Source organism: Chitinophaga dinghuensis, assembly GCF_003259435.1.
In the GTDB taxonomy this organism is placed as follows: Bacteria; Bacteroidota; Bacteroidia; order Chitinophagales; family Chitinophagaceae; genus Chitinophaga; species Chitinophaga dinghuensis.
In genome coordinates this window covers 288,358-346,028 of the sequence record NZ_QLMA01000008.1, presented here as the reverse complement: position 1 = coordinate 346,028, position 57,671 = coordinate 288,358, and the positions used below count along the sequence as shown (strand labels likewise).

At 46.2% G+C, this 57,671-nt stretch carries 50 protein-coding genes (2 of these 50 only partly in view); 33 read left to right on the top strand and 17 right to left on the bottom strand.

The annotated features are described in order from the left end of the window. From CLV59_RS23205 to CLV59_RS23180, 6 genes are all read right to left on the bottom strand, one after another. Positions 1-113: the 5' end (the start) of an MGMT family protein gene (locus CLV59_RS23205; protein WP_111594458.1), read on the bottom strand. 223 nt of this gene lie to the left of the window's left edge; only the first 113 of its 336 coding nucleotides appear in the window; its start codon is at positions 111-113; its stop codon lies beyond the left edge, outside the window. 137 nt (positions 114-250) lie between these two features. Then, the gene (locus CLV59_RS23200; protein WP_211324019.1) at positions 251-1,717 is read right to left on the bottom strand and encodes a S41 family peptidase; all 1,467 of its coding nucleotides are present in this window, start codon (positions 1,715-1,717) and stop codon (positions 251-253) included. Positions 1,718-1,796: 79 nt separating this feature from the next. Beyond that, positions 1,797-2,360 carry a DUF417 family protein gene (locus CLV59_RS23195; RefSeq protein WP_111594457.1) on the bottom strand — a complete coding sequence of 188 codons (564 nt, stop codon included), beginning with the start codon at positions 2,358-2,360 and terminating at the stop codon, positions 1,797-1,799. A gap of 63 nt (positions 2,361-2,423) precedes the next feature. Continuing rightward, the gene (locus CLV59_RS23190; protein ID WP_111594456.1) at positions 2,424-3,254 is read right to left on the bottom strand and encodes a helix-turn-helix domain-containing protein; all 831 of its coding nucleotides are present in this window, start codon (positions 3,252-3,254) and stop codon (positions 2,424-2,426) included. Positions 3,255-3,295: 41 nt separating this feature from the next. Next, complete coding sequence (locus tag CLV59_RS23185; protein ID WP_111594455.1) at positions 3,296-4,117, bottom strand: tetratricopeptide repeat protein; 822 nt, start codon at positions 4,115-4,117, stop codon at positions 3,296-3,298. After that, the gene (locus tag CLV59_RS23180) at positions 4,114-4,653 is read right to left on the bottom strand and encodes a hypothetical protein (RefSeq protein ID WP_111594454.1); all 540 of its coding nucleotides are present in this window, start codon (positions 4,651-4,653) and stop codon (positions 4,114-4,116) included. Before CLV59_RS23180 ends, CLV59_RS23185 begins: the two co-directional genes overlap by 4 nt. A 107-nt stretch (positions 4,654-4,760) precedes the next feature. Between CLV59_RS23180 and CLV59_RS23175 the strand changes: the two genes are divergently transcribed. Together CLV59_RS23175 and CLV59_RS23170 are read left to right on the top strand one after the other, a co-directional pair. Continuing rightward, positions 4,761-5,264, top strand: coding sequence for an SMI1/KNR4 family protein (locus CLV59_RS23175; protein WP_111594453.1), 504 nt, complete (start codon positions 4,761-4,763; stop codon positions 5,262-5,264). 7 nt (positions 5,265-5,271) lie between these two features. After that, on the top strand, positions 5,272-5,811 hold the full coding sequence (locus tag CLV59_RS23170) for an HD domain-containing protein (protein WP_111594452.1): 540 nt from the start codon (positions 5,272-5,274) through the stop codon (positions 5,809-5,811). Position 5,812: 1 nt separating this feature from the next. Here the strand turns inward: CLV59_RS23170 and CLV59_RS23165 are convergent, their stop codons facing one another. Beyond that, positions 5,813-6,907: a hypothetical protein gene (locus CLV59_RS23165; protein ID WP_111594451.1), complete on the bottom strand. Its 1,095-nt coding sequence runs from the start codon at positions 6,905-6,907 to the stop codon at positions 5,813-5,815. A 2-nt stretch (positions 6,908-6,909) separates the two neighbouring features. After that, complete coding sequence (locus CLV59_RS23160; RefSeq protein ID WP_111594450.1) at positions 6,910-7,482, bottom strand: suppressor of fused domain protein; 573 nt, start codon at positions 7,480-7,482, stop codon at positions 6,910-6,912. Positions 7,483-7,572: 90 nt separating this feature from the next. On the opposite strand from CLV59_RS23160, the gene CLV59_RS23155 reads away from it, so the two are divergent. From CLV59_RS23155 to CLV59_RS23130, 6 genes are all read left to right on the top strand, one after another. Then, positions 7,573-7,980, top strand: coding sequence for a hypothetical protein (locus tag CLV59_RS23155; RefSeq protein WP_111594449.1), 408 nt, complete (start codon positions 7,573-7,575; stop codon positions 7,978-7,980). 109 nt (positions 7,981-8,089) lie between these two features. Beyond that, positions 8,090-8,431: a hypothetical protein gene (locus CLV59_RS23150; RefSeq protein ID WP_111594448.1), complete on the top strand. Its 342-nt coding sequence runs from the start codon at positions 8,090-8,092 to the stop codon at positions 8,429-8,431. Positions 8,432-8,589: 158 nt separating this feature from the next. Beyond that, a complete protein-coding gene (locus tag CLV59_RS23145) occupies positions 8,590-9,507 on the top strand; it encodes a hypothetical protein (protein WP_146616285.1) in 918 nt (305 codons plus the stop codon). Positions 9,508-9,529: 22 nt separating this feature from the next. After that, positions 9,530-11,218 carry an erythromycin esterase family protein gene (locus CLV59_RS23140; RefSeq protein ID WP_111594446.1) on the top strand — a complete coding sequence of 563 codons (1,689 nt, stop codon included), beginning with the start codon at positions 9,530-9,532 and terminating at the stop codon, positions 11,216-11,218. A 92-nt stretch (positions 11,219-11,310) separates the two neighbouring features. Next, entirely contained in the window at positions 11,311-12,822 is a 1,512-nt protein-coding gene (locus tag CLV59_RS23135) for a hypothetical protein (RefSeq protein ID WP_111594445.1), read from the top strand. Positions 12,823-13,000: 178 nt separating this feature from the next. Beyond that, the gene (locus CLV59_RS23130; protein WP_245950937.1) at positions 13,001-13,786 is read left to right on the top strand and encodes a phosphatase PAP2 family protein; all 786 of its coding nucleotides are present in this window, start codon (positions 13,001-13,003) and stop codon (positions 13,784-13,786) included. 93 nt (positions 13,787-13,879) lie between these two features. Here the strand turns inward: CLV59_RS23130 and CLV59_RS23125 are convergent, their stop codons facing one another. Further along, positions 13,880-14,434 (bottom strand): thioredoxin family protein, encoded by a 555-nt coding sequence (locus CLV59_RS23125; protein ID WP_111594444.1) that lies wholly within the window; start codon positions 14,432-14,434, stop codon positions 13,880-13,882. 169 nt (positions 14,435-14,603) lie between these two features. Here CLV59_RS23125 and CLV59_RS23120 point away from each other — a divergent pair, with 169 nt between their 5' ends. Next, entirely contained in the window at positions 14,604-15,017 is a 414-nt protein-coding gene (locus CLV59_RS23120) for a carboxymuconolactone decarboxylase family protein (protein WP_111594550.1), read from the top strand. Here CLV59_RS23120 and CLV59_RS23115 read toward each other — a convergent pair. Beyond that, positions 15,011-15,385, bottom strand: a complete 375-nt coding sequence (locus tag CLV59_RS23115; protein ID WP_111594549.1) for a VOC family protein — start codon at positions 15,383-15,385, stop codon at positions 15,011-15,013. The genes CLV59_RS23120 and CLV59_RS23115 overlap by 7 nt on opposite strands. Before the next feature lie 150 nt (positions 15,386-15,535). On the opposite strand from CLV59_RS23115, the gene CLV59_RS23110 reads away from it, so the two are divergent. After that, a complete protein-coding gene (locus CLV59_RS23110; protein WP_111594443.1) occupies positions 15,536-16,057 on the top strand; it encodes a GNAT family N-acetyltransferase in 522 nt (173 codons plus the stop codon). Between the two features lie 75 nt (positions 16,058-16,132). On the opposite strand, the gene CLV59_RS23105 is transcribed toward CLV59_RS23110, so the two are convergent. Beyond that, positions 16,133-16,939 (bottom strand): DeoR/GlpR family DNA-binding transcription regulator, encoded by an 807-nt coding sequence (locus tag CLV59_RS23105; RefSeq protein ID WP_245950936.1) that lies wholly within the window; start codon positions 16,937-16,939, stop codon positions 16,133-16,135. A 320-nt stretch (positions 16,940-17,259) separates the two neighbouring features. Here CLV59_RS23105 and CLV59_RS23100 point away from each other — a divergent pair, with 320 nt between their 5' ends. From CLV59_RS23100 to CLV59_RS23060, 9 genes are all read left to right on the top strand, one after another. Next, a complete protein-coding gene (locus tag CLV59_RS23100; protein WP_170137892.1) occupies positions 17,260-20,424 on the top strand; it encodes a SusC/RagA family TonB-linked outer membrane protein in 3,165 nt (1,054 codons plus the stop codon). A gap of 21 nt (positions 20,425-20,445) precedes the next feature. After that, positions 20,446-22,005, top strand: coding sequence for a SusD/RagB family nutrient-binding outer membrane lipoprotein (locus CLV59_RS23095; protein ID WP_111594440.1), 1,560 nt, complete (start codon positions 20,446-20,448; stop codon positions 22,003-22,005). Between the two features lie 2 nt (positions 22,006-22,007). Continuing rightward, positions 22,008-24,269 carry a glycoside hydrolase family 20 protein gene (locus CLV59_RS23090; RefSeq protein ID WP_111594439.1) on the top strand — a complete coding sequence of 754 codons (2,262 nt, stop codon included), beginning with the start codon at positions 22,008-22,010 and terminating at the stop codon, positions 24,267-24,269. Positions 24,270-24,281: 12 nt separating this feature from the next. Next, the gene (locus CLV59_RS23085) at positions 24,282-25,583 is read left to right on the top strand and encodes a gluconate:H+ symporter (RefSeq protein WP_111594438.1); all 1,302 of its coding nucleotides are present in this window, start codon (positions 24,282-24,284) and stop codon (positions 25,581-25,583) included. Between the two features lie 40 nt (positions 25,584-25,623). Further along, a complete protein-coding gene (locus tag CLV59_RS23080; RefSeq protein WP_111594437.1) occupies positions 25,624-26,094 on the top strand; it encodes a RidA family protein in 471 nt (156 codons plus the stop codon). 109 nt (positions 26,095-26,203) lie between these two features. After that, positions 26,204-27,241 carry a sugar kinase gene (locus tag CLV59_RS23075; protein WP_111594436.1) on the top strand — a complete coding sequence of 346 codons (1,038 nt, stop codon included), beginning with the start codon at positions 26,204-26,206 and terminating at the stop codon, positions 27,239-27,241. Positions 27,242-27,256: 15 nt separating this feature from the next. Further along, positions 27,257-28,327 carry a dipeptidase gene (locus CLV59_RS23070; protein ID WP_111594435.1) on the top strand — a complete coding sequence of 357 codons (1,071 nt, stop codon included), beginning with the start codon at positions 27,257-27,259 and terminating at the stop codon, positions 28,325-28,327. Positions 28,328-28,419: 92 nt separating this feature from the next. Continuing rightward, positions 28,420-28,986 (top strand): DUF4136 domain-containing protein, encoded by a 567-nt coding sequence (locus CLV59_RS23065; protein WP_111594434.1) that lies wholly within the window; start codon positions 28,420-28,422, stop codon positions 28,984-28,986. A gap of 232 nt (positions 28,987-29,218) precedes the next feature. Further along, positions 29,219-29,764, top strand: a complete 546-nt coding sequence (locus CLV59_RS23060; protein WP_170137891.1) for a PepSY-like domain-containing protein — start codon at positions 29,219-29,221, stop codon at positions 29,762-29,764. A gap of 85 nt (positions 29,765-29,849) precedes the next feature. Here CLV59_RS23060 and CLV59_RS23055 read toward each other — a convergent pair whose 3' ends face one another. Next, on the bottom strand, positions 29,850-30,302 hold the full coding sequence (locus tag CLV59_RS23055; protein ID WP_111594432.1) for a DoxX family protein: 453 nt from the start codon (positions 30,300-30,302) through the stop codon (positions 29,850-29,852). A 113-nt stretch (positions 30,303-30,415) separates the two neighbouring features. Between CLV59_RS23055 and CLV59_RS23050 the strand changes: the two genes are divergently transcribed. Both CLV59_RS23050 and CLV59_RS23045 read left to right on the top strand, forming a co-directional pair. Then, the gene (locus CLV59_RS23050) at positions 30,416-30,985 is read left to right on the top strand and encodes a hypothetical protein (RefSeq protein ID WP_111594431.1); all 570 of its coding nucleotides are present in this window, start codon (positions 30,416-30,418) and stop codon (positions 30,983-30,985) included. Positions 30,986-31,143: 158 nt separating this feature from the next. Further along, the gene (locus CLV59_RS23045) at positions 31,144-34,311 is read left to right on the top strand and encodes a TonB-dependent receptor (protein WP_111594430.1); all 3,168 of its coding nucleotides are present in this window, start codon (positions 31,144-31,146) and stop codon (positions 34,309-34,311) included. Positions 34,312-34,389: 78 nt separating this feature from the next. On the opposite strand, the gene CLV59_RS23040 is transcribed toward CLV59_RS23045, so the two are convergent. Genes CLV59_RS23040 through CLV59_RS23020 form a run of 5 tightly spaced genes read right to left on the bottom strand, consistent with a single transcriptional unit; the run spans position 34,390 to position 41,695 of the window. Next, positions 34,390-35,520: a VWA domain-containing protein gene (locus CLV59_RS23040; protein WP_111594429.1), complete on the bottom strand. Its 1,131-nt coding sequence runs from the start codon at positions 35,518-35,520 to the stop codon at positions 34,390-34,392. Next, positions 35,513-37,768 (bottom strand): DUF5682 family protein, encoded by a 2,256-nt coding sequence (locus tag CLV59_RS23035; protein ID WP_111594428.1) that lies wholly within the window; start codon positions 37,766-37,768, stop codon positions 35,513-35,515. Before CLV59_RS23035 ends, CLV59_RS23040 begins: the two co-directional genes overlap by 8 nt. Before the next feature lie 18 nt (positions 37,769-37,786). After that, positions 37,787-38,869: an ATP-binding protein gene (locus CLV59_RS23030; protein ID WP_111594427.1), complete on the bottom strand. Its 1,083-nt coding sequence runs from the start codon at positions 38,867-38,869 to the stop codon at positions 37,787-37,789. Between the two features lie 11 nt (positions 38,870-38,880). Further along, complete coding sequence (locus tag CLV59_RS23025; protein WP_111594426.1) at positions 38,881-40,359, bottom strand: DUF5691 domain-containing protein; 1,479 nt, start codon at positions 40,357-40,359, stop codon at positions 38,881-38,883. A gap of 19 nt (positions 40,360-40,378) precedes the next feature. After that, positions 40,379-41,695: an SWIM zinc finger family protein gene (locus tag CLV59_RS23020; protein ID WP_245950935.1), complete on the bottom strand. Its 1,317-nt coding sequence runs from the start codon at positions 41,693-41,695 to the stop codon at positions 40,379-40,381. 881 nt (positions 41,696-42,576) lie between these two features. Here CLV59_RS23020 and CLV59_RS29360 point away from each other — a divergent pair. The 12 genes from CLV59_RS29360 to CLV59_RS22965 all read left to right on the top strand — a co-directional run. Continuing rightward, entirely contained in the window at positions 42,577-42,711 is a 135-nt protein-coding gene (locus CLV59_RS29360; RefSeq protein ID WP_262511912.1) for a hypothetical protein, read from the top strand. A 69-nt stretch (positions 42,712-42,780) separates the two neighbouring features. Beyond that, complete coding sequence (locus tag CLV59_RS23015) at positions 42,781-43,884, top strand: slipin family protein (protein ID WP_170137890.1); 1,104 nt, start codon at positions 42,781-42,783, stop codon at positions 43,882-43,884. 302 nt (positions 43,885-44,186) lie between these two features. Next, positions 44,187-44,939 carry a glucose 1-dehydrogenase gene (locus CLV59_RS23010; RefSeq protein ID WP_211324018.1) on the top strand — a complete coding sequence of 251 codons (753 nt, stop codon included), beginning with the start codon at positions 44,187-44,189 and terminating at the stop codon, positions 44,937-44,939. Between the two features lie 143 nt (positions 44,940-45,082). After that, positions 45,083-45,502 (top strand): DUF1648 domain-containing protein, encoded by a 420-nt coding sequence (locus CLV59_RS23005; protein ID WP_170137889.1) that lies wholly within the window; start codon positions 45,083-45,085, stop codon positions 45,500-45,502. Between the two features lie 609 nt (positions 45,503-46,111). Beyond that, positions 46,112-49,342 (top strand): SusC/RagA family TonB-linked outer membrane protein, encoded by a 3,231-nt coding sequence (locus tag CLV59_RS23000; protein ID WP_245950934.1) that lies wholly within the window; start codon positions 46,112-46,114, stop codon positions 49,340-49,342. Positions 49,343-49,357: 15 nt separating this feature from the next. Beyond that, complete coding sequence (locus CLV59_RS22995; protein WP_111594422.1) at positions 49,358-51,283, top strand: RagB/SusD family nutrient uptake outer membrane protein; 1,926 nt, start codon at positions 49,358-49,360, stop codon at positions 51,281-51,283. Positions 51,284-51,306: 23 nt separating this feature from the next. Next, complete coding sequence (locus CLV59_RS22990; protein ID WP_170137888.1) at positions 51,307-52,509, top strand: DUF5000 domain-containing lipoprotein; 1,203 nt, start codon at positions 51,307-51,309, stop codon at positions 52,507-52,509. A gap of 21 nt (positions 52,510-52,530) precedes the next feature. Then, positions 52,531-53,205 (top strand): DUF4998 domain-containing protein, encoded by a 675-nt coding sequence (locus tag CLV59_RS22985; protein ID WP_111594420.1) that lies wholly within the window; start codon positions 52,531-52,533, stop codon positions 53,203-53,205. 251 nt (positions 53,206-53,456) lie between these two features. Then, positions 53,457-54,287, top strand: a complete 831-nt coding sequence (locus tag CLV59_RS22980; protein WP_111594419.1) for a helix-turn-helix domain-containing protein — start codon at positions 53,457-53,459, stop codon at positions 54,285-54,287. Between the two features lie 243 nt (positions 54,288-54,530). Further along, a complete protein-coding gene (locus tag CLV59_RS22975; protein WP_111594418.1) occupies positions 54,531-54,911 on the top strand; it encodes a DUF5655 domain-containing protein in 381 nt (126 codons plus the stop codon). 130 nt (positions 54,912-55,041) lie between these two features. Beyond that, the gene (locus CLV59_RS22970) at positions 55,042-56,289 is read left to right on the top strand and encodes an efflux RND transporter periplasmic adaptor subunit (RefSeq protein ID WP_111594417.1); all 1,248 of its coding nucleotides are present in this window, start codon (positions 55,042-55,044) and stop codon (positions 56,287-56,289) included. Positions 56,290-56,298: 9 nt separating this feature from the next. Further along, positions 56,299-57,671, top strand: partial view of a TolC family protein gene (locus tag CLV59_RS22965; protein ID WP_111594416.1) — the 5' portion only. The gene runs 100 nt beyond the window's last position; 1,373 of the gene's 1,473 nt are visible here — the first part of the coding sequence; the start codon lies at positions 56,299-56,301; the stop codon falls past the right edge of the window.

The window sequence follows — 57,671 nt, the reverse complement described above, 5'->3', positions numbered from 1 at the left end:
CCCATGGCCTTGGCTACGGCTCCGTAGGTGGTCACACGACCCTTAGGCACGCATCTCACGATATCAAAAATTCCTTTATATATGGCGGTAGTATCTGTAATAGGTTGCTTCATGAATATTGAAAATTTACGCCAGATAAAGTTAAGGGATTATCTGCTTGGCGAAAAATCAATGGAATTGTCGCAAGTGAAGTGAACCCAAAAGTTTAGACACTTTTGGGTTCACTTCATTTAAACGTATCCTTTTGATTTTAATCATTCAATATTGTATTTACAAAATTCACCCACTCATGTGACGGAATACTTTTGTCGATAAAATAATCCGGCTGTAGTCCCTTGGAATCGATGGTAAAATCGGGTATACGCAAACTGCGCGACAGTGCATATCCCAGTTGTATATCCTTGCATGGGGAATTCAGCATGTACATGTTGGAGATATCCAGTACGCCATAAGTGGTGACGCCGTAAAGTTTTACTTTCTTGCTCTGCTTTGCTTCCAGCAGGAATTGCTCTGCTGTACTACCATTGCCTTCATTAATAATGATCGCCACATTCTGCGGATAGGCATATACGTTAGGTAACGTATCGATGCCCACGATCCGGTCGTTAAGATTCACAAATTCTCCCAGATGCTGTTCCAGCTTTTCGTAGGAAGTCTTCGCCCAGGCTTTCTCCTTTTCATTAAAGTTATATTCCGGATTATTGATGAAATCCAGCATCCGCTGATTATTCGTTTTGGTAGAATAATATTCCACTCCAACGCCACGGATAGGATTGGTATAGAGGAATGGAATAATCGAACTGTAAGTAGCGTCGCTGCCGCCGCCATTGTTGCGAATATCAATGATCAGGTTTTTAGTTTTAATCAGTTCCGCTTTGTTGGCCGTTAGAATGCTATCCAGCATTTCGCGGTACGACTGGTTAAATGAAGGGACGCGCAGGTAAAATGTATTGTCATTGCGTTTTACCAGAAATGGTGCCTCTGCGGACATACTAGCAAAATATTCTTTGATGGATGGATCATCGGGCAAATTGTCCGGATAAACTCTTTTCAGAAAATAATTCCCCAGTTTCATACTATTTCGACCTATAACCTCTACTTTATTGGAATTCACAGCAGAAAAATTACGCATGTAGAAAACAGACCTGGTGGCGTCTTTTCCAGGAATGATACGGAATTTAACCATGCCAGGTTTCCAGCTTGGCGCGCCTGACTCCACAATCACGCCTACATACTGCTCTCCTTTTTTGGTAACAGCCATGGTGTAGGGAGACGATTGCCAGAGGCCTTCATAACCAGGATCTTTTTTTGCAGCCACTTGCTTTTTAAAATTATCAAGTTGGATCGCAACCGTTTCCCAGTTGGCCGGAGCTGGAGGATTGTCTGTAGTTGGAGTTGCTGCCGATGTGGACTCGGATGTTACTAAACTGCGTACATAACTGTGGCCTGACCGGAAGAATTTTAACCATTCAGACATGATCGCCACACATTCGTCTTTGGTCTTTGCTTCTTTTATGCGGGCAAGGATCTTTTGATTGTGTGCCTCATAAGCATCCCTGCCTTTAGTGTCTATCACATATTTGAAGCCTGCATCGTTATCTTCAAACGTTTTTTTGAGCCATTGAAAATTGCTTTCACAAGTGCAGGATTGGGCGTAGCTGGACTTTACAGTTACTACTGTCAGAAGTAGCGTTAGCAGGTAGATGTTGAACTTCATTTGCTGGGATTTTTCGATCTGATAAATATAATATTTATTCAGAGAGAGCGTTTGTTTTTCGCAGAGACAGCCATACTGACTAGGAGCGTTTTAATAGCCTTCTCGCACAATCTGATGCAGCTACTAATCCTCCTGCCATCATGATAAGGTCTTTCAGTACCATTCTGCCTGGTCCGGCCAAATAAGGAAAACCATGATGAGGCGTAGGTCCGTCGCCACCCAGATCAGGCACATAAACTTCCGGGGTGGTGATGAAGAAAGATAGCGTAATCAATGCCATACCTGCGGTTAACAATCCTCCAACCAGTCCCGGTTTAGGATACCAGATACCAGACAGTATCAATATGCCAATCAATACGATTACAGCGCCGAGTCCATATGCAAAAGGATAAGTACCATTGCTGACATGCCATTCCTGGTTTTTCTTTACTTCTTTTCCTTCAGGGTTCATGTACTGCTTGTATTCCGGAGCAGGATGATGATAGAAGAAACTCATCAGCGGAGAATTTGCAACAAAGGGAACAATGCCATCTGCTTCATAGTGGCATACTTTCAACGCGCCAATCCAGGCGAGAATTACAAATATGGATATTCTCAGAAAATGAATAAAGTATTCTTGTACGTTTGCTAATAACTTCAACATAGGAGATTGTTTTTAGCAAAAGTACCATGCATTCCGCCCGTTGTCCATAGACGGATACTGCCTTTACATGGACATTTGTGCTACCACGGAAACGCCCACTGTTTCCCTGAATTTGGAGGGGGAGACGCCTGTATATTTTTTAAAATAGCGGCTGAAATAATGTTCGTCTTCAAAATGCAGGGTGGCCGCAATTTCCTTCATACTTTTATAGGTCAGATGAATTAATTTCTTGGCCTCCAAAACCACTCTTTCCTGGATCAGATCAGAAGGGGATTTCAAAAAGTATTCTTTTACTTTTTTTGAAAAATTATTGGGCGTCATACCTAATTTCTCTGCATAATAGGAGGGCGCTCTGTTTGCCAGGAAATGAGCCTCCAATAATTCCCGGAACTGCATAATAGGATGGTAGGCTTGTGTAGTAGGATCGCTAGGAATATCCTGCACCATGATCCTGGTGCAAAGCGCGAGGATCAACTGTAAATAACTGCGGGATACGGCGAGACTATAATTGTCCTGATGTGGAAGTTCTGCCTCCAGTTGGTCTGTGAGCTGTAACAGCGCATGTTGCCGCACAGTATTGGGCAGTATAAACGGCGGATGATAAATATTATTGAAGAGCAGGCCATTGCAGGCCACTTCCTTTTTATGGTGTTCTATGCAATAGTAATCGCCATGAAACCAGACCGATCTGAGCGTACCTGTAGCATCATCGCTGAAGTGAATTTCTTGCCAGGGAGTCGTGAAGATGACTGCATGCCCGGAGAAACTGCCTTCGAATAAATCGATGGAAAAACTACCGTTACCCTCACAGAAGGTAATACTGTAATTCTCCAGGGTACTATATTTCCGGGCAGACGCGATGTTGCTACAGGTAATACTACAAGTCCGTTCCATATCACAAAGGTAAGGTCCTGTATGCAGAACCCCCAATTGGTTTAATGCGGAACAGCCGCTAGTTGTGCTGCTACATCCCAGGGATATATACTGTCGAATATTTCACAGTATACATCATTCAGGCGAAAGCCGGTTTTTAGTCGTTTGTCGGCCTCATTGAACTGTTGCACAGCAGCGGCCGTCTTTTTTTGTGCTAATAGAATGATTCCTTTGTAGTAGCTGGTTTCAGCCAGGTCAGGATAGATTTTTTCTTCCTTCTCCAGATCGTTCATGGCGCCTTTATAATCCTGCAGCTGAATTTTCAATGCTGCCCGATGCACATAGTCATACAGGTCGGGCGGGCGATTGGGGTCCCATTTGCGCACGCTGTCGATACCCAGACTGAAATATTGCAAGGCTGCTTCCGGATGTCCAAGTCCGCGCTCACAGAGGGCCATCACCACATAGAGATTATAGGTACCGTCGCCGGTGTGGGCAGTGCCATCTCCGGTAAGGCGGATCACCTCTTTAAGGTCGGCCAGTGCTCCTTCACAATCGCGCATAAATTTATACCGGCACCATCCTCTGCTGACCAGCATTTTTTTCGGGGCCAGGGCTACTGCTTTGTTGATGTACCAAGCCCAGGTGGCGAAGTCGCCCCGCTTTAGATAAGGCGTTCCCAGATCTCTCCAGGCCTTTGCCATATTGGGGTTCAGTTGTACGCAGCTATCGAGGTACAGCATATTCATCTTGGTACCTTGATATTCGCGCATACTTCTTTTATAGATGGCCTCTATCCGAAGGGAGTCTGCTTCACTGAGCTGTGCAAAGCTGCTGAAGGCGGTTCCCAGCAGCAAGCAAATGATTAAGATTCTTTTCATCATGGAGAGATAGTAATGATTTTGCCTTTTCTGATATGAAAAGTGATGTATTGATAACTGTCGTGGGTTTGATGCTCGTATTCCATGGGTTGCCAGTCTTTGTACTGCTTCAGAGCCTCCAGCAGCTGATGGGTAATGCTATCCGGGAAGGTAGCAGGATGCATCTGTTCATCGATGCATTTGATGCGGAAGCGCCCGGTATGTCCTTCGCAGTTAATGACAAAACGAATAGTGATATATCCATTTTGATTTTCGAAGCCAGGATTGAATTTGTACTTATCAAGTATGAATTTTGTGATCAGTGGTTTGTGCCGAAGGTAGTAGCCTTTTTCGTTGTAGTATTGAAAAGTCTTACCTGGTTCACATACGTGAAATGTGCTGTCGTCAAGGGTTTTGTCGAATGGGATATCGCCGACGTTGGCAAGGGTGGTGTCTGGTCTGCGTTGCTGCGCGTTTCCAGAGGAAGCGGTCAACAAACATCCCATGAACATCGCTACAGTCCAACAGAACAGAGATACCCGGCGGGGGGAATTAAGCATTGATCATTTTTTTACGGAAAATAATATAGCTAAATTTTTAATATCAATACGATAGGGTGGTTCGGCGTATATTCGTATCCGTATCTTAACATGAAAAACGAGTGAAGATGGATTTTACCAAGTTTAATATTATTGCGAATTACAATACTCAGCGCACTGATTTATTCCCTTCCACTACAGCGGCGGTTGAACAACTGGAGGAGGTATTCAACATTAAAGTTGATCAGGATTACAAAGAATATGTGACCCGCTATGGTTGTGGTATTTTGGGAGGTACTTATGTGCGGGTATATTTGCCGGAAACAATAGAGGCATTGTACCCTGAATGGAAGGAGCGTATTACCCAATATTGGTTCTGGGATGAGGGGAAAGCGGTGCTCACGAAAGAGCAGGTGCTGGAATCGGTCATTATGGGCGATACATTTGACGGCGATGAAATTATCCTGTATAATCACCAGTATTATATCCTGCCTCGCCATGAGGAAATGATTTATCACACAGGGCATACGCTGGGAGGAACGATTGACTGGCTATGCACCGCCGGCATTCTTACAGAAGCCTTTGCAGAGCGTGATTTCGAACCTTTTGACCCTGCGGAATACCTTAAATAATTACAAGATGGATATTCAATCTGTTTATCAAGAGACGATATTGTTTGCTGCTGAAAAGCATACTGCTTTGCAGCAAACAATTCCTGGTACTAACTTACCATATGTAATACATTTGAGTAATGTAGCGATGGAAATATTGACAGCCGCGCATTTCTCTCCTCACTTTGATACTGCTTTTGCAGTACAGGTAGCGTTGTTACATGATATTTTGGAAGACACGCAGACCTCGGCCCAGGAGCTGCAGTCCAGGTTTGGAGAGGGGGTGACGGCCGCTGTACAGGCGTTAACCAAAAATGATCAACTGCCTAAAGCGCAAAAGATGGAAGATAGTCTGCACCGTATTCAGCAGCAGCCGAAAGAGGTTTGGGCGGTGAAGCTGGCAGACAGGATCACCAATTTACAGCGTCCGCCTGCGCATTGGTCTACCGAAAAAAAACAAGCCTACCTCCATGAAGCAGACAGTATTCTGCAGGCGCTGGCGGGGGCGAATACATACCTGGAAAACAGGTTGCGCAAAAAGATGGAAGAGTATCAGCAGTATATTTGAGTTACTGTAATGTACGGTGAATGATCAATAAGGTATTGTTTGTGGCTGTCCGTTCTACTCTTGGATAGCAAATGACCGCATAACCACCCGCTGTGGTTTTGTTCAGCCCTGAAAGAATGACGTCTTCATATGGCAATGGAATTACCTCGCCTGTAAGTAAATTTTTATATCCCTGTACTCCTTTACTGTAGTAGATTTCCAATAATTTATTTTCTTGGGTGATCATCCAGCCATTTCCTGCGCCTGTATTGAATCGGGTAATATAAATGTTATCATGGATATGTTCAGGGCTCCAGGTGTTATACAATTCATCTTCCAGGTCAAACAGCGGATCTTTCACATGAGTTCCATCTGGGGCTAGTGTGATAATTTCCAAGAGGCCCTTTTTGTTGGTGAGCAGGTAAGAGGTTTGTGTGCGAGAGAGGAACAATGTCTCCCTAACATAACTATTATCTGTAGGAATCGTTTGAGTGTGGGTAATTTCTCCTTTGGTATTTATTTCGCGCAGGAGCCATGTTTTGCCTTCTCTTGCCAGCAGCCGTATATGGTTGCCCTCAATAAATAACTTATTCTGCGAGGGAAGCGGGATTTTAATATTTGTTTTTTTATGGACCTGATTATCCCGGAAGGTCACTGCCATCATTTTGTCTGGTTTGCCTGGCGAAAATGAATCCTGATAGTAGAAGATAGCAGCATCTGGAACCGTGGCGATGTAATGGCCGGAAAAGGGTCTGTTCCCCTTTGGCTGAGAGATAGCTTCCCGATCAAATAGGGGAATACTGATTTCCATTTCCTTATCGGGATGGTAGGGGATGATGGAAACGAATATTTTACCATTGGGGTCCTGAAACAAGGTGGGGAGGATGCCATCCGGTTCTTGCCAGACGCCGGTTACATTCCCATCCGGATGAAGACGAAGATAAGTCAGTTTATAAGATACCGCATGATATACGTAGGTGGCCAGGATGGATTGTCCATCCATCGATAGGTTACCGTGATGCGTCACGCCATTGGTAGTCTGAAATCGTGTAATCGTAGCCGTTGGAGTATGGGTGATATCTACTTGAAAAGGTTGTACTGGCGTAATGTTTTCCATGGCTATCCTACTATAATTTTTGTGCGGTTCACATTAAAGATATCATTCTCCGGATGCTTCCAGAATTGTTCCAGTCCGATCGTATGAAAGGTACTCAGTTCCGATTCATACATGGGATATAAGGCAGAAATATGGATAGGGTAAGGAGTGCCGATGTCTAGCTGTGTATAATCTGTACGATCCAGGATGGCGGGCGCAAAAATATAGAAGGCATCCATGTCTGAATCCGGGCTGATTTTCTCTCCGAAACGGATAGTTTCGCCATAGGTGAACGGGCATTTTCCTCTCAGTTTATTGGCCACATATCCTAATACATGGGCCCATTCCAATTGTGCTGATTCCACCGTAATACAGAGTTCCGGATGTCCATATTTCCAGGCAGGATGTGTTGCAAGGGAGAGGCCATAGGTGAAAGCTGTAATGAAACCAGGTTCCGGAATATCCTTGTATACGATAGTGGTAACGCCGGGTAATCCGGGAATCAGGCTATCGTTGGGATAGAACATGGGTTCCTGTCCGAAAATCTGATCCAGATGTTGAATGTATCTTGCTGCGGGTGTGGAAGCGGTATTCATACAATGGTGACGGATATGGTGAAGTGAAGGTAGGAAAATTACTTTGTCTGTGTATGGAATTTCTTCTGCTTATAATCTATATAGAAAAAAATGAAGTTATACCGTGAAATATGTTTGCAGATTGTATTTGTAGTGTTCCTGGTTTGTATGATGGCCTGGTGGATGATGCCGGTTAGAGTCAATAAGATGAGACAATTGTATACAATTGATACATTAGCATATTTCAAGAAAACGGGGCTTCATCTTTTACCCCAAAGAGAATTTCTAACCATAGAACTGGATAGTAATGAGGTGCAGAATCGGATTGCTTTTGACTTTGCGCAGTTGTATATGCATCAGATCATTGCAAAGGAAGATACGATCCACGGCATTCATTTTCATTTCGGCAATGGAGCAAAATATGAGCATCTGATCCTGATGCTGGATATGTTCGTTTATGAGAGGGCGCAATGCTATTTGGTTTATCCGGCGGATACCTGGTTTATCTACTGCCCTTGAATATTACAATGAAATGAATCATTCATCAATCGATCAAATGAAACGATACCGCGAAATATGTTTACAGATAGTATATGTGCTAATCTTGGTTTGTATAATGGTTTGGTGGATGCGACCGGTGCAAAAGAGTCGGAAGCTGGAGTGGCATTCTGTGGATACTGCTAGTGCCTTTTATAAGGAAATGGGAATACAGTTGCCTTATAAAAGAGCGTATCTCACGATAGAACTGGATTCCAATCCTGTGCAGAATAAGATTTCGCTGGATTTTGCGCAATTGTATATGCATCAGATTATCAGGAGAAATGATACCATTCAGGGAATTCGTTTCCACTTTGGGAAGGGCGCCAAGTATGAGCACCTGATTCGGGTACTGGATATTTTCTCGTATGAGTCTACCTGGTGCTGGATATCTTTTCCGGAAGATATCTGGTTTTTTCAGATGGTGGAATAATATACTTGATAAGAACGACCAAAATAAATTGGCTTATTTAGTCAGATGCACCCAACCTTTTGGAGGAGAAGGCTCGTTTATTTAAATACCTTGGCAGGTGTTTGCCAATGGATGCTAACCCCATTGGCAGGCTGGTGACTATTTGTAAAATTAGTGCTATGAATTGCGTGAAAAGGTACGCCACTGTGGCTATTCTGATGTTAGTTGTAGTTATTTTGTTTGTGCAATGTGGTAAAGACCATGTTGCAACTCCCGGTGGTGGCGGTTCCAAACAGGGCCGGCCTCCATTGCCAGATCCAGGTCAATACCTGGTGACGCATATTACTGCGAACGGTATTGCAAAAGATAGCATGGTGTACAATGATAAGAAGCAGGTAGCCCGTAAATGGGAATATGTAGCGCTCTATCGCCGCTTTATGAATTATGCAGATTATACTTATGATGACCTGGGATATGTATCCACGGCCGTTTATTATAATTACATCGGAGGATATATCGTAAAAACCCGCAAAGACACGGTGCAATGGAGTCCGGGCAAGCTGGATATCTATTCCACGCTATACCGAGGGCAGACGGGCGAGGTATCAGGTACAGATGAGGCACATTATAAACTGGATGAGAACTATCGAATGACATTGGAAGGCAGGAAAGATACCTTTCCCATTTTATACGGAAGAATGTTACATTATGTAGCGCCTAGCTGGAACAAGGACGATCTTATTGCGCATACATTCAACATGTGGGTACAAGTAGATAATTCACCTACTATAGCCTATCTGCGGGAGTATAACCTGCAATATGGTATGGAGCTGAATCCCCTCTACCCAGTAATCGTCGGTAATCCAATGCTTTCAAAAGCAATACTGAATGATCTCTATCCAGATGCCAATGATAAAACATATCCCTGGTTGTGTTCCATGCATTATGTGACTGGATTGCAATATCAAGAGGACGACAAGCCGATTGTAAATTCTACAGTCAATTATACTTTGTTACCCAATACAAGAGTGGCATCCAAGCAAGTATTTCCTGGCACACAACTTGAACTGGAATACAGGTATATCAAGGTACGTTAAGTGAACAATTATCATTATCCGTATGCTGAAAAAATGGTTAACTTTCCTATACTGCTTATGTAGCACTACTATCTTCGCCCAGCAAGCTACTGCGCCTGTATTTTCCTTAGCTGCGGCTCATCCCACAGATACTGTTCCGGAGAACCTGTATTTTGCCGGTCCTTATGCCAGTAGTTATCATGCTGTTTATGATAAACAGTTAGCACAGACTTTACGTATAACCATTACCGATAGCGTGCCCAGATCGCCTGGATTAATGATCTTGCAGAAGCTGCCTTTGCCCGTGTCTGCCGGAGGCAAACTATTTCTACGCATACAGGCCCGCGGAAAACATATGCAGCAAGTACAGTTGAGTTGCGCTATCATGAACAAAACGGAAACAATTGTAGGGCGACTATCAGCAGTATCCTCATTTGCAAATGGTTGGCAAACTTTCATAATACAAGGAAACATTCCTTCAGATGCAGTATATATTGCGCCCATCCTACAGATAGATGGGCCCGGAGAATGGCGGTTGTCTTCCATGACAGCCACTATGAATGGTAAACCATTGCACCAATGGCTGGATCAGCAATATATAGCTACCGCGACAGCCAGTCGCCTGTCCTTACAACCATTCACGCCAGCAGCATTTGGAGATACGATGTTATCAGGTCATATTCCCCGGATACTGGCCATCGGTGAATATTGTCATGGCGCTGCCAGCAACATCCATGCATATACGAATATCGCCCAACAGGTATTGACGAAAGGCGCATACAATGCGGTAACCCTGGAAATAGGAGTGGACGTGGCTTTGCATATCGATAAATACGTCAACGGAGACAGCAGCGAAAATATAGCCGCATTACTGAAGCTATGCGGCTGGCACATGAATAACCAGGAAATTCTCGACTTCCTCCAGTGGATAAGAAACTATAATGCGACCCATCCATCACCGATTCATGTGATGGGCATGGATATGCAATTGCCTTTCCTTGCTATATCGGAACTGGCCGGGGATAGTAGTCTGGGCCCTGCCATGGTAGCAGCAGTCACAAATATTGGAGAGATAGCGGAGGAAATGCTGTCGGGAATGAAGGTAGATACGGCAACACTGCATACTGCACAGTATCATTTTCAGCAACTGGTAGCTACCGCCCATACAGATAAAGCCACCCTGCTGAAGATGCATCAGGTGGCGCAGTTTCTGGAGCTTTGCTCCAGACAAGGGAAACCTGATTTTAATGGCCGACATATCTTTGAACAGGGAGGGTTCCGCGATTCTTGCATGGCAGTAAACCTGCGTAATGCGTTGCAGGACACCAGTATCCGGGCCGTCTTAATTGCGCATAATGCCCATTTGATGAAGCTGCAAGGGATGGCTGGCGGGTATCTGCAACAATATTTCGGAAGCGATTATGTAATGGTGATGTCGCTGATTGGAGCAGGAAATTACTTCTATGCCTGGAACTATGCCACACAACAGGCACTCACGGCAGCGCTTCCGGCAATACCAATTGGGTCTTTGGAATATAACATCACTAAAAACAATCACGAACCTGGTTGGTTATCCCTTCATTCGCCGGAATTTGAAAAACGGTATCGGCATAATATCCTTGGGGTACATCAGAATAAAGCGGTGAATTATAGCTGGAACATTGTTCCTGCCGAACAGGCTGATTATATGATTTACCTCCCACAAACAACACCGGCAGCCACTTTGCATTAAATATGCAGGCGAAAATATCATCAGGAATTGAACAGATCCGTTCAACAGTTCGTAGTAGCTTTGAAGATATCAGTAGATGAACTGTTCCTGTTATGAAAAATAGATTCACGAAAAATCTTTTGCGCAGCTGCTGCATTGGCTTCCTGCTGCCATTATCCACCCATGCGCAGCAATGGGTATCCCTGGATGCTAAAGGGAAATTAAAATATGATTATTCCTCCCGGGGGGATCGTATCCCTGATTTCTCTTATGCTGGTTATAAAGGGGGCGGAGTGGCCATTCCGGATATTCCGGCTACTATTACCTTACAACCCATTTCCGGCGATAATAGCGCCGCTATCCAGGCTGCCATTGATAAAGTGGCTGCCATGCCCCTGAAGAACGGTTTCCGGGGAAAGGTATTGTTATCTCCCGGTAACTACGAATGTCAGCAAACCATCCAGATACAAGCCAGCGGCATAGTGTTGGCCGGTAGCGGTAGCGGAGAAAACGGGACTGTGCTGCAATTAAGCGGCGCGCCACATATGGCGGTGGTAATAAAAGGGAAGCCGTCGTATACCAATAATGGTCCTAGCCAGCTGGTTACAGACGCTTATATTCCTGCCGGCGCCATGAAATTGCAGGTGCAAAATGGTCAAGGTTTTAGATCGGGAGACACGGTTCGTATAACCAAACCCGTTACTCCGCAATGGGTGAAATTCATGGGGATGGACGATTTGGTCAGAGACGGTAAGCCCCAAACCTGGATCAGTGGAGAACTGACTACAGACAGAATCATCACCGCTGTAAAAGGCAATACGCTCCAATTGGATGTACCGTTGACAGACAGCTACGATGCTGTCTATACGTCGCCGGCAGGCACGATGGTGGAAAAAATCAGCACCACCGGAGAGCTCTCCAATTGTGGGATCATGAACTTCCGTATGGTATCGCCTTCACAAACGGGTACTATCAATGAGCGCCACCACCAGGCATTTTTCATTGGGGGGATTACCGATGCATGGGCTACCAACATCCAGGTATTTAACACCATCAACAGTATCACGCTTACTGGCCGCAGAATTACCCTGGACAGCATCGCGATCTATCATGATGATAAAACCATCGGGGCCGCCAAACCGGCAGATATCAGTACCAATGGGCCACAGCAGTTGGTAAAGAATTGTTATATCAAAGGAGCCAATGTTTTTTATATCGCCACTGGGGCTAAAGTAACAGGCCCTATTGTAATTATGGATTGCCTGTTTGAAGGTGGTGGCTGGATACAGCCGCATCAACGATGGGCAACAGGATTACTGGTAGATAATTGTAAGGTACCTGGCGGCGGTATTGATTTCATGAACAGAGGTGAAATGGGCTCCGGCCATGGTTGGTCTATTGGATGGTCCGTAGCTTGGAATAGTAGCGCTACCTCCTTCCTGAACCAGCAACCGCCAGGAGCTATGAACTGGATGTTTGGCTGTATAGGTGCACAACGAAAAGAAGCCCGCCCTTTTGATAAATCGCCATTGCTGCCGGAAGGGATCTATGTATCGCATGACCATCCAGTGCAACCACTGAGTTTGTATAAACAACAACTGCTGGAACGATTAGGTAAAAAATAAATCTATGGGGATTCCCAAAAGTCTGTTCTTACTTTTGGGAATCCCCATGCGGTATGATGAAAGTATTAGTCGGTCAGCTATTCCCTTCTCCTGTAAAAGCTTTGTCTTTTATTCTCGGCAATTCGATAAATTGCGTTCCAATCTCCTTATTTCTTCATCCATCAAAAAGCTATCTGATTTGGAAAAACGCTTAAAAGGCCTTGCATCTCTCATTTTGGCCACCATACTCTTGTTGACAAACCTCACTACTTTCGCCCAAACGGATTCTATGGCGTTTACGCCAAAGCGCAGCCAGCCGACTTTTAGTCCTGGTAAAATTACTTTCCGCTCATATATACTACCGGCGGCATTGATCGGCATTGGAACGGCAACTACCATTATCAGGGTTCGTGATAATAACAATAAGGACGTAGTGTTAAACACCACTAAGAAAGAGCCCGGTATGTTCGCTCAGCCGGAGAATTACACTGCCTTTTCACCGGCGGCAGCGGTAATAGTATTGAACCTGGCAGGAGTACGAGGTAAACATGCTCCTGCAGAGCAGGCATTGCTGTACGCCGCCTCAGCAGGACTCACAGCTGCCATCGTATATCCGTTAAAGGGAGCAACACATGTTTTGCGGCCGGATAATACAGATTATCAGTCGTTCCCCTCTACGCATGCCGCTATTGCGTTTGCATCCGCAGAGTTTCTCCGTAGGGAATATGGCGATCAGTCGATATGGTATACTGTGGCAGGATACGCAGCTGCTACTTCCACAGCTATTATCAGGGTGGCAAAGAATGAGCATTGGGTAGGGGATGTGTGTGCGGGAGCTGGCATTGGCATTGCCTCCACTACCACCGCTTATTGGGTGTACGATAAAATTAAGATGCACTTAAAGCATAAGGAATCGTTGCACACCTTTATATTACCAGCCATTACGCCGGAATTTTGTGGGGTTTATCTGACAAGATCCTTCTAGAAATGCCGCGTGTGGGCACTTTTAGAGAAACTATAAAGTAAAAAAGAAGGCTGAAATAACAGCCTTCTTTTTTACTTTATAGCAAGTTCTGTTTTATGCAAGTAAGAGTGGTAATAATTCTGCCTGAAAGCTTTTCCCTTTATCATCATTGTACCATTGTTGCAGGGCAACTTTCTGTTGTTCGAAATCCGCTTTCTCTTGTTTCAGCTGATCATACAACTGTTGACAACCTGCTGGTCGGGGACCCCAGACCGCGAGGTCTTTGTCGGCACTGTCACGAATAATCAGTTTGGGAATGGACTTCGTGCCATGTGTGAGGTATTGTTCAATCAGGTTAGGAGGGCTGTCCCGCAGTTGGTAGTCTGTTTGTATCAGTGGATTCAAATTGGCTATCATTTGAATGAAGGGTACAATATGCGCGGCATCTCCACACCATGGTTCTGTAATGATCACCCAATGTTGAACTGATGAGATAGCTTTTGCGGCGGTAATGATTGCTTCATTAAGTACGCCCACTTTCAGCCAGCGTTGGTGCCTGGACCAGTTTAACTTCGTATAGTTAAGGTAGTTAGGATTGTCGTATGGCGCTGCAGGATTAGGATCGTGCAGGATGTTATAGAACTGATGTTCGTAGGTTTTGAAGTCCATGTTCCGCTGTTTTAGTTCACTTTGCAAAGGTACCATAGTTTCTCCTATACTGATATGACAATAATCATAATGATAAGCTGTCGTCGCCCCAAATTATCCAGATATTTCACCAAAATCTTCCATTTTCCGGAGGTATTTGCAGATGACCTTTGCGGGTAAATCAAAGTATATGGATTATAAAGCGATATCGCCGGAGGCAATAGGGTATTTGTATAAGGCGCATCAGCAGTTTCGGAAGAATATAGGAGAGGAGCGTTTGTTGGCTTTGGCGGAGCTGCGGGTATCACAGTTGAATGGATGTGCGTTTTGTTGTGGGTATCATGCAGGGGAACTGCGACAGATGGGTGTTTCGCAGGAGTTGTTGGATGAATTGCCGGGATGGAAATTATCCGGGCGATTTCATGCCAAAGAAAGATTAGTGTTGCAATGGGCGGAAGAAGTGACAGCGATAGGTACTGTTTCTCCTGCTACGTTGCAGCAACTGGAGCAATTTTTTAGTCGGCAGGAAGTGGTAGATATCACGGCAGGTATTGCCTTGATGAATGCTTTAAACCGTATTCGTATTGCCCTGGGTGATCATTGATCGATCACAGAGGTAATCCACCAGGTATTGCCGTAGGGATCTTGTATGCCGCCGGATCGGCCATAGGGTTGATTGGCGATGGGCATAATGGCTTTGCAGCCATGTTCAATTGCTTTTTTAAAGGTAGCATCGGCATCATCTACGTAAACAAAAATGCCGGCTGGTTGGTATCCCCAGTCGGCATTACCTTCTCCAAACATGATGGTAGAGTCGCCAATCTGGATTTCTCCGTGTTTAAAAACATCTTGATGGAAGCTGCGAATTTTTTCGGTAGCGCCGAATACTTTGCGGGTGAAATCAAAAAATCCTTCTGCGTGCTTGATTATTAGGTATGGCATCACACGTTGATACCCTTCAGGTAATTTCATAAAATAGGTTTTGCTGAAGATAATAAAAAAATCTAGCACTGCCATCCTGCCGCAGCCTGCTGCGGTGATGGCTTTAATTTTGAAAATATTCAAAAAGGAATGGAGTATTTTGGCGGAGGGGGTATTTTTTAACCTTTAATGTAGAGAGACATGAAACCATCCTACCATATCGCGCCATTAGTGTATGAGCCGGAGATAATAGCCGCTCTGGCAGATTTGTTAATAGAAACCGTTGCCAGTGGCGGTTCTGTTAGTTTTATGCATCCGCTGGATGAAAATACTGCATTGGCTTTCTGGCGTTCTTCCATGAATGCAGTAATTGCTGGCGAGCGAATGTTGCTGGGCGCCTTTGACGGCGCAAAGCTGATTGGTACTGTTACTTTATTGTTGAATTGTCCGCCTAACCAGCCGCATCGGGCTGAAGTTGCCAAGATGATGGTGCGAACAGATTACCGTGGCCAGGGAGTGGGGCGGGCCTTAATGGTAGCGGCGGAAGCGCAGGCTTTGCAAAAGGGCAAAACGCTGATCACCCTTGATACTGCGGAAGAAGAAGGAGCGGCAGGGTTATATGAAGCGCTGGGATTTGAAAGGGCAGGTATGATTCCGGACTATGCATTGAAACCGCATGGCGGATTATCAGGCACTATCATTTATTATAAGCGACTTTCCTAGTAAGGGATTTATAAAGCAACAGCCCGGGATGCGTTCATCCCGGGCTGTTCTTTTTTATAGTAGATTGACCAATTGCTAAAGTATGGTGAGGTCTTTGGCCTTGTAGGCCTGTAGTTCCTTGCTGTCCGCTGGCAGTTCCGTGATGAGGTAATGAATATCGGAGAGGTCTGCGATTTTCATTTTCATGGAAGAGTTTAATTTCTCAGAAATTGCAAGAATTGCAACCTTGTCTGCGGCTTTTATCATCGCTTTTTTCACCTGGATGGTTTCCCAGTCGGCATCAGTAAGACCATTTACCGGGTCTATGGCATTGGTGCCAATGATGCAGAGGTCCGCTTTGATATTGGAGAGATATTCAAATACTTCTCCGCTAACAGTCATCTGACTGTAGGCAGATATCTGTCCGCCGATCACGATCGTCTTTATCATGGGCTTGTCCAGCAGTTCTACAGCAGAAAGTACGTTAACGGTGATAAAGGTGGCTTTGAGGGTCGTGGGGATTTTTTTGATAAACTCCCGGATGGTGGTACCGCCCCCGATCAGCACGATCATGTCGTCCCGCAATAATTGCAAAGTTTTATCGGCGATCACCCCTTTATTTTGCTGGGCGTATGTTTCGGATTCATGGCCGTAATGATAGGCGATAGACATAGCGCCGCCTTTGATTTTCACTACTTCTCCATCGTCCGCCAGCTCATTGACATCCCGGCGGATGGTATCTTCCGATACATTAATCAGGTTGACCAGTTCCGTATACGTTATGCGGGTATGGATATTCACCTGTTGAATAATAAGTTGCTTCCTGGCTTTTTTTGTCAGGGTTACAGGAGGCAACTGGTCCTGGGTATTTGCACTATCCATGGCTTGTGTTCGGCGATTCAAATTTTAGATGAAAGTATTATAGTCCTCCGGTTTGCTCCGGGGTATGAGATTTAGATCTAATATAATACTTACTACAAAAATAATTCATCTCAGAATGATTTTTTGCATTTTTATTAAGATAAATAATTTTTCTGCAATAATTGAAATTAAATTAATCATTAATTATCAATTATTTAACCGTGTATGCCGACTTGTTAGAAATTTTTATGCGATAATATTGCAGAAATATTTGCAAATAATTTGCAAGTTTGAAGAGAATGCCTATTTTTAGTCCTGTATTTCCGCATTATTTGAAACGCATTATCAACCAAACCACGAAAATGAAAAATGTCATAAACCTGGCAACTTTTCCGAAACTATTCTTATCCTTATTCTGCCTCCTATTCGCGCTGGCCAGCTTCTCGCAATCAAAACCAGCACAAATCAGCGGTACCGTAGCAGGTCCCGACGGACAGAAAATCATCGGCGCCAACGTGACCCTCCTCAATGCCAAAGGAGTAGGCGCTACCACCGACCTGGAAGGAAAATTTACATTTAAAATTCCTGCAAATTATCCTGCAGCCAACATTACCATATTGGTAACTTTCATCGGTTATGATAAAAAGGAAATAACAGTACCAGCCGGACAATCCTCCATCGATGTGCAACTGGAGCTCTCCTCCAAAGCACTCAATGAACTGGTAGTAACGGCACTCGGTATTAAAAAAGAGAAGAAAGCAACTGCATATGCGATCACAGAAGTGAAAGGCAGCGACTTCACCAAAGCCCGCGCCTCCAACCTCGGCGATGCCCTCGCCGGTAAAGTGGCTGGCGTCAACGCTTCTTCCCTCGCCGGCGGCCCAGGCGCTTCCAGTCGCGTAATCATCCGCGGTACAGGTTCCCTGGCTGGCGATAACCAACCACTCTATGTAATCAACGGTATGCCTATCGATAATACCACCCAAGGCGCACCTGCCTCCGGCAACGGCGCTATCGGTCTTAACCAGGATCGCGGCGATGGTATCGGCGGCATCAACCCGGATGATATCGAATCTGTGACTGTTCTGAAAGGAGGCCCCGCAGCAGCCCTCTACGGTTCCCGTGCAGCCAATGGCGTTATCCTTATCACCACCAAAAAAGGCGTGAAACAAAAAGGCATCGGCGTAGACTACAACGGTACCTTCACCATGGAAACGCCTTCTGTAAAACCAGACTGGCAATATGAATACGGCTCCGGTATCAACGGCAACAAACCAACCACCCAACAGGAAGCTATCAATGCCGGCCGACTCTCATGGGGTCCTAAAATGGATGGTACGCCTGTAATGCAGTTCGATGGTATAGCCAGACCTTATTCTCCACAAAAAAATAATATCAAAAACTTCTATAACACCGGTACTACCTTCACCAACAGCGTAGGTTTCTCCGGTGGTAATGAGAACGCTACCTACCGCGCTTCCCTCTCTGATATGAATAACCGCGGCCTGGTTCCAAACCAGCATCTCAATAAAAAAATATTTACCCTCGGCGCTAACGCCAACCTGAGCAAAAAACTCAGCATCGAAGGTTTTGCCCAATACAACGTGGAAAAATCTGATAACAGAACAGGCGTTTCCGATGCGCCAGGTAACGTAAACTGGGGTACTTATATGATCGCTAATACAGTGGATATCCGTAACCTCAAACCAGGCTATGACGCCAATGGCAACGAGATCAAATGGAATCCTTCTGAATTCGCTACCAATCCGTATTTCGGACTGAACAAATTCCAGAACCATGATAACCGTAACCGCTTTATCGGTAACCTCGGTATCAAATATAATATCCTGGATAACTTCTTCGTTCGCGGCCGCGTAACGCACGACTACAGCGCTACCAGCTATGTAGGTATCGTGCCTTCCGGTACTGCGTATATGCCTGAGGGTTATTACCAAGGTATCAATACTAATATTGCGGAAACCAACGCGGAACTGACCTTTAACTACCAGGGTAAACTGAGCCGCGACCTGCAGCTCACCGCCATGGCGGGTGGTAACAAACGCAAAAACGGTACTGATATCACTACCCTGGCTGGTAAAGGTTTCTTCCAGCCCGGTTTTTACGATCCTTCCAACGTTTTGAGTCTGCTCCCTGCAGTATCCAACCAACGCCTCGCCACCAACTCTGTTTTTGGTTCGGTAGACCTCAGCTTTAAAGATCTCCTGTTCATTACCGCCACCGGCCGTAACGATTGGTTCTCTACACTGTCTCCGAAAAATAACAACATCTTCTATCCATCTGTAGGCGCCAGCTTCCTCTTATCTGAAGCGGTTTCTATGCCAGCATGGGTGAACTTCGCGAAAGTGAGAACTTCCTGGGCACAGGTAGGCGGTGGCGCTCCATTGCCTTATGCGTTGAACCAGACCTACAGCATGGTACCAGGCGGCGGTCACCTCAATCAACCACTGCAAACGCCTACGCAAACCGGCAACGGTACCACCTCCGGTCAGTTGATGGCGCCAAATCCTAACCTGAAACCATACACGTCCACTACTGCGGAAATTGGCGTGGAAGGACGTTTCCTTAATAACAGACTGGGCCTCGACCTGACCTACTACAGCCGCAAAACGACCAACGATATCATGCAGGTAGCGGTATCTCCAGGCTCCGGCTACAACTCTGCTTACCTCAACGTAGGCCAGATGAGCAACAAAGGGGTAGAACTGATGATCAACGGTACGCCTGTGAAAGGTAAAACCTTCAGCTGGGATGCGAGCTTCAATATGGCGTATAACCGTAACCGTGTGGAATCCCTCAACGGCCTCGATAACCTCACCCTGGATGCCAGCGTAAACAACTATGCTTACCTGTACGCGGAAGTGGGCAAACCTTATAGCATCATCATGGGGAACCGTGTGAAGAAAGATGCACAAGGCAATACCATCTTCGATAAATCCACCGGTTATGAAAAAACAGAAATGGCGGAACTGGGTACCGGTATCTCCCCACTCACTGGCGGTATTACCAACACCTTCCACTACAAACGTTTTGACCTGAGCGTACTGGTAGACGGTAAGTTCGGAGGACATGTATACTCTGCTACCAACTTGTATGCTACCCGCTTTGGTCTCTCCAAAGTGACGCTGCCAGGCAGAATGGACGGACTGACTGTAACCGGTGTGGATACAGACGGTAAAGCATTCACCAAAACCTTCACTTATGCGAACGGTATCCAACAGTATTACGATAACTGGAAAAACATTTCAGAGAAATTTGTTTATGATGCCAGCTTCGTGAAACTGCGTCAGGTGGTGCTGAGCTACAATATCCCTGCAGAATTGCTGTCATTCGCCAAAGTACAGGGCGCCAGCGTTTCTTTCGTGGCAAGGAATCTCTTCATCCTCTACAAAAACACCCCCAATATCGACCCTGAATCTACTTTCAGCAATGCCAGTGCGCAAGGCTTTGAAATGTTCGGTGTACCTCCTACCAGGAGTTACGGTCTTAACCTGAATGTTAAATTCTAGTCATCTTAAAAAATTACTCGCATGCAACTTTTTGCCAAGTATAAATATATCTTCCTGTTGGGTGCTTCTATGGGCCTCGCTTCCTGCGATAAAGGATTTGAGAACCTGAATACTAACCCGAACGCATCCACGACACCCAATGTGAATTACCTCTTTTCCCAAAGCTTGCTGAAAGGAAACCTGGTATACGACAGGGCTTACTATTACACTTCTTACCTGCACTGTGGTACGTACGTGCAACACTTCAGTGTGGCCAAAGAAATCGGCGGCTCCGGATGTGGTGATAAATATGCGGTGAATGATCAATACCAGGGATTCTATTACCGCTACGTTTATCCGAACTCTATCCTCACCATACAGGAAATCATCAATGCCTGCAAGGACCCGAAAGTAGCGGCTAGTTCTGTGAATAAACTCGCAGCTGCACGCATCTGGAAAGTACTGCTGATGCAGCGTATTACAGACCTCTACGGAGACGTTCCTTATTCAGATGCCGCCAAAGCAAGAGAAGGCAACTTCCTGCCTAAATATGATGCTCAGGGAGATATTTACGCGGACCTGCTGAAAGAACTGGATGAAGCGATCAAATCTTTTGATCCTGCCCAACCTACTTTCGGCTCGGCGGATTACTTCTTCAATGGCGATATCAACAGATGGAAAAAATTCGGCTATTCCCTGATGCTCCGCGTAGCTATGCGCTGCACGAAAGTTACAGACGGTAAAGTAGTAGTGAAAGACTGGGTACAAAAAGCGGTAAACGGCGGTGTTATCCTGGCAGCTACTGATAATGCGGTGATTAACTATGCATCAGGCCCACAAACTTATAACCAGAACCCGGTAGCGCTGGAACTGATTGGTCAGGATTATACCACAGCTTCCAAAGGAGCGAACAATATCGAATGGAGTAAATTCAGCAAAACGTTTATTGATTTTCTGCAAACCAATCAGGACCCTCGCTTACCGGTTCTCTCTGTTGTATGGACCAGCGGCGTTCCTGATACCACTGCTGCCAACCAGAAAGGAATGGCTAATGGGACAGACAACAAGCCTGCTAACTTCGTTACTTTCTCTGAGCCTAATCCAAATACTATTTTGAAATTCGCGGCGCCTTTGTTAATATTAACAAACGCTGAAACCAATTTCCTGATGAGTGAAGCGGCTGCCCGCGGCTGGATCAGCGGCAACGCAGCACAATACTACAAGGACGGCGTAACTGCTGCCATGCGTAACCTGGCTTTGTTTGGCGCTGGTGGCATGATCCCTCAGAATAGCATCGATGCCTACCTCACTGCGCACCCTTTCAATGCAGGCGGTACTTTCGATCAGCAAATGCAACAAATTCACAGCCAATTCTGGGTGGCCATGCTGCTGGATGAACAGGAAGCATATGCCAACTGGCGTCGTACAGGATATCCTGCCCTCACGCCTGTAAATTATCCAAGCAATGCTACCAACGGTACTATTCCACGCCGTTTGCCATATTCTGCTGCTGAACAGCTGATTAATGCGGCAAACTACAAGGCTGCTGTTACCCGTCAGGGCGCAGATCTTTTAACAACCAGAATTTGGTGGGATAAATAAAGATGAAAAAACTACTGATAAGCTTTTTACTCGCTGGCATGGGATTCCATGCCAGCGCCCAAAGGAATCAGGCCGGTACGCCGGCCCTGATTCCTTTGCCTGTGCAAACTTCCTGGAGAGCCGACTCTTTCCAATTAGATGCCCATACCGCGCTCATCGCAGATGCAGCCTTGTCCGATCTGCTGAATACCAGCATCCGGGAAGAACTGGGATATACACTGCAGGCAACAGGTGAAAAACGTATAGTCTTTACCGTAGATACCTTATCCGGCCTCCCTCCGGAAGGCTACCGCCTCCACATCGATGCTACAGGCGTACAACTCACTGCGTACAGTACTGACGGTATTGTACACGGTATGGCTACGCTGCAACAGTTGTGGCATAAAGGAAAAGGTAACGTTCTGGTGTTGCCAGGCACGGATATTACAGACTATCCCCGCTTCGCATACAGAGGCATGCACCTGGATGTAGGACGACACTTCTTCTCGGTGGATTATATCAAAAAACTCATCGATCAGCTCGCACTGTATAAAATCAATAACTTCCACTGGCACCTGACAGACGATCAGGGCTGGCGCATAGAAATAAAAAAATATCCCAAACTTCAGTCCATTGCCGCCTGGAGAGATCAAACCATGATCGGCCATAAGAAAGAACTACCGCATCGGTTCGATGGCAAAAAATATGGCGGTTACTATACGCAGGAACAAGTGAAAGAAGTGGTGGCCTATGCGGCAGCGCGACATATCAACGTCATTCCTGAAATAGAAATGCCGGGTCACGCGCTGGCTGCTTTATCGGCCTACCCTGAACTGGGCTGTACAAAAGGCCCCTATAAAGCGGCGCAATTCTGGGGCGTGTTCGATGATGTATTCTGTGCAGGAAACGACAGCACTTTTACATTCCTCCAGGATGTACTGGATGAGGTGATAGCGCTCTTCCCATCTTCGTATATCCATTTGGGTGGTGACGAATGCCCTAAAGTACGTTGGAAGGAATGCCCTGCCTGTCAGCAACGCATGAAATCCCAACACCTGCAAAATGAAAACGAACTCCAAAGCTATTTCGTAAAACGTATCAGTCAATATATCCAATCCAAAGGCCGCAAAGTAATTGGCTGGGATGAAATCTTGGAAGGCGGCCTCGCTCCGGGAGCTACGGTAATGAGCTGGAGAGGCGTGGAGGGCGCTGTGGAAGCGGCTAAGCAACAACAATATGTGATCATGACGCCGGAAGATGAACTCTACTTTGATCACTATCAATCCCTCTATCCGGAAGAGCCGGTGGCCGCTGGCGGTTACACTCCTTTAAGCGAAGTGTATAATTACGATCCCTTACATGCTGCCGGAGATACTGCATTGTTACCTTACATCTCCGGCATACAAGGCCAAATGTGGAGCGAATACCTGCCCACTACAACGCAGGCAGATTATATGATATTTCCGCGTATGCTGGCTTTGGCAGAAAGGGCATGGTCCCCGCAAGGAACGCGCGATTACCCGCAGTTCTTACAAAGAGTACAACAACAACTGCCATTACTGCAAAAACACAATATTTCTCCCAGCAATGCCTGGAACGAAATTACTTACCGGCAGGAGCAACTGGAGCATGGGGCAATGAGCATTTCCCTGCACACAGCTGCTACCAATGCTGTAATTCGCTACACAACTGATGGTTCAGCGCCCGGACCCAACAGTAACGTATATACGGGATTAATCCGCATCTCCCGTAATACTACTGTCAGAGCTGCTTTATTCGAAGGACAAGTCAAACGGTACCGGGAATTTCAGCAGTCGTTCCTTGTGAACAAGGCTACGGGCGCCGCTATCAGCCTGAAAGAACCGCCTAATACAAAGTATAACGGCAACGCCACTACGTTAGTAAACGGTATCGCGGGCACTCATCGTTTTAACGACGGACAGTGGCTGGGCTTCAGCAAACGAGACCTGGATGCAGTGATTGACCTCGGCGCCGCTCAGCCGTTGAAACTGGTGGCCACCAATATCCTGAACTATCACTGGCAGCGCATGTGGGCGCCCGCTATGCTGGAGTTCCAATACTCATTGGATGGGGTTCATTTCCTGCCATTGGCGAAAACAAAAATATTTATCATCAATGGTATCAATCCAGTACGGATGCAGGTGAAGCCTGTGAAAGCCCGATACGTAAGGATTATAGCGAAGAATGCCGGTGTGATTCCTGCAAAGGAATATGGCGCTGGCGGTAACAGCATGATGCTGTTAGACGAAATTATTATTAACTGAGTTGCATAGCCTATGTCGTTCCTGATTGTTGCCGGCTGTTTGTTGGTATTGATTTTACTGGTCACCTGGGGGAAAATGAATGCGTTTATCGCTTTTCTCCTGGTATCTATATTGGCAGGTATTTCGTTGGGAATACCGGCAGATAAAATACCCGGAAGTTTACAAAAGGGGATAGGAGATACTATTGGCGGCCTCCTGAGCATCATCATGCTGGGCGCTATGTTAGGCAAGCTGGTGGCCGAAAGCGGAGCTGCAAGGCAGATAGCCAACTCCCTCATGAAATTATTCGGTACCCGTTATATACAATGGGCCTTGCTGGTGGCTGGTTTTATCATTGGTATTCCCTTGTATTACGGCGTAGGCTTCGTGCTAATGGTGCCGCTGATTTTCTCGGTGGTATACCAGTATAAATTGCCGGCGGTATATATAGGATTGCCAACATTAGCGGCGCTTTCCATTACGCATGGATTCCTGCCGCCGCATCCTTCGCCGGCTGCACTGGTGAACCAGTTTGGTGCAGATATGGGACTCACCCTACTGTATGGTATCTTGGTAGCTATTCCTGCGCTAATACTGGCAGGGCCTGTGTTTTCCCGGTTCCTGCGGAAAATGCCATCTGCTCCCAATGCATTGTATCAACAGGAGGAAGTTAGGGAGACACGATTACCCGGACGCTTCAACAGCTTCTTCACCGCGTTGTTGCCAGTATTATTATTGATCGTTACCACTTTACTGAATCATTTAGCCGGTAAGAACGCCTGGCTGTCCTTCGCTGGCGATGCGCCCATCGTTATGCTATTCTGTATAGTGGTGGCCACGTATACACTGGGCATTTCCCAGGGCCGCACCATGAAGGAAATCACCCGCTTTTATAGCGAAGCCGTCAACGATGTGGCCATGATTGTATTGATTATTGCAGGGTCCGGCGCATTGAAACAGGTATTATCTGATAGTGGCGTAAGTGGCCAGATAGCCGCGGCAATGCAACACTGGCATATTCCAGTGTTAGTACTTGGCTGGCTAACGGCAGCGATTATACGCGCTTGTATAGGATCGGCAACCATAGCGGGACTCACAGCAGCAAGCATGATAGGACCACTGATGGTACAGGCACATGCAAATCCTAATCTGATGGTACTGTCCGTCGGTGCAGGAAGCCTCATGTTCTCCCATGTGAACGATGCCGGATTCTGGATGTTTAAAGAATATTTCAACATGAGTATTAAAAACACCTTGCTCTCCTGGTCAGTCATGGAGACGATTGTAGGTGTGGCCGGATTATTGGGAATACTGTTGCTAAACGCATTTATCTAACTGAATTAACTAAAACAACATAAAAGCAAAAAGAGAAATTATGGAAAACAATCATGCAGAAGAGCGGTTCGCAGCACTGGGATTGAGTTTGCCTCCGGCGCCAGCGCCACTGGGCGTTTATAAGCCTTGCCTGGTGGATGGAAAATACCTCTATCTCTCCGGCCATGGTCCTGTTCAGGATGATAAATCCCTGATCATCGGTCGTATTGGTGCGGCCCTGGATATGGAACAAGGGAAGCTGGCAGCGCGGCAAGTAGGCTTAACCATGTTGTCTACCATTAAAACGCATATTGGTAGTCTCGATAAAGTGAAACGTGTGATCAAAGTGCTGGGCATGGTGAACTGTACACCGGATTTCGAACGTCATCCATATATCATCAATGGTTGCAGCGAACTGTTTGCCGCCGTTTGGGGCGAAGAGAATGGTATCGGTGTAAGAAGTGCTGTAGGATTCGGTTCCCTGCCGGATAATATCCCGGTGGAAATTGAAGCGCTGTTTGAATTATACTAGCTGTTTGATGATTTGTTTGCCTTGATATGCTGCCTGGAAACTATCTTTATGGTGCGTTTCCTCACGGGAAGGCGTATATCAGGGTAAACAGATCTCAAAATATAATACGATGCAACTGCTGGATGGTGACAAAGCCCCTAGGGTAACAGGTTTCGGGGAGTTTTTACTACGCTTGCACAGTGGTAGTAACACGCGGTTTCAACAGACAACTAACTTTATTCCCTACTATGCCGGCGCAGAAGCGAACGTCTGTGTACTATTGGCCAAACTGGGAATGCAGGCGGATTACGTCAGCAGGATTCCGAAAAATGAATTGGCGCAAACAGGTATACAACAGTTACGTGCACACGGCGTTAATACGGAATATATGAGCTGGGGAGGAGAGCGACTGGGCCTCTATTTCACGGAAGCCGGCAATCAGATCAGGCCAACGGCCGTTATTTACGACCGGGAACAATCAGGCTTTGCTACGGCTACAACAGCGGACTTCAACTGGCAGCAGATCCTGCAACACAGTAACTGCTTTCATTGGTCTGGCGTAGCCGCTGCGGTGTCCGAAAGTGCGACTGCCGTTTGCCGCCAAGCCCTGGAAGCCGCTGATGACAAAGGACTGCTCGTCTCCTCAGATTTTAATTATCGCTCCCGACTATGGCAATATGGTCAACATCCTGCGGAAGTAATGCCCGATTTACTTCGTTTCAGCCATTTCTCTGTGGCCGACCTGGATGCTGCGAATATCTATTATGGTATTAAGACAGACACAGATGCCTCGTTTGAAACACAGTTCCAGCAATGCTTTGAAGCCTTGAAGGTACATATGCCCCGGCTGGAAGCACTGGGAATGACCTTCCGGCATCAACACCAACATCAGTTGTATTATACAGGCGCACTCGCCTGGAAACAGACATTTTATTTCTCCCGTAGCTATCCGCTGCAACAGATTACAGACCAGATAGGTACGGGAGATGCTTTTACAGCAGGACTACTTTTCGGCCTGTTGCAACAGTTGCCTCCACAACAAGTAGTGGATTTTGCCACGGCTTGTGGTGTGATCAAACAGAGTATTCCCGGCGATTGGGCACTGGTTAGTCGGGATGAAGTAGAAACGCTGATCAAGCAAGGACCTTCCGGAAGAATTTCACGTTAATAACTTTTCATAACTATGTTTACGATAGACGCTCACCTCGACCTCAGTATGAATGCGCTGGAATGGAACCGCGACCTGCAACAGCCGGTAACCGCCATCCGTAAAAGAGAAGAGGGACTGAACGATAAACCAGACAGGGCAAAAGGCGTAGTGGCATTGCCTGAATTGCGTAAAGGAAATATAGGACTGGTAGTAGCCACCCAGATCGGTCGGTTTGTAGCGCCGGAGAATCCGCTTCCAGGCTGGCATTCGCCACATCAGGCATGGGCGCAGACACAAGGTCAGCTGGCCTGGTACAAAGCCATGGAAACAGCAGGAGAGATGACGATGATCAAAGACCTGGCAGGACTGGAAGCACATCTGCAACTTTGGAATGATGGTACCCCCAACGATACTAAACCCATCGGCTATATTTTAAGTCTCGAAGGCGCCGATTCCATCATCGATTTATCGTACCTGGAAAAGGCATGGGAAAATGGCTTGAGAGCGTTGGGACCTGCCCACTACGGCCCCGGCAGATATGCCAATGGTACGGATGCTACCGGCCATTTAAATGATATGGGGAGACAACTGATACGCCGTATGGAAGAACTCAACATCATCCTGGATGCCACACACCTTTGTGATGATGCCTTCTGGGATGCCATGGAAATCTTCAACGGACCGGTATGGGCCAGTCATAATAATTGTCGCGCCCTGGTGGATCATAACCGTCAGTTCAGCGATGACATGATCCGTACGCTCATTCAGAAAGATGCCGTTATCGGCGCTGCACTGGATGCCTGGATGATGGTACCCAACTGGGTGCGTGGCGTGTCCACGCCGCAGTCGATGGACTGTAATCTGGCTAAAATGATTGATCACATCGATCATATCTGTCAGCTGGCAGGCAATAGTTTACATGTTGGTATTGGAACAGATCTGGATGGCGCATTTGGCAAAGAACAGTGCCCTTATGACCTGGAAACGATCGCGGACTTGCAGCAACTCCCAGCGATGTTTGCCGCCCGCGGTTACTCCGCTACAGATATTGAGAATATCATGCATGGCAACTGGCTACGTTTGCTCCGCAAAGCATGGAAATAGCGTGTAGGCGACGTTTGTGAATTTAACTAACCTTTTCAGGAGTTTTGTTGTTATAACAACATCATTGTATGTTCCTTCAAAAACTTTACGAAATGAAAAGGCTACTCATTTTTGCAATCCCACTGCTGACACTCGCTGCATGCGGCCCGACCCTGAAAGTGACACATGATGTGAATAGTCAGGCGAATTTTTCCCAGTATAGCACCTTTGCGGTCTATCATCCGGAGGTGCGGGGTAATGCCAGGGCTACGGTCAGTGAGCTGAACCGGAACCGTATTGATAATGGTATTGTTGCGGCCATGATGGCAAAAGGATATGTACAGGCAGATACCTCAACTGCCGACCTCCTGGTCAACCCTGTTGCAGTAGTGAAACAGGAGAAGAACGTTACCGCATATACTAATTATTACAACTACGGAGGGTTCTACCGTCCGTATTATTGGGGTGGCGGAATGGGCATGGGTAGCGCAAATACTACCTTTAACGTAGAAAAGTATATCGATGGTTCCCTCATTATTGACGTGGTAGACAGTCGGAAACGGGAACTGCTCTGGCAGGGCGTTGGCAACAGCCAGATCGATGGACCAGTGAAAGATCCGGATACAAAGATCTCACAGGCGGTAGCGAAAATTATGGAAAGCTTCCCCAGAAAAATGTAAGTAATCAGACTAGTGAACAGTATACAAACCTGCACCTCCAAAGTGCAGGTTTTTTTATTAACGAAAGTTTATCACTCCCGCTCCCAACGGAAGAAACCTTCTATGGCAACAATTGTTATGATTAAATGTAAACGCCTGCCCAACCTCGCCCGTTAAGGTAGGCACCTAAAATAGAAGCCAGTTAAGTTTCTGTTTTATAAGGATATATTCATTAACCCTAAATATGATTCATATGAACTTGCTGAAAAAAGGTTTGCTACTATTGATGATTAGCAGTGGTATGGCTGTTGCCACATATGCACAGGACGATAATGATGTGGTACTCAAAGCAGAACGTATCAAGAGAGAACAACTTCCGCCAGAGGTGTTAGACGCCTTCCAGAAAAGGTTTCCAACCGCCAACCTCCGCGATATCATGAAGATACCAACTGAACTATATCGGAAAGATTTCCTCATAGACGAGACAAATCCAATCGGTAATGATGATTATTACACATTAACCATGACCGGTACTAAAATGGATGTGGAAGCCGTATATGATAAAAACGGCAATCTCATCCGTGCAAATGAAATTGCCAGAGATGTAGAACTGCCAACTACTATCTCTACCTATATCATTACCAATTATCCGGGATTTGAAATTAAAAAAGACAGAGTAAAAAGAGTAATAGAACCTACCAGAACGGAAGCGTTCTGGGAAGTAACTATTGCCCAGTCCCGTGGTGTGGAAAAACGACTCCTGTTTAACAAGGACGGAAATTTTATTAAATCCAGATAAAAATAATCAGGCCGGTACATTTACTAACTACTACGGTTATACGTAAATGTATCGGCCTGAAAAATAACTATCTGTAACCCCGTTTTTAATGAGCTACCGCACTGAAGTAAACCCAGAGAATAAAGAGTATTTGCAGTGGTACTCTGAACCAGAGATAGCGCAGACCATTACCCCCAGTGGTTCCTTTCTGGTAATCGATTGATTGCATCGCAGCATATATATTCGCAGGCAATACCGCCACAAAGAAAATAATCAGACAAATACCAGCAAGATATCTTAATGAAGGAATTAATAAACCAATTCCTCCCAGAACTTCCAGTACTCCCGTGAATGCAACCAGGAACTTTTTGTAAGGAATGGATGGAGGCATCATCATCTCCATACCTTTTGAAAAAGCAAAATGTGCGCTGGCAGTAAAGAATAACATAATGGCCATGGAGATACGGCCGGCAAAAGCCCATTCATACTGGTGATGGAGCAATAATAACACCACCATCGCCAACACAAAACTAACAATCAGTACAATCAACGGTTTCATATAGAAGGGTTTTATAGCCACGCAAAGATAACTGATTTGCACTAGCAGTAACTTATCGTAACTTATAAACAAGCCATTCAATTGACAGTCAGAACCATTAACAAACCCCAACTATGCCATTCTCCAGATTGGAACGGACCATCCATGGTCTGCAACAACTGGCATCCAGGAAAAAAGGAGTCAATTTCCTGGAAGTAAGGCCAGACAACGTTATTATAAAACCTCCCTGCGATTCCAGATCTTTCGTACTGGCGTCCTGGTTAGTACTGTGCTTGATCCCCTTGTCTTACCTGATCTATACCGCGAAATATGGCGTGGATAGCTGGGCTGCGCCCATACTATTACTGCTGATTTGTCTTTTCATCTGCCGCGACCTGCTGTTGTTGACGGAAGGACAACAATATGTAACCATCAATTTCGCTGCGCGACAATTCGAATTCCACCGAGTGCATACCTTCGCCGGTGGAAGACCCCGCTACTCCACCATTGATTTTAATAAAGTACAGGAAGTCATCCTGACTTCGAATGCTATTACAGGTAATATAAGTGTACAGCGGATTGTGCTGCTGGGAGAAACGGGAGAAAAACTGGCCTTCTTTGATTTGAGAAAAGATCAGTTTAGTTCCTACACCGCAGGTAAACTTCGTTTACTCTTTTCCGTTATCATATATACATATCATTGAGAGGATTACTGCAAAAAAAATCTGAAAACAGATACAACCAACTATCCTTTTTTCTACTTTTAGTACAATATGAATTTTACGTTATGATTGGCCGGTGAACATGCTTTTCTTTTCTAGCTGATTTATTTTCGCCCTCTCGAAAACAAACCGTAACCTATATGAAAACCGCGTGTAGCCTATTACTATCCGTGTTGCTATGCTGTTTCGTATCCATTGATGGATATGCTCAAACGACGCAAGCTGCCATCACGGGAACCGTATCTGATAATGCCAAACAATTAATCCCCGGTGCATCGGTATTAGTCCGGAATGAATCCACCGGTTTTACCACCCGTACAGTGACGAATGCCAAAGGAGAATTTAACCTGAAAGAGTTACCACTGGGTGGCCCTTACACCATCACTGTTTCATCCGTTGGATATGGCGCTGAAAAACTAACCGGCTACTCGCTCAACCAGGGAGACCTGGTGCGGGTAAACGTAGTATTACAGTCGTCATCAGTGAACATGAATGAAGTAAAAGTAACTGCTTCCGGACTGAAGAATAAAACTGAAAACTTCGGTGCTGCCACTACCGTAACGAGTCGCGATATAGCGCGACTCCCCGTAAACGGTCGTAACTTTTCTTCTCTGATAGATTTATCTCCATTGAGTAATGGATCTAATCTCGCTGGTCAGCTGGGATCTTCTACTAACATCACGATTGATGGTACTTCCGCTAAGAATCCTACTTCCAGTAGTGGTACCAATGCAAGGATTGGCGGACCTTACGCGCTTTCTATGGAAGCGATCCGCGAATTCAAAGTGGTGACCAATCAGTACGACGTGACTTACGGTCGTAGTGGCGGCGGTACTATCAGCGCCGTTACGAAAGCGGGTACCAATACTTTTGGCGGTAGCGTATTTACGTATATGCGTAACGACTGGCTATCCAGTCAGTATGATATACGCGGCGTAAGACGTGTAAACGATTTCTCTACGTATCAGTATGGCGCTACTTTATCCGGCCCTATCATCAAAGATAAACTGCATTTCTTCTTAGCCTGGGATCATCAGGCAGATGCCCGTCCTTTACAGTTGGCGGATATCAAGAATGATGCAGATGTAAAACGCCTAAACGTTACACAGTCAACGTTAAATTCATTCCTGGATATTGCACGCGCAAAATATGGCGTGAGCAATGAACCACAATTTGGTTCCTTCAATAAGAAAAGAGCTACAGATGCAGCTTTTGCACGTATCGACTGGCAGATCAATGAAAAGAACCTGCTGACGATCCGCGATAACTATATCAACGATCGCGCTCCGCTTGGCCGCGACGACAATACTTCCATCAATATGTACGAAGTATATGCAGATGCCCACGCCTTGAACAACAGTCTCCTGGCTACTCTGCGTACGGTTGTCTCTCCGAAATTTACCAATGAACTTAAATTCCAGCATCTGTATACCTTCGAGAAAAGCTCGCCAGGATCACAGTTGCCTGCTGCAAATATTCCCCGCGCTATCGTGGAAAGGGTGGAGTCCAAAGTGGATAACAATTCCCTGTATACGAATATTCAGCTCGGCGGGCAACGTTATTCTCCGGAACATTTCTACAACAATGTTTTCCAACTGGTAGATAACGTGTACTACAGTACGAATAAAGCCAACTTTACTTTCGGTACAGATATCATGTACAGCCATATGAATTCCCTCTATGGCAGTGAAATGAATGGTCGGTTTTATTTCACAGGTATGGATAATTTCAATAACCTGACTCCATATCGTTATGCCCGCGAAGTAGCGCTGGCGGATGATCCCAGCGTTAACCAGAATATTGTCAGCGCAGCTGTCTATGCACAGATGCAAACCAAACTGGCCAAAGGCTTTGAAATGATTGCCGGTCTGCGCGCCGATTATACCACCTATCTGAATAAACCTAATTTCAACCAGACAGTATACGATGAGCTGGGACTACGCACAGATCGTGGGTTAAATACTTTCCAACTGCAACCGCGCTTGCAGTTTAACTGGGATATCCAGGAGAGACACAGAGACTATCTGCGCTTCGGTGCTGCGATCTTTGGATCAGATATCAACAACTATGCAATGATCAACAATATGTTGTTTGATGGTACGAAAGTGTTGACTGTTGATGTGCAAGGCGCTGCCGTTCCAACGCCGGATTTTCCGGGATACAGAGCAAATCCTGCTACTGCGCCTGGCAAAGAGATGTTTGAAAAATATGGGCTGCCTAAACTAGGGACCATCAATATGAACGGTAAAGATGCCAGGATTCCTGTAGTGTATAAAGCGAATATTTCCTATAATCACTTCTTCACAGAAAGACTGAAAGCAGGTCTGACCTTATTCACCACTATTGCCCGTTATAACTATATGTATGTAGATCGGAACATGGTGGATCAACCGTTCTTCACGCTGCCTAATGAGGCTAACAGAGGCGTATTTGTACCGATTAATACCATTAATGAAAAGAACGGCGCTACCGACTGGATGCAGGGCCGTAAATCGGACAAAGTGAGCCGCGTACTGGAACTGAACAGTGAAGGTAAAGTCAACCAGTTTGCAGTGGTGGCAGACGCGACTTATCGTTACTTCAGAGATGGAGAAGTGTCTTTCAGCTATACCTGGAATGATGCGAAAGATAATGCCTCTTACAATGGAGACGTCGCCAATACAGCCACTTTATCGCTGATGGTAAAAGATGATCCGCGGGATTTGAGCAAGATGACTTACAGCGATAACCAATTCCGTCATAAAGTGGTGTTCTATGGTACTGCGCCTAGCTTTGCAGGATTTAATATCGGAGTGAGATATTCCGGTATAGGCGGTACACGTTATTCCCTTGCGGTAAGTGGTAATGTGAACGGCGACTTTGTAAACTCTAACGATCTCGCCTATATTTTTGATGTGAAGAATACAAATGTGCCTGATAAGATTCGTCAGGGTATTCAGTCAATCCTCGATAATCCGGCGGTGGATTCCCGTTATAAGGATTATATCCGTAAAAGCATGGGTACTGTGGCGGAGAGAAACGGTGGTGTAAATGGTTTCTATGGCTTCTGGGATGTGCGTCTTACGAAGAAAATCAACTTCACCCAGAAACAACGGCTGGAATTATCCTGCGATTTGTTCAACGTAGCTAACCTCTTTAAGAAAGACTGGGGAACCAGCAAGAACCTGGGCAAACAAAATATTTACTCGCTAGGAGGCTTTGATAAAGCCACTACTTCCTACCTGTACAATGTGAATGTAAACAGCGGGATTGTGACGCCGGGCGGTAACCCTTGGCAGATCCAGCTGGGAGCAAGATATGAATTCTAGTTTATGGTCTAAATTGGTATAATAAAAGCGAAAAAAGGCTGTCTCTACTTGTAGAGACGGCCTTTTTATTTTTCATTTTTATTCAGCAATATTGGCAGAAGCCCAGAGTTGTATATCCTGTTTACTGAGGGCAGCGGCCATCAGATCAGGGAATTTATCGGGAGTACATGCAAATACAGGTACGCCCAGATCTGCCAGAAACTGGGCATTTTCATGATCGTACGAAGGCTTTCCGTCATCATTAAGCGCCAGTAATACGATGAGTTGTACGCCTGCAGCTACCAGTTCTGCCGCCCGTTTGCGCAGGTTGGCATCGCTGCCGCCTTCATATAGATCAGTGACCAGTACCATCACCGTATCCGCAGGGCGACTGATAATTTGTTGACAGTAAGACAAGGCTAATTGAATGTCTGTACCACCGCCGAGCTGCACGCCAAACAACAGATCTACCGGGTCCTGCAATTGTTCTGTAAGATCGGCAACAGCAGTATCAAAAACTACCATCTTCGTTTGCAGCGCAGGCATGGAAGCCATGACAGCGCCGAAGATTCCGGAGTAAACAACGGAGGTCCCCATGGAACCGCTTTGATCCAGGCATAACACTACATCTTTCAGGGCACTACGTTTACGGCCATATCCAATGCGGGTTTCTGGAATAATGGTTTTATAGTCCGCCTGATAATGTTTCAGGTTCCTGCGAATGGTCAGTGGCCAGTTGATTTCATTATGGCGGGGACGCAGATTCCGTGCGCTTCTGTTCAATGCGCCGGTAACCGCCTGCTGCATGGGCTGCGAGAGCTTACGCATCAATTCGTCCACGACTTTTTGTACCACCATTCTGGCAGTAGCTTTGGTCTTTTCGGGTATCACTCTTCCCAACGACATGAGCGTTGCTACCAGGTGCACATCTGCTTCCGCATTTTCCAGCATTTCCTTCTCCATGAGTAGCTGGGTGAGGTTTAACCTTTTGAGGGCATCCTGCTGCATCACTTTCACTACAGAAGAAGGGAAAAAGGTACGGATATCTCCCAGCCAGCGGTTCACGTTGGGAGAGGAAGCTCCCAGTCCTCCCTGACGGTTGCTGTCATACAGTGCTTCCAGTGTCTGATCGATGCGCAGGTCTTGGTCTGACAGCTTGCTGCCGGTACCGTCGTGCTGATCGCCGCCCAGAATCAGGCGCCATCTCCTCAGTTCCTTTTCGTTACTCATGGATTACTTGATTTTTTGTTTGACCATAGCCCAGCAATTGCAGTATAACGGGAACGCCTAGTTGTCCGCGATTATCTTCTGTGTTGGTAAGGACTTTACTACTGGAGGAGGTATTATCTCCTTTTTTGATTTTCTCGCCAATCTGGCGGCGTTCAGGACTGGAGAAGGCTGCAAAGGTGCGTCGGAGTAACGGTAGCAGCTGTATGAAGATGTCGTCTCCCAAATCATTGACCCAGTTTTGCAACAGGTGTAATAAGGTATCATCTACCAGCAGGAGAGAACCGCTGCCTCTGAGGAATCCTTCCAGCCATGCGGCGGCATCAGCAGGATTATTCCCAACGGACATGGCTACACTGAAAGTCCTGACCAGTTCTTCATTGCTCAATAATCGTGCATCGCTGAGGAGTCGCGTAGCATAACCGGCCAGGGATCTGGCGGCATGCGGGTTTCTACTGATCAGCTGCAGCGCATGTTGCCAGGCATTGGTAATATCATTGTTCTGGAGTGTCTGGATGGCATCGTTCAGGCTATACAGCTGGTCCAGCATGGCGGTGGCAGCATCTTCTGCCACGCCTGTGCAGGCCGGTGGAAGTTGAATACAAATTCTGGCGATCATGCTTTCCAGGATAGCCAGTACCAGGCCCGCATCAGTTTTGCGTACGTTGCCATAACGGGTAATGGCTACCAGTGGAGGCAATACTTCAATCAGCTGTAAAACGTCACTGCTGGCGGCGGCCATGTTATTGACGCGGTTAATCAGCATGTCTGTTGCTTCAGGCAATTCCGCCGGGATACAATCTTCCAGCAGGCGACATACTTCCCGGATGGTGGTACTACGTGTAGCCATTTCCGTTACATAGCTGGAAGCGGCGGCATCTACGGTATTACCCCAGCAGCTTTTATCGATAATATCTACTGTGAGTTCGGGGGCCCACTGTAATCGCCATTGTTCGCGGAAAGTGCCTTTACCGTCGGCGCGGTGTTGTTCGCCCCAGTTGATGTCCAGCAGGTGGAGGCGATGAAGGAAAATACTGCGTTGCAAATCGTTGGGTTGACGAAGATCCAGGGAGTAGTCCTTGAAGTCGGCCGTAACCTGTAGCCGCAGTTTTTTCTGTTGTTTTTCAATATCTGCCTGTAATGGCGCTTTGGGAACATCTTCTGGTACGCTGCCAATGCGATTGCTGACAATCAGTTCTTTTTCGATCAGCTGCATGGGAAGGTGGTCGCCATTGCAAAGTATAGCGATGGTAGCTTCATTGAGCTCTTCCAATGCTGGCGCCGGTAGTTGGCGCATGGCGGCCAGTGCATTGCTGAGTCGCACGGCTTCCAGTACATGTGCCGTGGAGATATCCATTTGTTTGTCGCGGAATAGTCGCGCTACATTGGTGAGCCAGCGGGTGCCATCATCTGCGGGATGTTCCCATTTATGCTGATACCATCCTGGCGATTTGATGCCGGCGCGGTATCCGCTTTGAAAGCTGAGCCGATGGAATGTCCAGGGTGTCCAGCTGCAGGCCACTTTCACTTTTGGAAGGCCTTTCAGCAGTTCGTTATCTGTTTTTGCTGGCGGCATGGTTTGTAGTGCCGGGGCATGCCATGCGCCGCAGATGACAGCTATTTCACTATACATTTCCTTTTCTGCCTGGCGGATCATCTTCCGCATCCAGGCTTCGCGGAGTTCATTGCGGGGATCTGTATGGGCGGCAAGTTCTTCGCGCAGCGTTTGCATGGCTTCCATGACTGCATCAAATACCTGTTCATTTTGCTGGCGGTATTCGAACATATGATCCCACCAGGTTTCTCCGTCCGTATAGCCGTCTGCGGTAGCCAGCAACGCGATAGGGTCGAAGGTAGCTTGTTCCGTATCAGGAACGGCGGCTTCATTATTTAAGGTTGGATCTGTAGCGGCGGGTGCTTCTTTTTCACGATCCAGCGCGAATACATGTGTCAATGGCAGATCCATGAAACGCACGGGTATCCGATGTTGGCGGGCATAGGAGATCGCCTGCCATTCGGGAGAATATTCCGCAAATGGATAGAAGGCGCTATGATGGGGCGCATCCGGCTCATAGGCAAGGATGGCGATGGGTGGTTGCAAATGTTCATTGCCTACCCATTCCAGCAGCGTATCTGCTTCCGGCGGGCCTTCTACCAGTATGATGTCGGGTTTCAACTCTTCCAGGCGGGCTCGCACATTGCGTGCGGAGCCCGGGCCATGGTGTCTGATACCCATGATATGTGTAGCCATTAGGCGATCAGTTTAGGGTTATACGCCGAGGTCGCGGCATGCACGGTAAATATCTTTCCATTCTTCTCTTGGCTTCACTACTGTTTCCAGGTATTCCTGCCATACCAATTTATCCTGCACAGGATCTTTAATCACTGCGCCGATAATACCTGCTGCCAGGTCAGCAGCTTTCAGTTGTCCATCGCCAAAATAGGCTGCCAGGGCGAGTCCGTTATTGACAACAGAAATGGCTTCTGCGGTGCTGAGGGTACCGGTAGGGGATTTTACTTTTGTTTTTCCATCAGTAGTGATACCGCTGCGGAGTTCTCTGAAAATAGTAACGATGCGGCGTATTTCCTGTAAAGCTGGTTTTTCTGCAGGCAGTTCCATTACTTTTTCAAAGCTTTCTACTCTTCTTCTCACGATATCAATTTCTTCTTCTTCCGATGTTGGTACCGGCAGGATAACGGTATTGAACCTACGTTTTAAAGCGCTGGAAAGATCATTTACCCCTTTGTCGCGGTTGTTGGCAGTGGCGATGATATTAAAGCCCCTGGTGGCTTGTACGGCGGTATTCAGTTCCGGTATTGGCAAAGATTTTTCGGAGAGGATGGTGATGAGGGTATCTTGTACATCGGCGCCGATTCTTGTCAGCTCTTCGATGCGGGCAATCTTACCATCTTTCATGGCGCGCATCACAGGGGTTTCAACAATAGCATTAGGGCTGGGGCCTTCTGCCAGCAGGCGTGCATAGTTCCATCCGTAGCGGATACTTTCATCACTGGTGCCGGCAGTACCTTGAACAATCATGGTGGAATCTCCGCTGATAGCTGCTGCCAGGTGTTCGCTTACCCAGCTTTTTGCAGTACCAGGAAGACCGTATAAAAGCAGCGCTCTGTCTGTAGCAAGCGTGGCCACAGCTATTTCCATCAGTCGGCGACTGCCAATGTATTTTGGGCTAACTTCAAAACCATTTTTCAAGGTACCGCCTACCAGGTAGGTCACAACTGATTGTGGAGACATTACCCAGTTATGCGGGAGTTTGTCATTATCTTGTTTTTTCAGTTCTTCCAGTTCTGTGGCGAAAAGGATTTCAGCATGCTGACGGAGAATATTAGACATATAAATAAGTTTTATTGTGGCGTTGATGAATGAAAATGTTGAAGCATGATTGCTTTGCAGCGTATTAGTTCAAAGAGTTTATCTCTGAGATTTTTCCAGGCCTGTTGATTGTATAGTATATCTCCGAAGTAGGATTTCTCGTCGGACTCCAGGATGGCTATTGGCAGCAGGTGCGCCAGTTCCAGGAAGAAGTTCATGTTATAGCTGTACGGATGCATGGCTACAAAGCGAAATACCTGTTGGGTGAAAGTAATGCCCCATTCCTCTTTAGCGGCGCCCATCCGAAGTATGACGCCACTGCCTTCTTTTTCTACAAACCGAAGTGCATAGGCTTCCAGTACTTTAGGTGGTGCATGATGGAATACATCAGGATAGAAGGTATGCGTATTTTCCAATATAGCTATGATCCATGCTTCTTCTTCAAATCGAATGGCGGCGGTGAGCAGCGATTCTTCAAACCCGGCGGCAGTGAGCCATTGCAGGCAGGTCGACATATCTTGCTCCAGGTATGTAGTAAAAAACGAACATGGAACATGTGCCACCAGTTGTTGCAGCTGGTAGGTTTCATCTGTCATGTTAATGGCAGAAGGAGGGAGTTTATCTATACCAGACTGATATACTTCTGCTGGCAGTGGTAGAGCGAGATCGCTGGTGATGAGCTGTCCATCTACCGCCTGGATGGCTGTTTTGATCAGCTGCCAGTAGGTTTGTACGATATTGCTTAGCGGAAGTCGGCGCAGCAGTTTCCATGCCTTCTCTTTTACTTTCAAGCTTTTTTCTGTGGTAGCTTCCTGTAGCCAGGCAATATCTGCTGCTGATAATCCGGTACGGAGGCAGTCCATCAGTTCCGCTTTGGTAGCGGCGTTTTCCTGTTTCCAGATATCCATCAGCATTTGAAGGCCTTCTTCGGGGTTGGTGACTCTCACTTTGGTGAGCGCTTCGCTGCGTTGTGATAAGGTGCCGGTGGTCCAGGCATCTTCCTCGATAGTAGTCGTTTCTGTGGCGAGCATGGCTTGCCAGTCGGGGTTCAATTGTGAGAGCCATTGTCCTCTGTTGCCATAGCAGGCCATCAGCGGTTCCCGGAGTTTCCTGTTGCCTTTGGCTTCTTCCAGGAGTAGTGGTAATAATCGTGCTGGAACGATGCATCCGGCGTTGGCGCAATGTTCCATCCAGAGGCGGGTGAGGGCGATGGAGCCGAGGGTAAGTACTTGCGTGAGACTACCTACTGCATCAGGATGGCAGTAAGGTTTGGATTCGGGGAGACACGCAGTAATCGTAGCTTCCGGCAGTACTAACGGCATCATTCCGGCCTGTCGGAAATTCATGAGTAAGGCGCCTGATTTCAACAGTACCTCTTCGCGGTCATTTTCTGTATCCTGTCGGATATGCAGAAGGGCATCGTAGAGGGCATCGGAGGCCTGTAGTTCAGGCAATGCCTGTCTTCCAGTGCCCAGCAGGGCCGTATTAATAAGTAGTTGCCAGCTTTCCATCAGGTATAAAGATTTATGATTAAAGCAATTGATAATGTGAATGATCCCAGACGCCTAATGGCTCGTACTGTTGCAAGCAACCTGTGACAGCCATTGTCATCGGCTGGCCGCCGGTTACGGCCAGTAGCTTCCATAGTTTGTTGAAAGAAGGTTTCAGCGGCATCAGTTGTTGTGCACTATCAGACAAATACCAACGGCCCTGGTACTGAACCGGCAATAGTTGCTCCACGATGTACAGCTGATCATGAAATACAGGTTGTACCTGGCTGATAGCGGTTTGTGCTTGCACGACTTCCATCCAGGAGTGCATGCCTTTGGCTTGCATGGGCGACCAGGAAGAACGATGCTCTTTTATCACTGCCCGGAGGGGATGTGCGGAGGGATACCATGCCAGTTCCGCTTTGATGGCGGTTCCTGGAGAAAGTGTGAGCGCTGGCGTAGTTACCTGTTTTGTATAGAACTGTAGTATTAGCGCAGTACGGTGTGAACTTTCTCCGTATAGCCAGTACCGTTCTGTAGTCAGTTTATCCTGCTCTGATACTTGTTTTCCAAGTATCAGCCAATTATCGTGTATGCCTGGCAGCGATTTCAGATAATCCTGGCTGATAGTGAATCCACAGAGCTGACGGATATCTTCCTGCAATGTTTCCGGTAAATCTTCCAGATGATTATATCCTTCAGATGTTACGTATAGGCGTAACAGTTGGTGCATAAAATCTTGCTGCCATCCTTCTGTGTAGAAGTTGGTTTCGGCGAGGTTGCGTACCATGGCGGCGAGGCCGGGAGCTTGCGCATCTATTAAACGGCGACTGGTAGTATCCCAGTAAGCGCTTTTCTTTTCGGGTAGTTGCAGTAAGCCATTGCGTATCATATCTTTCAGCCATTTGTGCAGATCTGCAATACCTTCGCTGACTTTGGATTCCCGGGCGGCAGTGTTTTTCCGGGCGGTCACATTGCCGGAAGCGACCGCCTCTTCCAGTTTCTCTGCTTTCTTTTCCGCAGTCACCTGGCGTTTGGAAAGCCATTCGTTTACCCATTCCGGTGAGGACTCCTCAGGAATAGTATTGGGTTGTCGGGAATAAATCAGTAACAACCCCAGCCCATGCTTGCAGGGGAATTTTCTACTCGGACAGCTGCATTTAAAAGCTAACTGCGATAAGTCCACCTGGGTTTGATATGGCTTGGAACCGCTGCCTTTACACGCTCCCCAAAGGGCTGTTTCACTGCGGCCTGTGCTCACCCATTTCTGTAAATTGGCCAGATCCCGGCCGGACTTCCGGGAGGCATCATCGGGCGCAGATGCCAGTACCTGTTCTTCCGTCATACTGATGGGCATAAGTGATAGAATACGATTTGTTATCAGGTTAATGTTCGACAAATGTCGGACTTCACTACGCATTGTATATGTTAAATGAAAAATAATTTTTGGACAGATGAGATATTTTTTATCTGTATGTAGTCGGCTGTAGCCGCTGGTTTGGAAGGATAGAGGAAAGAAAGAATGTTATCTAGCTACAAAATATATTTGCAAATATTGAAATCTGTTCTCATCTTTGCATCGTTAAAAAATAAATCAAATCATCATGTACCGCAATCAATACATATCAAAACCAGTGATGTTCCTTCTTGAAGGAAGTCGTTGTGGCGGGGCATGTTATACGCTGAATTAGATTAATATAAATCGTATTATAGCAAGGCCTTCGCAACATGAGCGAGGGCTTTTTTTATGCCATGATTCACTGCTTTTTTGATTTACATAGCTACCAGATGCTACTGCCTGTCGGCGGCAAACCTGCCGTGGGACATAGTTATATTGGTATATATAACGTTGACGGTTATACGGAGTGATAATATATTCAATAAGAGTATAACAGCGCCCTCCGTAGCTACGGGGGGCTTTTTTGTATAAGGAGACTGGCGTCTCCCTAAAATAAATGCAGGTTCGATTCCTGCCTTATACACGAAGAAATACGGAGATACAGTCTATTGGCCAGGGATTTTAATATCCCGGCAGTGCAGTGGCAGTAGCTGATTGTATACTGCTGTAGACTTGCAGTTGTCTTCACAGGTTCGATTCCTGAAGCAGATTTGACATCTGTTGCATGGTAGCTAAGGTGATCCTTGAAACATCACGCTTAATTTTCACAAGGCTTAAAATCTTGTCAAACGAAGAATACCCCTTCGTTAAAAAAGGTAGACACAGGCATACAGGCACACATGCTGGTTGTATTATCAAAAGGAGATACAATCGTCTGCGCCCTGCCAGCAGTTGTTGCCGCAACGGTAACTTATGGTCATATCATACAGATCTTCCGCCCTGTACTGGTATACGCAGTAAGCCGGCCGCTATAACTCCGCAATGTAAAGATGCATCGTCTGTTGCCTGTGATTTGTTGGACCCCATTAAACCCAATTATAAAAATGAAAAGGATTGTTGTAGCCAGACATCAGGTAGGTCTGGTTTGGAAGAAAGAAGCATACCTGAGGTCTATCGGGCCTGGTACCCACTGGTTCTTTGATGCAGAACAGGTTAGCCTGTACGATATTAACCAGGATTTTGTTCCCCCTGCAAACATTCAGTTGTCTACTTTACTGGCTGATGATGTTTTCCGCGCCAAAGTGCAGGTGGTGAGAGTAAAAGAACATGAAGTAGTGATCATGCTGGAAGATGAAATCATCCGAAAAGCATTGTCTGCCGGCGTATACGTATTCTGGAAAAGTGAACGTAACCTGCAGTTTATTCACCAGGACATCAGCTCTTGCGAGGTGATTCAGCACCTGGGACGGGATGTGCTGCACAACAAAGCGCTGGCGCACTTGTTTTGTACCTATGTTGTAGATCATCATGAGAAAGCGGTGCTATTAGTGGATGGCAAGTTCGAAGCCGTATTGAGTGGCGGCGTTTATACTTTCTGGAACAATACTTCCATTATTGAAATCCGGAAAGCGGATATGCGGATGAAGCATTTGGAAATCAGCGGACAGGAGATGCTGACCAGAGATAAAGCCACCTTGCGTATGAATGCGCAGGCATGGTATAAAATTACTGAAATTGATAAAGCCCTGCTACTCAACCGTGAAGCAGAGAAACAGTTGTATGTACAGGTACAAATGGGACTACGCGAATACGTAGGTACTTTGACGTTTGATGAATTGCTGGAGAAGAAAGGAGATATTGGCAGATTCGTCCTGGAACAGTCCGCTCCCAGCGCAGCCGCACTGGGCATTAAACTGGAAGGCTTTGGCGTAAAAGATATCATCCTTCCCGGTGATGTGAAAGAGATCATGAACCAGGTGCTGGTAGCAGAAAAGAAAGCACAGGCGCAGATTATCATGAGAAGAGAGGAGACCGCCAGTACGCGTAGCCTGCTGAATACGGCACGATTGATGGAAGAAAATCCGATGCTCTATAAATTAAAAGAAATGGAATATGTAGAACGTATTGCAGAAAAAGTAGGGCATATCTCTATTGGTAATGGAGCGGCATTTCCGGAACAAATGAAGCAGCTGTTTGCGGTGAAATAAACAAAATGCGAGTTGGAGTGTAATAGAAGACTGGTGGGGATTTTTTTTCACGCAAAGGCGCAATGCAGCAATGGATTATGTTTTGTTGTATGTTAAGCCCGCAAAGAAATTCCTGAGGCACTTGCCCTTGGATGGGGAAGTATCCGGAAAGGTAGAGCGATAGGTGTCCTATTATTTGCGCTAACAACAAAACATCATCCATGCAAAACATTATCAATGGTTAGTAATTAAAACCTTTGCGCCTTTGCCCCCTTTGCGAACTTTGCGAGAAAAAAACTTTTACACACTAAAAAGCATTTACAATGGAACAGTTGTTTAAAGGAAAAGTAGCACTTGTAACTGGCGCCGGATCTGGCATTGGAGAGAAAGTGGCATTATTGTACGCCGCGGGAGGAGCGAAGGTAATAGTGAGTGATGTGAACGACGAGCATGGCGAAAAAACCGTAACTGCTATCAAGCAAAAAGGAGGTGAGGCAGCCTATGTAAAATGTGATGTGGGGAACCCGGAAGATTGCCGCAAATTAGTGGACAAAACGATGGAGTTATACGGTCGGTTGGATATTGCCTGCAACAATGCCGGTATTGGAGGAGAGGCAAAATTCATGGCAGATTATTCCGTTGAAATCTATCAGAAAGTAATCGCTATTAATCTCAATGGCGTATTCTATTGTATGAAATACCAACTGCCTGCTATGTTGAAGAATGGCGGTGGCGCTATCGTTAATATGGCTTCTATACTGGGTGTGGTAGGTACGCCTACCGCTGCAGCCTATGTAGCAGCCAAACATGGTGTAGTTGGACTAACAGAAACCGCAGCGGCAGAATATTCCTCTCAGGGTATTCGGGTGAATGCCGTATGTCCGGGCTATATCAACACCCCATTGCTGGATGCGATGGATACGAAAATGAAAGCGGCATTGGTGGGAATGCATCCTATCGGAAGGTTAGGCACTCCGGAAGAAGTGGCGGAGCTGGTGATCTGGCTTAGCTCCGATAAGGCCTCTTTTGTTACTGGCAGCAAATATCTGGTGGATGGCGCCTATACCGCAGTCTGATCTCCCTCCTGGATAAATATCTCTGAAACGGTTCCCTGGAGAACCGTTTTTTTATGTCCCATATTCGGAAATTTTAGTATTTTGGCGGTAGATTTTTTCCTTAAAATATTACGAATCCAACCCGAATGCAAAATTTGTTTCCCATGGAGGTTAACCGCATAAAATCGTTTTTCTTCCCCGACCCCCAAAGTAAAAGGTATGTAACGCTTACCTATATCACTATTTATATGCTGGCATTACTAATCGCTGGCGTTATTTATGTCTGGTATCATGTACCTGATATCATACCTATTCATTTTTCACTGGGCGGCAAACCGGATATCTACGGTAGTAAAAAGCATATCTGGGAGCTGATATTCGTTCCCGTTGTGATTTTCCTGGTCATCTCCGCTATCCTGCAAAGCAACCTGATTAAAAAGACCTTTCGGAGTAACTATCCTGACAACAGCAAACATGAAAGGGTATACGCCGAAGAAAGTAAATGGATTCTTTATCTCCTGCGTGCCGGCGTAGTCCTGGTTTTCTGCGCTATTACTGCTACCGCTTATTTTCAAAGTATCTAAGACCGACCATCCCCATATTAATGCAAACGATTCCCCTGTAAGCGTTTTGGATCGCTAAAACGTGTTAGTATTCCTCTTTTTACGCAAAGTCAATGTGAATTTAGTATCTTAAATTATTAATATAGTATTACTTATTGTCTGGTATTTTCCCTTGTTTTGTGATATCACTGCAAACGATTGCAATAAAAGCAAAACGGCTGTAGTATTTGTAACAACCAAAATGAAGCACTATCCATTAACGCAAACCTATGTACGTTAATGGGACAGTAGTAGTTAGACGAACATTAGCACTAACGATCCCTAGTAGAAGAGAGGAACAATGAAATTGAATCTGAATTTTTTAACCACGTTTTGTACATCAGACCGAAAGCGACTGTAGAAAGATTAGCAGCCTTGTACCAAATGTATTACCACGTTTTTGAAATGGAATAACAAGTTCCGTTAATGACTCCTTATTGCATCTTAAGCACAGTATAACAGTCACGCATCAGCTGGCGTAACTGAATGGGCATGCTGTTGCCATCAACCAAATGAAAATTGATATACCAACGTATAAACGGATCGTCCTGCCGTAAACTTTTCGCAAACTAAACGCTAAATCAGCATTCCATGATTAAATCTCTATGCAAACATGCTTACGTGTTGCTACTGCTTGCGCCCATGCCGGCTTCCGCCGGGAATAAGGCCGTCAGGTATGGTAGCAGTCCTTCCAATCCGTCTCCGCATGTCAGTAATAATGTATTACGGGAACGGGTACACGAAGATTTTTCTGTACTCAATAAAGAAATAAAAGGTATCGTGACAGATTCTTCCGGGACCGCTATTCCCGGCGTAACCATCGTGGTGAAAAATAAAACCTCAACAGGTACTGTTACTGATATCAACGGCAGATATATCCTCGTAGTTCCCGACGATGCCACCATCGTCTTTTCCATGATGGGCTTCGAAGCGCGTGAAGTACGCGTGTCTTCCCAATCAACCATCAATATGGTGATGAAACCCTCTACCAACACCCTTGGAGAAACAGTAGTAGTGGCTTACGGTACACAAAAGAAAAGAGAAGTAGTAGGCTCCGTTACCTCTATTAACGTGGCCGATCTGAAAGTACCGTCCAGTAACCTCACCACCGCCCTCGCCGGTAGAGCGGCAGGACTCATCGCCTTCCAACGCAGCGGAGAACCAGGTGCCGATAATGCCGACTTCTTCGTGCGTGGCGTCACTACTTTCGGCTATAAAAAAGATCCGCTGATTTTAATTGATGGCGTGGAACTCTCTACTGAAGATCTGGCCCGGCTCCGCCCGGATGATATCGAGAGCTTCTCTATCATGAAAGATGCTACCTCTACTGCGTTATATGGCGCCCGCGGCGCAAACGGCGTAATCCTCGTGACCACCAGACATGGTAAAGAAGGTCCGGCGAAAGTCAATGTCCGCGTAGAAAACTCTTTCTCACAGGCTACCAAAAACTTGAAATTCGCTGATCCGGTGACCTATATGCAATTAGGAAACGAAGCGGTGAAAACCCGCAACCCCAAGCTCAACGAGCCTTACAGCGAAGATAAAATCCGCGGAACTATGGCCGGTGAAGATCCGCTGCTGTACCCGGCAAACGACTGGCAGAAAGAACTGATGAAAGACTGGGCCACCAACCAACGCGCCAATCTGAACGTAAGCGGCGGTGGAAATATCGCACGATATTTTGTATCCGGCTCTTATACCAATGATAATGGCGTTTTGAAAGTAGACCCGCAAAATAACTTCAACAGTAACGTAAAAATCAAACGCTATACCATCCGTGCCAATGTGGATGTGGATTTGACCAAATCTACCTTGCTGACAGTACGTACTTCAGGTAACTTCGACGACTATAAAGGCCCGATCGGTAGCGGCGCCACCACTGGCGGCGCCTGGATGTACCGCATGATCATGCATTCCAACCCGGTAAGATTCCCGGCTTATTATCCTAAAGATTCCGCTCACTCCTATGTAAATCATATTCTTTTTGGTAATAACAACCAGGACGGTTCTCTTTATATCAATCCTTACGCTTCCTTGATGATGGGTTATAAGGAAGAATCCAGGTCGTTCATGTCGGCCCAAATGGAGCTGAAACAGAAGCTGGACGGAATTATACCAGGACTCTCTTTCCGTACAATGGTGAACGTTAACCGTACTTCCAATTTCTACGTGTTGCGTTATTATAGCCCATTCTACTACATGGCTGCTGGTTATGATGTGAATAATAAATCATACCAACTGGTACCACTCAACGAAAATACTGGTACCGAGTACCTGAATTTTGTCAATAATGTTCCGGATATGAAGAAAGTGAACGCTGTATTCTATTGGGAATCTTCGCTTAGTTACGGCCACTCTTTCGGTAAACATAGCGTCAATGCCATGCTGATCAATATCATGCGTAGCACCGCAAATCCTTCCGGTGAAACGCTGATGGCTACACTACCGAGCAGAAACTCCGGCGTATCCGGTCGCGTTACCTATAACTACGACAGCCGCTATTTTGGTGAGTTTAACTTTGGATATAACGGTTCGGAAAGATTCTATAAAACGAACCGCTTTGGGTTCTTCCCTTCTGCGGGCGTGGCCTGGACCGTCTCCAATGAGAATTTCTTCAAATCCAGTAACATCGCCAATTTCATCACTAACCTGAAACTGAGATCTACGTACGGTCTGGTAGGTAATGATGCCATCGGTAAAGAAGATGAACGCTTTTTCTATCTCTCTACTACCAATCCCAACGATAACCTTAAAGGCGCGTATTTCGGAACCGACAGGATCTACTATCAGCCAGGTTATTCTGTGAGCCGCTACTCAAACCCTGATATCACCTGGGAAAAATCCTATCAGGCCAATGCCGCGATAGAACTGAGTATTAAAGATAAACTGAACTTCACGGGAGAGGTCTACAAATACCGTCGTACCAACATCCTCATGGGCAGAAGCTACGTGCCTTCTACTATGGGATTGACCAACACGCCAAAAGCCAATATCGGCGAGGCAGAAAGTAAAGGCGTGGATTTATCCCTGGATTACAATCAACATTACAAAAACAGCTGGTTCCAGGTGATGGCGAATTTCACCTATGCCCGCGGCATTTATACTAAGTTTGAAGAACCGGAATACCTGGGCAACGAATCTTATCGTTATCGCGTAGGAAAGCCTATCACAGCGCAATTCGGACTGCTCGCAGAACGACTGTTTGTAGATGATAAGGAAGCATTAAATGCGCCTAAACAAAACTTCGGTCCTTATGCCGGAGGCGATATCAAATACCTGGATGTAAATGGCGACGGTCAGATTACCGATGCTGATATGGTAAACATCGGTCATCCTACTACCCCTGAAATCGTTTATGGATTCGGGTTCTCTGCAGGGTATAAAAACTGGGATATTTCCGCTTTCTTCCAAGGGGTAGGCCGCGAATCTTTCTGGATTGATGCGGATTCTACTGCTCCATTTGTCAATGAAACACAATTGCTGAAAGCCTACGCAGATAATCACTGGTCTGAAGAAAACCAGAATGTATATGCACTGTGGCCACGACTCAGCAACACCATGATGCTGAACAATACCCAGCGTAGCACCTGGTGGATGAGAGACGGCGCATTCCTGCGACTCAAACAACTGGAAATCGGTTATACGCTGCCTAAATCCATTCAGAAGCGTATGCATACGTCTACCTTCAGAATCTATGCAAATGCGACCAACCTCTTTTGCTTATCGAAGTTCGATCTGTGGGATGTGGAGATGGGAGGAAATGGATTGAAATACCCCGTCCAGCGGGTGTTTAACGTAGGATTTAACCTCACTTTTAACTAGGCAAAACGACGACAGATGAAACTAAAGAAATCATTATTATATATTCTAATCGCAGGAATGGCGGGCTCGGGGATGAGTTCCTGTAAAAAATACCTGGATGTCATTCCAGACAATGTGGCAACCATTGAAAACGCATTTGCTATGCGTAAGGAAGCCGAGAAATACCTGTTTACCTGCTATAGTTACCTGCCTTCTCATGGTACCATCGGTGGGAATGTGGCGTTGGCTGCGGGAGACGAATGGTCCTTGATCTGGCCTTTTGTACCCAGCGCTGCGCAACCGGTAGCCTACAATATTGCTCAGGGATTACAAAATATCAATGAACCATATGTCAACTTCTGGGACGGCGCCAATGGCGCAAAAAGTATGTTTCAGGCACTGCGCGACTGTAACATCTTCCTGGAAAACATCAACCGGGTTCCGGATATGGACCCCAGCGAAAAAGCACGCTGGGCGGGAGAAGTAAAGTTCCTGAAAGCGTACTATCATTTCTATCTGTTACGCCTATACGGACCAATTCCACTGATTAAAACGAATCTCCCTATAGATGCTACTTCCGAACAAACGAAAGTATATCGTGAGCCGGTAGATTCCTGCTTTAAGTATATCGCACAGCTGCTGGATGAGGCCACGCCGGTATTGCCGGAAATGCTCGCCAACCTGGCCGCCGAACAAGGACGTATCACACAACCCATCGCCCTGGCCATGAAAGCGAAAGTGCTGGTATATGCAGCCTCTCCGCTCTTCAACGGAAATTCTGACTTCTCCGGATTTATGGACAACCGTAAAATACCGCTGTTCAATCCTCAGAAAGACGATACCAAATGGCAGAAAGCAGCAGATGCCTGCAAAGCAGCAATTGATATGTGTCATTCCCAGGGGATGAAACTCTACGTATATACGCAGAACGTAGCCTCCAATTTTTTGTCGCCGCAGCAATACACGGAAATGAGTATACGAAATTCGATGTGCGACAGATGGAATACCGAACAGATTTGGGCTAATCCAAACAGTATGGTGAATGATTTGCAGGTAAACAGTATTCCCCGCGGACTGGACCCTCAGTATAGCGATAATACCTCGCCTAAAGGACAATTAGCGCCGCCCATCCGTATTGTGGAAATGTTCTACACCAAAAATGGCGTGCCTATCAATGAGGATAAAACGTATCCATACAGCACCCGTTATAATCTGCGTACTGCCGTTACTGCGGAAAAAACAGATTTCGAAGATGGGTATGTTACTGCGGTACTGAACTTCGACAGAGAGCCACGCTTCTACGCCGACCTGGGTTTTGATGGCGGTAAATGGTATGGACAAGGGAAATATGATGAGAAAGGTACTATCCTGAGTATCAAAGCTAAGAAAGGACAACCTGCTTCTCAACAGGTGCAATTTGCCTACTCCACCACCGGCTACTGGATTAAAAAATATGTGCACTTCCAGGATGTAATTGGCGCCTCTTCCACACTGACCATTCAGCAATATCCATGGCCGGAATTCCGCCTGGCAGATCTCTACCTGCTGTATGCTGAAGCCCTGAATGAAGGTAACGGTCCTACCGGAGAAGCGCTGGATTATATCAACAGAGTGAGGTCCCGTGCAGGTCTGGCTACCGTAGAAAATGCATGGACCAACTTCTCTAACAATCCGGCTAAATTCCAGACCAAAGAAGGCTTAAGAGCTATTATTCATCAGGAACGCAACATTGAGATGGCGTTTGAAGGACAACGTTTCTATGATATCCGCCGCTGGAAAGAAGCGCCGCAAATCATCAACGGACCTATCTCCGGATGGGATATTCAGCAGTCGGCCAACGAATCCTATTACAAAGTGAAACCTATTTACTTCCAGACGTTCAGCCTGAAAGACTACTTCTGGCCAATCCGCGACAAGAACCTTACCATTAACCGTAATCTTGTTCAAAATCCAGGATGGTAACAGATCCTGTAAAATATCAGCATATGAAAAAATTGCAATTGCTCGCAGTTATCATCATCGGAGTACTGCTCTTCGCCTGTAAGAAAGAAGGCATCATTACTCATCTGGATGAAAATGCTCCTGCACCAGCGCCTATTACCAAATTTAATGTTGTCAATACGCCTGGTGGCGCTATTATCACCTATGCTATACCGAATGATCCGAACCTGCTGTACGTGAAAGCCGTATACCAGGCGAATAGCGAGGTAACCAGGGAAACGAAAGCCTCTTACTACGGCGATACGCTGTTGATTGGAGGTTTCGGCGATACCTTGACGCATATAGTGAAAGTATATACCGTTGGTAGAAATGAAAAAGCCTCCGCGCCAGTGGATGTAACAGTAAAACCTTTGCTGCCGCCAGTATTGGCTGCCAAAAATCTGCTGAAGTTCCAGGAAACTTTCGGTGGAGTAGTGGCTATTTATAACAATCAGTCACAAGCGCCACTGACTTACTACATCATGCTGGATACTACCGGCAAAGGCACCTGGAAGACTGTCAATGTTTACACCAGCGTAGCATTACAGGGAACGGTTACAGCCAGAGGTTTCGATACGATCCCGCAAAGGTTTGCAGTATATGTGAAAGATCGTTGGGGGAATAAATCAGATACCATCATTAAAACGCTGAAGCCTGTATTTGAGCTGCCGGTAGACAAAGCGCCATTTAAGGAAGTGGATCTGCCTACAGATAATTATCAGGGACATACCTGGTCAGGACTCTCTCTGCGCATCATGTCTTTTATGTGGAATAATATCTGGAATAATGATAACGATGTATTCCATACCAAAACGAGTATAGCGCTAATGCCGGCCTGGTTTACTTTCGATATGGGCTATCAGACTACGCTGAGTCGTTTTAAATTCTATCATCGTTCCGGTACAAGCGGCGCTTATGTGGGCGGAGATCCGAAAGTATTTGAAATCTATGGTAGCAATAATCCCAATCCTGATGGAAGCTGGGACGACAGCTGGCAGCTCCTCGGCAGCTTTAGCTCTATAAAGCCTACGCCTGGTACAACGGTTTCTGCGGAAGATAAAACGTTTGCATGCGTGAATGGAGAAGATTTCGATATGCCGCCAGGCATTCCTGCAGTGCGTTATCTGCGCGTAAAAATATTGCAGACATGGGGCGGATTTACCTACTTCTATATTTCAGAAATGTCCTTCTGGGGCGCCCGTAAGTAACCCGTTAAAATTGAAAAGCTGATGAAAAAGATATTATTGGGCGCTGCTGCTGTTATGCTGTTGTTTGCCTGTACAAAAATGGATGATAATTACAAAGGAATGTTGGCGCCTAACGGTATCACCTATACGGGAAAAGCAGATTCTCTGAAGGTATGGCCGGGAAGAGAGCGTATCCGGCTCTCCTGGCTGCGAGGTACGGACCCCAGTATCAAAGATGCGGTCATCTACTGGAATACCGGTAGGGATTCCCTGGTAGTAACGGTGCCGGCCGGCAGATCTACCGATTCTGTTTTTGCGATGCTGCCATCATTACCGGAAAACAGCTATTCCTTTTCTGTGTATACCCGGGATGGAAGTGGACACAGATCCATTAAATCAGATATCTTGGGTAGTTCCTACGGAGCAATATACGAATCCTCTTTACAGCCGCGGGTGATAAAGAGCAGTAAGATGATTGGAACAGATTTTTGTATCTATTGGTATCGTAGCAATGATGCGAATAATTTTAATACCCGGCTGCGCTACACAGATAACACCGGAACTGTCAGAAGTATAGATTCTCCGGGCGATCCGGATTCCGTACTGTTGCCTAATGCAACAAAAACGAGCTATGCGACTTTCAGAACCATGTACAGACCTGGCGCTTTTGCAATAGACACGTTCTATTCCCGTCGGGATTCTTTAAAAATTCAGTAGAAAATCCTGGTTTTATTCATTTTCATAGTCCCGGTCGCGCTTCCTGCGGCCGGGTTTCTTTTTTGCCGTTCATCCTAAAAGTGGGGAACTTATCATGTACGTTGCCGGAGATTTAGTCGGAAATCCTATATTTAGGACAGAAAACCAGCAAATTTGAATACCCTGCGCAAATCGTAGCAGCCATTTCAACTAAGCAGAGAAAGACAAGTTTAGAGAGACAGCCAGCCCTTTTGCCAAATTATTATCCACCCATGAAAGCTAAAGTTTACCAGCCGCATCCCGCTCTCCATGAGTTTGTGCACAATATCGGAGTGTATGGGACTGATTTCAGCGAGGAATCCGGATTATCCAATATGTATCGTTTTGTGCCCTCTTATCAGCGTTACATTATGTTCTATGTGGAAGATCCAGTGAAAGTGCAACGCGTTTATTCGAATGAGTTTGTGGAGAAATCGGTCAGTCTTACCGTAGGACCACTCGAAAAAGCCGTTTGGCTGGATATGGGACGCAAGCACCTGGCGCTGGGAGTAGCCTTTAAGCCCGGAGGACTCTTCCGCCTCCTGAATATTCACATGACAGAACTCCATGAACAGGACTTTGATACCCGTATGTTCCTGGGCAGCGAGATAGAAGATATCAACTGTCAACTCAAAGAAAATACCCAAAACTGGGATAAAATGGTGCAAATCGTCGAAAACTGGTTGCTGATGAAGCTGGCCCGGTTGAAACCATCCAATTCGGTCGACTTTGTAATCGAACATCTGATTAACCATTCCGGCAATATCTCCATTGAAAGAATGGCGTCTGATGCAAATATTAGCCTACGTCAGTTTGAAAGGAATGTAGTACAACGCACAGGGATGTCGCCCAAACGATATGCGCGACTGATCCGTTTCTGTAAGGCCTATCAGCTGAAAGAGAACTTCCCCGACACGACCTGGACAGACATTGCACATATGAGCGGTTATTATGATCAGATGCACTTTATACGCGACTTCAAAGAATTTGCAGGGATAACGCCTTCCATCATTTCCCAGGAGGAGTTAAAAAATACGGTGCGTTTACACTCAATTATGACCTGATCTTGAAAAAATGTCGGATTTGTACTATTCGTTAATGGGCCGACTTGATAACTTTGAACTCAACACAGACAACATCTTTCCTTTCGCCATTCGGAAAGCCCTCAGGAGAAAATACTCCAATCCGGTTGTTTGTTTTCCTCAAATGCTCGAAATTCAGTCCTTAATAGTAGTTTTAATGCTGGCAAATATCTGACCTCCGGGGCAGTGATTGCCGGTATTTTTACGTTTAATAGTATTACTGTCATGGACTATATCATTGAAAATCCCCAGATTGCTCACTTTTTTGCCGGAAAATCGGATATAACCAAAGGTTTGTTCAATCATTTCATGTCCCAGTTTGAAACCTGCGGGCCCATCAGTTTATTTCCTACCAAAACCATGATTGCCATTACCGCCGGAACTCCAGACAGCAGGCGCATTGCCTGGGTAAGCCAGTTCGGCAAAAACTTCATACACGTTGTCTTCCCTTTTAAACAGCTGTATCCGGATAATCTATGTTTTATAAAAATGGGGCAGATACCTGGAAGTCAGCAATTCAATCATCATTTCAGAATGTATAATAACGAGGATGTAAATGCGGAAGTGAAAAAATTCATGCGACTGGCCTATAATACGCTACAGTAATTCTTCCCAATTTCAAACCGTTTGTCCGGAATCGGACAACTTTTTCCCAGACCATTCCTGCCAAACCCTTGATTTTACTGGATTCCTTCATGGCATTCCAATTGGATAATCTATCTGCAAAACGAAGCAGATGGACAAGGCGATCAGCCCCCAGGAATTATCCCATAACAGGAAGAAACGATACCTTCTCATTTTATCGATACTGGTATTAACAGTAGTCGCGGCATTTTTTCTCCGGAAGGTATTCAAACCGAGTCTCAACAGACAAGCCTTCACCACGGCAGTGGTGGAAAAGGGCAATGTAGAAAATACCCTCACCGCCTCTGGTACAGTGGTGCCCGAATTTGAGGAACTGATTACCAGTTCTGTCCAGGCTTCTGTGCAGCAAGTGTTGCTGGATGCCGGAAGTGCCGTCGCCAAAGGACAATCCGTACTGTTACTGGATAAATCTGCCACCCAGCTCCAATACCAGAATCTGAAATTCCAGCTGGAGCTGAAAAAGAATAATATCCGGAAGATGAAACTCGATCTGGGTAGCAGCTTTTACGATCTGCAATCGGGTAACAAGGTTAAACAATTACAGATTAACAGTCTTGAGGCAGCTGTTGAAAATGCAAAGCGCCTGTACAAAGCAGGAGGAGGCACCCGCGAAGATATAGAACAGGCCACCATGAATTTGCAGGTCGCCAAAGAGGAAAAGGCGCGACTGGAAAATGAGATCAACAGCAAGCAACAAACCATGCAGTTGGATATTCATGAAACGGAAATCGCCGCTAAAATCCAGGAAAATGAGCTGAGAGAACTGGAGCGTAAACTGCAACAGGCCGATGTAGTGGCCAGCAGAGCAGGAGTAGTTACCTGGATCAATAAAAATATAGGCGCTGCCGTGAGAGAAGGAGATGCGCTGGCCCGCATTGCCGATCTGGGCAGCTTCAAAATAAATGGCAGTATCTCTGATTCCTATGCCGATCAGTTACATACCGGCTTGCCCGTTATTATCAATCTGAATGAAACTTATGTAAGAGGAACTATCTCCAATATCCATCCGGCAGTGGAAAATAACATCGTCTCTTTTGATGTGCAACTCAGCGACAGGAATAATAAACTCCTGCGTCCGAATATGAAACTGGATATCTACGTAGTCACCAATCAGCATAACGACGTGGTAAGGGTGGCTAATGGCGCGGCTTTCAGAGGCGCCAGCGTACAAGAACTCTTTGTAATAAAGGATAATAAAGCCATCAAAAGGAAAATCAATGTGGGCTTGTCCAACTTCGGATTTGTAGAGATCACTTCCGGCCTGCGGCCGGGTGAAGAAGTGATTGTTTCAGATATGAAAGACTACAACCATACCGAAGAAATCACTATCAACCATTAACAGCGCCGTATGTCATCTACCATAAAATATCAGATAACATTATTGGCGGCGCTACTGCTGTTGCCGATGCTGCTGGCAGCGCAAACTACGGATACGGTTACACTGACATTACCAGAAGTAATTGCACTGGCAAAGGAAAAATCCATTGCTTCCAAGCAGGCATCCACTGTAAAAGAAACAAAGTATTGGCAATACCGCAGTTTCCGTTCTAATTACCAACCGCAGCTCTCGCTGACAGGCATTCTCCCTGGTTATACAAAATCATTTAACCAGGTACAACAGCCAGATGGTACCATCTTGTTTCAGCCAGTTCATAATAATAATTCAACGTTAGATCTCTCCTTCACGCAAAGCATTGCCGCCACAGGGGGCACTATCTTCGGCAGCACTAATATGCAGCGCTTCGACGATTTTGACCGCAAAAATACCTTGTACAATGGCTCTCCTTATGGTATAGGTTATAGCCAACCCTTGTGGCAATTCAATGCTTTAAAATGGAATAAGAAAATTGAGCCGCTGAAATACTATGAAAGCAGACAGGCCTACATCGAAGCGATGGAACAAGTGGCCATTACCGCCACCGGTTATTTCTTTGATCTGCTGCTGGCGCAGGTGAATCTGCAAACAGCAACTACCAACCTTGCCAATACTATCCGTATCCAGGAAGTGGCAACTGTCAAACTGGAGCTGGGAAAGATTTCCCGCAATGAGATCCTGCAACTGAAACTGGAACAACTGAAATCCAGCAAAGCAGTAGGCATTGCTACCCGCGATCTTCAGATTGCCACGCTGAATCTACGCACCTTCACCGGATTGGACCAGGTGAGTTATATCCGCCTGGATTTGCCAGCATCGGTCATCAACGTAAAAGTGCCAACAGATAAGGTGCTGTCTGAAGCCTATGCGAACCGCTCTGACGCCATTGCCTTTTCCCGCAGACTGGCGGAAGCGAAGCGGGATGTTGCTAAAGCCAAAGGAGATAATGGCATCAATGCCATGCTCACGGCGCGACTCGGATATTCCAAGAGTGCTGCCACGTTTTCGAAAGTGTACCAAAATCCACAGGATCAGCAACTGGTACAACTGGAATTCACGGTGCCTATACTCGACTGGGGCCGTTCCAAATCCCGTACCCGCACCGCCCGGGCCAATATGCAGTTCACCGAATATGCAGTAGAACAGGATAAACAACTGTTTGTACAGCAAATTGTTACCCAGGTGACGCTCTTCGACCTGATGAAAGACCAGCTGCAACTGACGCTTAATGCAGACAGTATTGCCAGCGAAAAATCGGATATCTCCCGGGAAAGATATGTACTCGGGAACCTGAGTATTACCGACCTGAGCATCGCCTTCCAGGAAAAGGATCAGGCCCGCCGGGA

Coding starts and splice junctions, on each gene's coding strand:
- CLV59_RS22975 (WP_111594418.1), top strand. CDS start 54,531: ATGGACTATATCATTGAAAATCCCCAGATTGCTCACTTTTTTGCCGGA.
- CLV59_RS23065 (WP_111594434.1), top strand. CDS start 28,420: ATGAAAAGGCTACTCATTTTTGCAATCCCACTGCTGACACTCGCTGCA.
- CLV59_RS23110 (WP_111594443.1), top strand. CDS start 15,536: ATGAAACCATCCTACCATATCGCGCCATTAGTGTATGAGCCGGAGATA.
- CLV59_RS23085 (WP_111594438.1), top strand. CDS start 24,282: ATGTCGTTCCTGATTGTTGCCGGCTGTTTGTTGGTATTGATTTTACTG.
- CLV59_RS22985 (WP_111594420.1), top strand. CDS start 52,531: ATGAAAAAGATATTATTGGGCGCTGCTGCTGTTATGCTGTTGTTTGCC.
- CLV59_RS23100 (WP_170137892.1), top strand. CDS start 17,260: ATGAAAAATGTCATAAACCTGGCAACTTTTCCGAAACTATTCTTATCC.
- CLV59_RS23200 (WP_211324019.1), bottom strand. CDS start 1,717: ATGAAGTTCAACATCTACCTGCTAACGCTACTTCTGACAGTAGTAACT.
- CLV59_RS23000 (WP_245950934.1), top strand. CDS start 46,112: ATGATTAAATCTCTATGCAAACATGCTTACGTGTTGCTACTGCTTGCG.
- CLV59_RS23050 (WP_111594431.1), top strand. CDS start 30,416: ATGCCATTCTCCAGATTGGAACGGACCATCCATGGTCTGCAACAACTG.
- CLV59_RS23030 (WP_111594427.1), bottom strand. CDS start 38,869: ATGTCTAATATTCTCCGTCAGCATGCTGAAATCCTTTTCGCCACAGAA.
- CLV59_RS22980 (WP_111594419.1), top strand. CDS start 53,457: ATGAAAGCTAAAGTTTACCAGCCGCATCCCGCTCTCCATGAGTTTGTG.
- CLV59_RS23145 (WP_146616285.1), top strand. CDS start 8,590: ATGAATTGCGTGAAAAGGTACGCCACTGTGGCTATTCTGATGTTAGTT.
- CLV59_RS23160 (WP_111594450.1), bottom strand. CDS start 7,482: ATGAATACCGCTTCCACACCCGCAGCAAGATACATTCAACATCTGGAT.
- CLV59_RS22970 (WP_111594417.1), top strand. CDS start 55,042: ATGGACAAGGCGATCAGCCCCCAGGAATTATCCCATAACAGGAAGAAA.
- CLV59_RS23040 (WP_111594429.1), bottom strand. CDS start 35,520: ATGAGTAACGAAAAGGAACTGAGGAGATGGCGCCTGATTCTGGGCGGC.
- CLV59_RS23155 (WP_111594449.1), top strand. CDS start 7,573: ATGAAGTTATACCGTGAAATATGTTTGCAGATTGTATTTGTAGTGTTC.
- CLV59_RS23150 (WP_111594448.1), top strand. CDS start 8,090: ATGCGACCGGTGCAAAAGAGTCGGAAGCTGGAGTGGCATTCTGTGGAT.
- CLV59_RS23170 (WP_111594452.1), top strand. CDS start 5,272: ATGGATATTCAATCTGTTTATCAAGAGACGATATTGTTTGCTGCTGAA.
- CLV59_RS23135 (WP_111594445.1), top strand. CDS start 11,311: ATGAAAAATAGATTCACGAAAAATCTTTTGCGCAGCTGCTGCATTGGC.
- CLV59_RS23180 (WP_111594454.1), bottom strand. CDS start 4,653: ATGCTTAATTCCCCCCGCCGGGTATCTCTGTTCTGTTGGACTGTAGCG.
- CLV59_RS23190 (WP_111594456.1), bottom strand. CDS start 3,254: ATGGAACGGACTTGTAGTATTACCTGTAGCAACATCGCGTCTGCCCGG.
- CLV59_RS23115 (WP_111594549.1), bottom strand. CDS start 15,385: ATGAAATTACCTGAAGGGTATCAACGTGTGATGCCATACCTAATAATC.
- CLV59_RS23195 (WP_111594457.1), bottom strand. CDS start 2,360: ATGTTGAAGTTATTAGCAAACGTACAAGAATACTTTATTCATTTTCTG.
- CLV59_RS23015 (WP_170137890.1), top strand. CDS start 42,781: ATGAAAAGGATTGTTGTAGCCAGACATCAGGTAGGTCTGGTTTGGAAG.
- CLV59_RS23070 (WP_111594435.1), top strand. CDS start 27,257: ATGTTTACGATAGACGCTCACCTCGACCTCAGTATGAATGCGCTGGAA.
- CLV59_RS23120 (WP_111594550.1), top strand. CDS start 14,604: ATGGATTATAAAGCGATATCGCCGGAGGCAATAGGGTATTTGTATAAG.
- CLV59_RS23055 (WP_111594432.1), bottom strand. CDS start 30,302: ATGAAACCGTTGATTGTACTGATTGTTAGTTTTGTGTTGGCGATGGTG.
- CLV59_RS22995 (WP_111594422.1), top strand. CDS start 49,358: ATGAAACTAAAGAAATCATTATTATATATTCTAATCGCAGGAATGGCG.
- CLV59_RS23005 (WP_170137889.1), top strand. CDS start 45,083: ATGGAGGTTAACCGCATAAAATCGTTTTTCTTCCCCGACCCCCAAAGT.
- CLV59_RS23165 (WP_111594451.1), bottom strand. CDS start 6,907: ATGGAAAACATTACGCCAGTACAACCTTTTCAAGTAGATATCACCCAT.
- CLV59_RS23060 (WP_170137891.1), top strand. CDS start 29,219: ATGAACTTGCTGAAAAAAGGTTTGCTACTATTGATGATTAGCAGTGGT.
- CLV59_RS23080 (WP_111594437.1), top strand. CDS start 25,624: ATGGAAAACAATCATGCAGAAGAGCGGTTCGCAGCACTGGGATTGAGT.
- CLV59_RS23020 (WP_245950935.1), bottom strand. CDS start 41,695: ATGCCCATCAGTATGACGGAAGAACAGGTACTGGCATCTGCGCCCGAT.
- CLV59_RS23125 (WP_111594444.1), bottom strand. CDS start 14,434: ATGGACTTCAAAACCTACGAACATCAGTTCTATAACATCCTGCACGAT.
- CLV59_RS23140 (WP_111594446.1), top strand. CDS start 9,530: ATGCTGAAAAAATGGTTAACTTTCCTATACTGCTTATGTAGCACTACT.
- CLV59_RS23075 (WP_111594436.1), top strand. CDS start 26,204: ATGCAACTGCTGGATGGTGACAAAGCCCCTAGGGTAACAGGTTTCGGG.
- CLV59_RS23010 (WP_211324018.1), top strand. CDS start 44,187: ATGGAACAGTTGTTTAAAGGAAAAGTAGCACTTGTAACTGGCGCCGGA.
- CLV59_RS23175 (WP_111594453.1), top strand. CDS start 4,761: ATGGATTTTACCAAGTTTAATATTATTGCGAATTACAATACTCAGCGC.
- CLV59_RS22990 (WP_170137888.1), top strand. CDS start 51,307: ATGAAAAAATTGCAATTGCTCGCAGTTATCATCATCGGAGTACTGCTC.
- CLV59_RS23045 (WP_111594430.1), top strand. CDS start 31,144: ATGAAAACCGCGTGTAGCCTATTACTATCCGTGTTGCTATGCTGTTTC.
- CLV59_RS23025 (WP_111594426.1), bottom strand. CDS start 40,359: ATGGAAAGCTGGCAACTACTTATTAATACGGCCCTGCTGGGCACTGGA.
- CLV59_RS23090 (WP_111594439.1), top strand. CDS start 22,008: ATGAAAAAACTACTGATAAGCTTTTTACTCGCTGGCATGGGATTCCAT.
- CLV59_RS29360 (WP_262511912.1), top strand. CDS start 42,577: ATGCTGGTTGTATTATCAAAAGGAGATACAATCGTCTGCGCCCTGCCA.
- CLV59_RS23185 (WP_111594455.1), bottom strand. CDS start 4,117: ATGATGAAAAGAATCTTAATCATTTGCTTGCTGCTGGGAACCGCCTTC.
- CLV59_RS23095 (WP_111594440.1), top strand. CDS start 20,446: ATGCAACTTTTTGCCAAGTATAAATATATCTTCCTGTTGGGTGCTTCT.
- CLV59_RS23035 (WP_111594428.1), bottom strand. CDS start 37,768: ATGGCTACACATATCATGGGTATCAGACACCATGGCCCGGGCTCCGCA.